The sequence below is a fragment of the Bradyrhizobium sp. Unk1 genome (genome assembly GCF_059512345.1).
On sequence record NZ_JCAMOP010000011.1, the window covers coordinates 1 to 53292 of the forward strand.

The 53292-nt window shown below is 63.8% G+C and carries 61 protein-coding genes, 1 pseudogene and 1 riboswitch (1 of these 63 only partly in view); of the genes and pseudogenes, 34 read left to right on the plus strand and 28 right to left on the minus strand.

Annotated elements, in window-relative coordinates:
* Positions 1 to 343: 343 nt before the first annotated feature.
* Both AC5ZFO_RS15575 and AC5ZFO_RS15580 read left to right on the plus strand, forming a co-directional pair.
* Positions 344 to 1558 carry an ABC transporter substrate-binding protein gene (locus AC5ZFO_RS15575; protein WP_282525552.1) on the plus strand — a complete coding sequence of 405 codons (1215 nt, stop codon included), beginning with the start codon at positions 344 to 346 and terminating at the stop codon, positions 1556 to 1558.
* Complete coding sequence (locus tag AC5ZFO_RS15580) at positions 1555 to 1719, plus strand: hypothetical protein (RefSeq protein WP_282525553.1); 165 nt, start codon at positions 1555 to 1557, stop codon at positions 1717 to 1719. Before AC5ZFO_RS15575 ends, AC5ZFO_RS15580 begins: the two co-directional genes overlap by 4 nt.
* 6 nt (positions 1720 to 1725) lie before the next feature.
* Here the strand turns inward: AC5ZFO_RS15580 and AC5ZFO_RS15585 are convergent, their stop codons facing one another.
* Both AC5ZFO_RS15585 and AC5ZFO_RS15590 read right to left on the minus strand, forming a co-directional pair.
* Positions 1726 to 2256: a PRC-barrel domain-containing protein gene (locus AC5ZFO_RS15585; protein WP_282525554.1), complete on the minus strand. Its 531-nt coding sequence runs from the start codon at positions 2254 to 2256 to the stop codon at positions 1726 to 1728.
* A 237-nt stretch (positions 2257 to 2493) separates the two neighbouring features.
* Entirely contained in the window at positions 2494 to 3063 is a 570-nt protein-coding gene (locus AC5ZFO_RS15590; protein ID WP_282525555.1) for a hypothetical protein, read from the minus strand.
* 180 nt (positions 3064 to 3243) lie between these two features.
* Between AC5ZFO_RS15590 and AC5ZFO_RS15595 the strand changes: the two genes are divergently transcribed.
* Together AC5ZFO_RS15595 and AC5ZFO_RS15600 are read left to right on the plus strand one after the other, a co-directional pair.
* On the plus strand, positions 3244 to 4023 hold the full coding sequence (locus tag AC5ZFO_RS15595) for a response regulator (RefSeq protein ID WP_282525556.1): 780 nt from the start codon (positions 3244 to 3246) through the stop codon (positions 4021 to 4023).
* 13 nt (positions 4024 to 4036) lie between these two features.
* On the plus strand, positions 4037 to 5365 hold the full coding sequence (locus AC5ZFO_RS15600) for an ATP-binding protein (RefSeq protein WP_282525557.1): 1329 nt from the start codon (positions 4037 to 4039) through the stop codon (positions 5363 to 5365).
* A gap of 2 nt (positions 5366 to 5367) precedes the next feature.
* Here the strand turns inward: AC5ZFO_RS15600 and AC5ZFO_RS15605 are convergent, their stop codons facing one another.
* On the minus strand, positions 5368 to 5568 hold the full coding sequence (locus AC5ZFO_RS15605; RefSeq protein ID WP_282525558.1) for a hypothetical protein: 201 nt from the start codon (positions 5566 to 5568) through the stop codon (positions 5368 to 5370).
* A 230-nt stretch (positions 5569 to 5798) separates the two neighbouring features.
* Between AC5ZFO_RS15605 and AC5ZFO_RS15610 the strand changes: the two genes are divergently transcribed.
* From AC5ZFO_RS15610 to thiC, 6 genes are all read left to right on the plus strand, one after another.
* Entirely contained in the window at positions 5799 to 6347 is a 549-nt protein-coding gene (locus tag AC5ZFO_RS15610; protein ID WP_282525559.1) for a lytic transglycosylase domain-containing protein, read from the plus strand.
* A gap of 70 nt (positions 6348 to 6417) precedes the next feature.
* A riboswitch (TPP riboswitch) is annotated at positions 6418 to 6546 on the plus strand.
* Positions 6534 to 7544 carry an FAD-dependent oxidoreductase gene (locus tag AC5ZFO_RS15615; RefSeq protein ID WP_282525560.1) on the plus strand — a complete coding sequence of 337 codons (1011 nt, stop codon included), beginning with the start codon at positions 6534 to 6536 and terminating at the stop codon, positions 7542 to 7544. (Overlaps the previous riboswitch by 13 nt.)
* Before the next feature lie 7 nt (positions 7545 to 7551).
* Complete coding sequence (thiS, locus tag AC5ZFO_RS15620; RefSeq protein ID WP_014492903.1) at positions 7552 to 7749, plus strand: sulfur carrier protein ThiS; 198 nt, start codon at positions 7552 to 7554, stop codon at positions 7747 to 7749.
* Between the two features lie 154 nt (positions 7750 to 7903).
* Positions 7904 to 8686: a thiazole synthase gene (locus tag AC5ZFO_RS15625; RefSeq protein ID WP_282525595.1), complete on the plus strand. Its 783-nt coding sequence runs from the start codon at positions 7904 to 7906 to the stop codon at positions 8684 to 8686.
* The gene (locus tag AC5ZFO_RS15630) at positions 8673 to 9281 is read left to right on the plus strand and encodes a thiamine phosphate synthase (protein ID WP_282525561.1); all 609 of its coding nucleotides are present in this window, start codon (positions 8673 to 8675) and stop codon (positions 9279 to 9281) included. Before AC5ZFO_RS15625 ends, AC5ZFO_RS15630 begins: the two co-directional genes overlap by 14 nt.
* Positions 9282 to 9463: 182 nt before the next feature.
* Entirely contained in the window at positions 9464 to 11362 is a 1899-nt protein-coding gene (gene thiC, locus AC5ZFO_RS15635; RefSeq protein WP_282525562.1) for a phosphomethylpyrimidine synthase ThiC, read from the plus strand.
* Positions 11363 to 11479: 117 nt separating this feature from the next.
* On the opposite strand, the gene AC5ZFO_RS15640 is transcribed toward thiC, so the two are convergent.
* Complete coding sequence (locus tag AC5ZFO_RS15640) at positions 11480 to 12730, minus strand: toll/interleukin-1 receptor domain-containing protein (RefSeq protein ID WP_496122218.1); 1251 nt, start codon at positions 12728 to 12730, stop codon at positions 11480 to 11482.
* Positions 12731 to 12836: 106 nt separating this feature from the next.
* On the opposite strand from AC5ZFO_RS15640, the gene AC5ZFO_RS15645 reads away from it, so the two are divergent.
* Entirely contained in the window at positions 12837 to 13370 is a 534-nt protein-coding gene (locus AC5ZFO_RS15645) for a mismatch-specific DNA-glycosylase (protein WP_282525564.1), read from the plus strand.
* Between the two features lie 124 nt (positions 13371 to 13494).
* Here AC5ZFO_RS15645 and AC5ZFO_RS15650 read toward each other — a convergent pair whose 3' ends face one another.
* Positions 13495 to 14223, minus strand: coding sequence for an SDR family oxidoreductase (locus AC5ZFO_RS15650; RefSeq protein WP_496122219.1), 729 nt, complete (start codon positions 14221 to 14223; stop codon positions 13495 to 13497).
* Between the two features lie 254 nt (positions 14224 to 14477).
* Here AC5ZFO_RS15650 and AC5ZFO_RS15655 point away from each other — a divergent pair, with 254 nt between their 5' ends.
* The 3 genes from AC5ZFO_RS15655 (at position 14478) to AC5ZFO_RS15665 (ending at position 16418) form a co-directional block, all read left to right on the plus strand.
* Entirely contained in the window at positions 14478 to 15128 is a 651-nt protein-coding gene (locus AC5ZFO_RS15655) for a glutathione S-transferase family protein (RefSeq protein WP_282525566.1), read from the plus strand.
* A 193-nt stretch (positions 15129 to 15321) separates the two neighbouring features.
* Positions 15322 to 15714, plus strand: a complete 393-nt coding sequence (locus AC5ZFO_RS15660) for a hypothetical protein (RefSeq protein WP_282525567.1) — start codon at positions 15322 to 15324, stop codon at positions 15712 to 15714.
* An 11-nt stretch (positions 15715 to 15725) separates the two neighbouring features.
* Positions 15726 to 16418 carry a glutathione S-transferase family protein gene (locus AC5ZFO_RS15665; RefSeq protein WP_496122220.1) on the plus strand — a complete coding sequence of 231 codons (693 nt, stop codon included), beginning with the start codon at positions 15726 to 15728 and terminating at the stop codon, positions 16416 to 16418.
* Positions 16419 to 16523: 105 nt separating this feature from the next.
* Here the strand turns inward: AC5ZFO_RS15665 and AC5ZFO_RS15670 are convergent, their stop codons facing one another.
* A complete protein-coding gene (locus AC5ZFO_RS15670; RefSeq protein WP_028152303.1) occupies positions 16524 to 16958 on the minus strand; it encodes a hypothetical protein in 435 nt (144 codons plus the stop codon).
* Positions 16959 to 17464: 506 nt separating this feature from the next.
* On the opposite strand from AC5ZFO_RS15670, the gene AC5ZFO_RS15675 reads away from it, so the two are divergent.
* From AC5ZFO_RS15675 to AC5ZFO_RS15685, 3 genes are all read left to right on the plus strand, one after another.
* Complete coding sequence (locus AC5ZFO_RS15675) at positions 17465 to 17848, plus strand: RidA family protein (RefSeq protein WP_282525569.1); 384 nt, start codon at positions 17465 to 17467, stop codon at positions 17846 to 17848.
* Positions 17849 to 18031: 183 nt separating this feature from the next.
* Positions 18032 to 18292, plus strand: coding sequence for a hypothetical protein (locus AC5ZFO_RS15680; protein WP_282525570.1), 261 nt, complete (start codon positions 18032 to 18034; stop codon positions 18290 to 18292).
* Between the two features lie 238 nt (positions 18293 to 18530).
* Entirely contained in the window at positions 18531 to 18782 is a 252-nt protein-coding gene (locus AC5ZFO_RS15685) for a hypothetical protein (protein WP_282525571.1), read from the plus strand.
* 105 nt (positions 18783 to 18887) lie between these two features.
* Here the strand turns inward: AC5ZFO_RS15685 and AC5ZFO_RS15690 are convergent, their stop codons facing one another.
* Positions 18888 to 19373, minus strand: a complete 486-nt coding sequence (locus tag AC5ZFO_RS15690; protein ID WP_282525572.1) for a J domain-containing protein — start codon at positions 19371 to 19373, stop codon at positions 18888 to 18890.
* Between the two features lie 111 nt (positions 19374 to 19484).
* On the opposite strand from AC5ZFO_RS15690, the gene AC5ZFO_RS15695 reads away from it, so the two are divergent.
* The 3 genes and pseudogenes from AC5ZFO_RS15695 (at position 19485) to AC5ZFO_RS15705 (ending at position 21300) form a co-directional block, all read left to right on the plus strand.
* A complete protein-coding gene (locus tag AC5ZFO_RS15695; RefSeq protein ID WP_282525573.1) occupies positions 19485 to 20252 on the plus strand; it encodes an SDR family NAD(P)-dependent oxidoreductase in 768 nt (255 codons plus the stop codon).
* 205 nt (positions 20253 to 20457) lie between these two features.
* Positions 20458 to 20706, plus strand: coding sequence for a helix-turn-helix domain-containing protein (locus tag AC5ZFO_RS15700; protein ID WP_014492884.1), 249 nt, complete (start codon positions 20458 to 20460; stop codon positions 20704 to 20706).
* A 112-nt stretch (positions 20707 to 20818) separates the two neighbouring features.
* Positions 20819 to 21300, plus strand: a pseudogene (locus AC5ZFO_RS15705) (collagen-like protein).
* On the opposite strand, the gene AC5ZFO_RS15710 reads toward AC5ZFO_RS15705, so the two are convergent.
* A complete protein-coding gene (locus tag AC5ZFO_RS15710; RefSeq protein WP_282525575.1) occupies positions 21297 to 21536 on the minus strand; it encodes a hypothetical protein in 240 nt (79 codons plus the stop codon). The pseudogene AC5ZFO_RS15705 and the gene AC5ZFO_RS15710 overlap by 4 nt on opposite strands.
* A gap of 97 nt (positions 21537 to 21633) precedes the next feature.
* Positions 21634 to 21900: a DUF2277 domain-containing protein gene (locus tag AC5ZFO_RS15715; protein WP_496122221.1), complete on the minus strand. Its 267-nt coding sequence runs from the start codon at positions 21898 to 21900 to the stop codon at positions 21634 to 21636.
* A 244-nt stretch (positions 21901 to 22144) separates the two neighbouring features.
* Here AC5ZFO_RS15715 and AC5ZFO_RS15720 point away from each other — a divergent pair, with 244 nt between their 5' ends.
* Both AC5ZFO_RS15720 and AC5ZFO_RS15725 read left to right on the plus strand, forming a co-directional pair.
* Positions 22145 to 23206, plus strand: coding sequence for an alpha/beta fold hydrolase (locus AC5ZFO_RS15720; RefSeq protein ID WP_282525577.1), 1062 nt, complete (start codon positions 22145 to 22147; stop codon positions 23204 to 23206).
* A 165-nt stretch (positions 23207 to 23371) separates the two neighbouring features.
* Positions 23372 to 23725: a hypothetical protein gene (locus AC5ZFO_RS15725; RefSeq protein ID WP_028152315.1), complete on the plus strand. Its 354-nt coding sequence runs from the start codon at positions 23372 to 23374 to the stop codon at positions 23723 to 23725.
* A gap of 5 nt (positions 23726 to 23730) precedes the next feature.
* Here the strand turns inward: AC5ZFO_RS15725 and AC5ZFO_RS15730 are convergent, their stop codons facing one another.
* Together AC5ZFO_RS15730 and AC5ZFO_RS15735 are read right to left on the minus strand one after the other, a co-directional pair.
* Entirely contained in the window at positions 23731 to 23973 is a 243-nt protein-coding gene (locus AC5ZFO_RS15730) for a hypothetical protein (protein WP_282525578.1), read from the minus strand.
* 45 nt (positions 23974 to 24018) lie between these two features.
* Positions 24019 to 25455 carry a S8 family peptidase gene (locus AC5ZFO_RS15735; RefSeq protein WP_282525579.1) on the minus strand — a complete coding sequence of 479 codons (1437 nt, stop codon included), beginning with the start codon at positions 25453 to 25455 and terminating at the stop codon, positions 24019 to 24021.
* Between the two features lie 171 nt (positions 25456 to 25626).
* On the opposite strand from AC5ZFO_RS15735, the gene AC5ZFO_RS15740 reads away from it, so the two are divergent.
* Complete coding sequence (locus AC5ZFO_RS15740; RefSeq protein WP_282525580.1) at positions 25627 to 26229, plus strand: MSMEG_1061 family FMN-dependent PPOX-type flavoprotein; 603 nt, start codon at positions 25627 to 25629, stop codon at positions 26227 to 26229.
* Between the two features lie 196 nt (positions 26230 to 26425).
* On the opposite strand, the gene bfr is transcribed toward AC5ZFO_RS15740, so the two are convergent.
* From bfr to AC5ZFO_RS15755, 3 genes are all read right to left on the minus strand, one after another.
* Complete coding sequence (gene bfr / locus AC5ZFO_RS15745) at positions 26426 to 26914, minus strand: bacterioferritin (RefSeq protein WP_092021671.1); 489 nt, start codon at positions 26912 to 26914, stop codon at positions 26426 to 26428.
* 132 nt (positions 26915 to 27046) lie between these two features.
* Entirely contained in the window at positions 27047 to 27319 is a 273-nt protein-coding gene (locus AC5ZFO_RS15750; protein WP_282525581.1) for a (2Fe-2S)-binding protein, read from the minus strand.
* Positions 27320 to 27480: 161 nt separating this feature from the next.
* Positions 27481 to 27774 carry a hypothetical protein gene (locus AC5ZFO_RS15755; protein WP_282525582.1) on the minus strand — a complete coding sequence of 98 codons (294 nt, stop codon included), beginning with the start codon at positions 27772 to 27774 and terminating at the stop codon, positions 27481 to 27483.
* A gap of 134 nt (positions 27775 to 27908) precedes the next feature.
* Between AC5ZFO_RS15755 and AC5ZFO_RS15760 the strand changes: the two genes are divergently transcribed.
* Together AC5ZFO_RS15760 and AC5ZFO_RS15765 are read left to right on the plus strand one after the other, a co-directional pair.
* Positions 27909 to 28235 carry a hypothetical protein gene (locus AC5ZFO_RS15760; protein WP_282525596.1) on the plus strand — a complete coding sequence of 109 codons (327 nt, stop codon included), beginning with the start codon at positions 27909 to 27911 and terminating at the stop codon, positions 28233 to 28235.
* A gap of 211 nt (positions 28236 to 28446) precedes the next feature.
* Positions 28447 to 28728, plus strand: coding sequence for a hypothetical protein (locus tag AC5ZFO_RS15765; protein ID WP_028156296.1), 282 nt, complete (start codon positions 28447 to 28449; stop codon positions 28726 to 28728).
* A gap of 99 nt (positions 28729 to 28827) precedes the next feature.
* Here AC5ZFO_RS15765 and AC5ZFO_RS15770 read toward each other — a convergent pair whose 3' ends face one another.
* Both AC5ZFO_RS15770 and ettA read right to left on the minus strand, forming a co-directional pair.
* Positions 28828 to 30054 (minus strand): lytic murein transglycosylase, encoded by a 1227-nt coding sequence (locus AC5ZFO_RS15770; RefSeq protein ID WP_282525583.1) that lies wholly within the window; start codon positions 30052 to 30054, stop codon positions 28828 to 28830.
* 7 nt (positions 30055 to 30061) lie between these two features.
* Positions 30062 to 31711 (minus strand): energy-dependent translational throttle protein EttA, encoded by a 1650-nt coding sequence (gene ettA, locus AC5ZFO_RS15775; protein ID WP_282525584.1) that lies wholly within the window; start codon positions 31709 to 31711, stop codon positions 30062 to 30064.
* Between the two features lie 236 nt (positions 31712 to 31947).
* Here ettA and AC5ZFO_RS15780 point away from each other — a divergent pair, with 236 nt between their 5' ends.
* Both AC5ZFO_RS15780 and AC5ZFO_RS15785 read left to right on the plus strand, forming a co-directional pair.
* On the plus strand, positions 31948 to 32163 hold the full coding sequence (locus tag AC5ZFO_RS15780; protein ID WP_282525585.1) for a hypothetical protein: 216 nt from the start codon (positions 31948 to 31950) through the stop codon (positions 32161 to 32163).
* 134 nt (positions 32164 to 32297) lie between these two features.
* Positions 32298 to 33260, plus strand: a complete 963-nt coding sequence (locus AC5ZFO_RS15785; protein WP_282525586.1) for a D-2-hydroxyacid dehydrogenase family protein — start codon at positions 32298 to 32300, stop codon at positions 33258 to 33260.
* Between the two features lie 56 nt (positions 33261 to 33316).
* Here the strand turns inward: AC5ZFO_RS15785 and AC5ZFO_RS15790 are convergent, their stop codons facing one another.
* Positions 33317 to 34510, minus strand: coding sequence for a L,D-transpeptidase family protein (locus AC5ZFO_RS15790; protein ID WP_282525587.1), 1194 nt, complete (start codon positions 34508 to 34510; stop codon positions 33317 to 33319).
* A 366-nt stretch (positions 34511 to 34876) separates the two neighbouring features.
* Between AC5ZFO_RS15790 and AC5ZFO_RS15795 the strand changes: the two genes are divergently transcribed.
* Complete coding sequence (locus AC5ZFO_RS15795; protein WP_282525588.1) at positions 34877 to 35659, plus strand: hypothetical protein; 783 nt, start codon at positions 34877 to 34879, stop codon at positions 35657 to 35659.
* Positions 35660 to 35719: 60 nt separating this feature from the next.
* On the opposite strand, the gene sseA is transcribed toward AC5ZFO_RS15795, so the two are convergent.
* From sseA to AC5ZFO_RS15810, 3 genes are all read right to left on the minus strand, one after another.
* Positions 35720 to 36571, minus strand: a complete 852-nt coding sequence (sseA, locus tag AC5ZFO_RS15800) for a 3-mercaptopyruvate sulfurtransferase (RefSeq protein ID WP_282525589.1) — start codon at positions 36569 to 36571, stop codon at positions 35720 to 35722.
* Between the two features lie 195 nt (positions 36572 to 36766).
* Positions 36767 to 37180 carry a rhodanese-like domain-containing protein gene (locus AC5ZFO_RS15805; protein ID WP_014492863.1) on the minus strand — a complete coding sequence of 138 codons (414 nt, stop codon included), beginning with the start codon at positions 37178 to 37180 and terminating at the stop codon, positions 36767 to 36769.
* A gap of 56 nt (positions 37181 to 37236) precedes the next feature.
* A complete protein-coding gene (locus AC5ZFO_RS15810) occupies positions 37237 to 38412 on the minus strand; it encodes a vWA domain-containing protein (protein WP_212329541.1) in 1176 nt (391 codons plus the stop codon).
* A 123-nt stretch (positions 38413 to 38535) separates the two neighbouring features.
* On the opposite strand from AC5ZFO_RS15810, the gene AC5ZFO_RS15815 reads away from it, so the two are divergent.
* Positions 38536 to 38781, plus strand: coding sequence for a GlsB/YeaQ/YmgE family stress response membrane protein (locus AC5ZFO_RS15815; RefSeq protein WP_063981466.1), 246 nt, complete (start codon positions 38536 to 38538; stop codon positions 38779 to 38781).
* 92 nt (positions 38782 to 38873) lie between these two features.
* Positions 38874 to 39716 (plus strand): AAA family ATPase, encoded by an 843-nt coding sequence (locus tag AC5ZFO_RS15820; protein WP_028152332.1) that lies wholly within the window; start codon positions 38874 to 38876, stop codon positions 39714 to 39716.
* Between the two features lie 66 nt (positions 39717 to 39782).
* On the opposite strand, the gene AC5ZFO_RS15825 is transcribed toward AC5ZFO_RS15820, so the two are convergent.
* Complete coding sequence (locus AC5ZFO_RS15825; RefSeq protein ID WP_282525590.1) at positions 39783 to 41873, minus strand: hypothetical protein; 2091 nt, start codon at positions 41871 to 41873, stop codon at positions 39783 to 39785.
* 1040 nt (positions 41874 to 42913) lie between these two features.
* On the opposite strand from AC5ZFO_RS15825, the gene AC5ZFO_RS15830 reads away from it, so the two are divergent.
* Positions 42914 to 43384 (plus strand): Cif family virulence factor, encoded by a 471-nt coding sequence (locus AC5ZFO_RS15830; protein WP_282522865.1) that lies wholly within the window; start codon positions 42914 to 42916, stop codon positions 43382 to 43384.
* A gap of 422 nt (positions 43385 to 43806) precedes the next feature.
* On the opposite strand, the gene AC5ZFO_RS15835 is transcribed toward AC5ZFO_RS15830, so the two are convergent.
* The 4 genes from AC5ZFO_RS15835 to AC5ZFO_RS15850 all read right to left on the minus strand — a co-directional run bounded on the left by AC5ZFO_RS15835 (position 43807) and on the right by AC5ZFO_RS15850 (position 48205).
* On the minus strand, positions 43807 to 45453 hold the full coding sequence (locus tag AC5ZFO_RS15835) for a GMC family oxidoreductase (protein ID WP_282522866.1): 1647 nt from the start codon (positions 45451 to 45453) through the stop codon (positions 43807 to 43809).
* 16 nt (positions 45454 to 45469) lie between these two features.
* Positions 45470 to 46063, minus strand: a complete 594-nt coding sequence (locus tag AC5ZFO_RS15840; protein WP_282522867.1) for a GNAT family N-acetyltransferase — start codon at positions 46061 to 46063, stop codon at positions 45470 to 45472.
* 153 nt (positions 46064 to 46216) lie between these two features.
* Complete coding sequence (locus tag AC5ZFO_RS15845; protein ID WP_496122242.1) at positions 46217 to 47143, minus strand: SMP-30/gluconolactonase/LRE family protein; 927 nt, start codon at positions 47141 to 47143, stop codon at positions 46217 to 46219.
* Positions 47144 to 47356: 213 nt separating this feature from the next.
* Positions 47357 to 48205 (minus strand): AraC family transcriptional regulator, encoded by an 849-nt coding sequence (locus AC5ZFO_RS15850; RefSeq protein ID WP_282522868.1) that lies wholly within the window; start codon positions 48203 to 48205, stop codon positions 47357 to 47359.
* A gap of 170 nt (positions 48206 to 48375) precedes the next feature.
* Here AC5ZFO_RS15850 and AC5ZFO_RS15855 point away from each other — a divergent pair, with 170 nt between their 5' ends.
* Complete coding sequence (locus AC5ZFO_RS15855) at positions 48376 to 49479, plus strand: mandelate racemase/muconate lactonizing enzyme family protein (RefSeq protein ID WP_282522869.1); 1104 nt, start codon at positions 48376 to 48378, stop codon at positions 49477 to 49479.
* Positions 49480 to 49488: 9 nt separating this feature from the next.
* On the opposite strand, the gene AC5ZFO_RS15860 is transcribed toward AC5ZFO_RS15855, so the two are convergent.
* A complete protein-coding gene (locus tag AC5ZFO_RS15860; protein ID WP_282522870.1) occupies positions 49489 to 49845 on the minus strand; it encodes a hypothetical protein in 357 nt (118 codons plus the stop codon).
* A 187-nt stretch (positions 49846 to 50032) separates the two neighbouring features.
* Between AC5ZFO_RS15860 and AC5ZFO_RS15865 the strand changes: the two genes are divergently transcribed.
* Complete coding sequence (locus AC5ZFO_RS15865; protein ID WP_014492853.1) at positions 50033 to 50257, plus strand: hypothetical protein; 225 nt, start codon at positions 50033 to 50035, stop codon at positions 50255 to 50257.
* Between the two features lie 280 nt (positions 50258 to 50537).
* On the opposite strand, the gene AC5ZFO_RS15870 is transcribed toward AC5ZFO_RS15865, so the two are convergent.
* Positions 50538 to 51194 (minus strand): glutathione S-transferase family protein, encoded by a 657-nt coding sequence (locus tag AC5ZFO_RS15870; protein WP_282522871.1) that lies wholly within the window; start codon positions 51192 to 51194, stop codon positions 50538 to 50540.
* Positions 51195 to 51363: 169 nt separating this feature from the next.
* Here AC5ZFO_RS15870 and AC5ZFO_RS15875 point away from each other — a divergent pair, with 169 nt between their 5' ends.
* Positions 51364 to 52587: a polyhydroxyalkanoate depolymerase gene (locus tag AC5ZFO_RS15875; RefSeq protein ID WP_282522872.1), complete on the plus strand. Its 1224-nt coding sequence runs from the start codon at positions 51364 to 51366 to the stop codon at positions 52585 to 52587.
* A 42-nt stretch (positions 52588 to 52629) separates the two neighbouring features.
* Here the strand turns inward: AC5ZFO_RS15875 and AC5ZFO_RS15880 are convergent, their stop codons facing one another.
* On the minus strand, positions 52630 to 53292 hold the final stretch of the coding sequence (locus AC5ZFO_RS15880; protein ID WP_282522873.1) for an adenylate/guanylate cyclase domain-containing protein. It continues 2667 nt past the right edge of the window; the window shows 663 of its 3330 coding nt (coding positions 2668–3330); the start codon falls outside the window, past its right edge; it ends in the stop codon at positions 52630 to 52632.

Genomic DNA, 53292 nt, shown 5'->3' on the forward strand with positions numbered 1-53292 from the left:
CGTCTGCTTAACCGCCATCGCTACCCTCCAAGGCTTTGCCCGAGGGAATCACAATTGACGAATTACGCAACAGGCCCCTTGTGGGAGAAGGTGGCGCGAAGCGCCGGATGAGGGGTTGCCTCAGCGAACTCAGAAGTAAGAGCAGTGAGCGCGGATAGAGACCCCTCACCCGTCTCGCCGCTGCGCGGCGAGCCACCCTCTCCCACAAGGGGAGAGGGCAACAGCACCGCCGCGCTCTGCATATTCGCCGTCCCCTCACGCATCTTTGGCTTAGCTGCCGCGACCGATTGTCGCTAGAAGAGTCCCCGTAACAAAACCCAAACAACAACACAGGGAGAAACATATGCAGAAACTCATCGCCGCCGTCGCGGCCGGTCTCGCTCTCGCTGCCACATCAGGCGCCGCGCAGGCGCAGGTCTCCGACGATGTCGTCAAGATCGGCGTGCTCACGGACATGTCGAGCCTCTATGCGGACGCGACCGGCAAGGGCTCGCTCGCCGCCGTCGAGATGGCGGTTGCCGATTACGGCGCCAAGGTCGCCGGCAAGCCGGTGCAGGTGGTCGCTGCCGATCACCAGAACAAGCCCGACGTCGGCGTCAACATCGCCCGCAACTGGTACGACAACGACAAGGTCGATGCGATCTTCGACGTGCCGACATCCTCGGTGGCGCTGCCGATCTCGGCGCTGACGCGCGAGAAGAACAAGATCAACATCAATTCCGGCGGCGGCTCGTCCGACATCACCGGCGTCGCCTGCTCGCCCAACACGGTACACTGGACCTACGACACCTATGCGCTGTCGAACGTTGCCGGCAAGGCGATGGTGAAGCGCGGCGAGGACACCTGGTTCTTCGTCACCGCCGACTACGCCTTCGGCATGGCGCTGCAGCGCGACGCCGCCAACGTGGTCAAGGAGAGCGGCGGCAAGGTGCTCGGCGAGGTCCGCCATCCTCTCAACTCCTCGGACTTCTCGTCTTTCCTGCTCCAGGCCCAGGCCTCCAAGGCCAAGGTGGTCGCGCTGGCGAATGCCGGCGGCGATACCACCAACGCGCTGAAGCAGGCCGCCGAGTTCGGACTCGTTCAGGGCGGCCAGAAGATGATCGCGCTGCTCCAGGAGATCACCGACACGCATTCGCTCGGCATCAAGGCGACGCAAGGCCTGATTGTCACCGACGCGTTCTACTGGGACATGAACGAGGAGACGCGCGCCTTCTCGAAGCGGTTCAACGAGAAGGTCGGTCACATGCCGACGATGATCCAGGCCGGTCTGTACTCGGCGACCATGCACTATCTGAAGGCGATCGAGGCCATCAAGACCGACGAGGCGCCGAAGGTGATGGAGCAGATGCGCAAAACGCCGGTCAACGACTTCTTCGCCAGGAACGGCAAGATCCGTATCGACGGTCGCATGGTGCACGACATGTATCTGTTCGAGGTGAAGAAGCCGGAGGAGTCAAAGGGCGAGTGGGACCTCTACAAGCTGATCGCCACCGTCCCCGGCGACGAGGCTTTCCGTCCGCTCGACAAGGGCGGCTGCCCGCTGGTGAAGGGGAATTGATCGCGCTCTTCGTCATTGCGAGCGAAGCGAAGCAATCCAGAAATGCGTCCACGGAGATAGCTCTGGATTGCTTCGTCGCTTCGCTCCTCGCAATGACGAAGGAAAGACACGACAGCGCGCCCGGTGAAAACCGGGCGCGCTTCGTTTCGGCCGTCACGTGAGCAGCATTACTCCGAGTACTTGAACTCGGGCATGTTCTTCAGCTCGTCTTTGCTGGCGTTGAACACGGCGTGGTCCGGATACCATTTCGACGTGGACGAGGCGGTCGTAGCCGTCGTCGTCGTGGTGGTCTTCTCGGTGCCGGTCGCAGCGCCGGTGGTCGTGGTCGCCGCAGGCTTCGCGCCCGTGCCGGTATAGGCCACGGCCTCGTTGACGAACTTCAGCTTCTCGTAGGGGACGGCGACCAGATGCTCACCCATTCCGAGAAAGCCGCCGACGCCGATCACGGCGATCTTGACGTTACCGCTCTTGTCCATCAGTAGGTCGTTGATCGAGCCAATGTTCTCGTTTGCATCGTTGTAGATCTTCAGGCCCGCCATCTTCGAGGCACGCCACTCGCCCGACGCGGTCGTCATCGTCGTGGTGGTGGTGGCCGCGGGCGCCGCCTTGTCGGTGGTGGCGGTCGGGTTCTGCGCGAACGCAACGGTCGCAAGCAGTGCGGTGCCGGCAAGGCCGGCGGCGATCGATTTCATCAACATTGTTGTCCTCTCCTTCACCAGAAAGCTTATGCGGAGAGAACAGCGGCCATCATCCGCAGTTCCTTTGCTGCGGTAATTTCGTTGCGCGGTGATGGCGTTGCGCTGCGATGAAAGTTCCTGCGTCACTGAGGAACGTTTGATGGGGAACGTTCCGGATGCACAGTTCCCCGCCGACGATCATGCGCCCTGAGTCAAGCACGATCGCGGCGAGGAACGCGCCGACCTGCGTCGCTCAGGTCAGCTCTTGAAGTCGATCAGGAGTGCGGAGAAATCCGAACCGCCGAATGAGCTGCCGTTGGCGCCGTAGGACGCGCTCGAAGATTGCGACTGCTGGAGCGCTTGGAGGAATTGCTGGAGAATGTCCGCCGTGGTTGAGTCGGTCGACGTGCTGCTGGTCGAGTCCGTCGCGGACGATTCCGACGAGCTGTCATCCGGCGGCGGGCCGGGCGGCGGTCCGCCCGCACCACCGGGACCACCGGCGCCGCCGGGCCCCTTGGCGAAGGCGGACTGGAACACGTTCTTCAACTTGTCCGCCTGGTCCGAGGTCAGCGTCCCGTTCGACACTTCGTTGGCGATGAGATCGTCGATCTTCGACTTCACGTCGTCCTTGGAGGGACGCGTGCCACTCGACTGATCGCTGGATCGGCTCGACTGCAAGGCCGTGTCGATATCGGTCAGCGCCGTCGAGAGCGCCGACTGGTCCGATGACGAGATCGTGCCGTCGGAAACGTCCGATTGCAATTCCTGCTGAAGCCGCTGCAGCGGCGACTGGTAGTGACCGGCGGAGGCCGCCGAAATCGAGGTCATGATGGCTCCGTGGCTTTTGCGGGGTTTCGTAAGCGACACCGCCACGGTATGGTTAGCGCCCTTAACGAGACCTTGTTGCTTCCCTGCCCGGGTATTGCCTGCTGTTGCGCCCGGACGGGCAGAAACAATCCGAAACAAAAATCTTCGCCATTTGGCCCGAATCTTGGACAAACAAAGCGCATGGCCAATCCCAACATCCTGGTCGTCGAGGACGACCGCGAAACCCGGACGTTGATTGCAAAGTACCTGCGCAACAACGCCTGCAACGTCACCGCCGTGAGCGATGGCCGGGAGATGTCGCGTGCCTTGGCCGATCACCGGGTCGACCTCATCATCCTCGACGTCATGCTGCCCGGCGAAGACGGCCTGAGCCTGTGCCGCAAGGTACGCTCGGAGGCGCAGACGCCGATCATCATGCTGACCGCGCGCGGCGAGGACGTCGATCGCATCGTCGGCCTCGAGATGGGCGCGGACGACTATCTGCCAAAGCCCTTCAACCCGCGCGAGCTGCTCGCGCGCATCAACGCGGTGCTGCGCCGCCAGGCCGCAGCCCAGGCAGCAAGCTCGATCGAGGGTGCCTCCACGCTGGCCTTCGAGGGCTGGCGTATCGATCTGCGCCTGCGCGAATTGCGCAATCCGGAAGGCGCGCGCGTCGCGGTGACCAGCGCCGAGTTCGATCTCCTGCGGACGTTCTGCGAGCGGCCCGGTCGCGTGCTGTCGCGCGACAGCCTGCTCGACCTCACGCAAGGGCGCAACACCGGCTCGTTCGAGCGCTCGATCGACGTGCTGGTCAGCCGCATCCGCCGCAAGATCGAGCCCAATCCGGCCGATCCCACCATCATCAAGACGGTGCGCTCCGGCGGCTATCTGTTCACGCCCAGAACTGAAGCGGCCAGGACTGAAGCGGCCGGGACTGAAGCAGCTGGCAATGAAGCGGTCGCGGCGACCCTGAGCAGTTAGTGGGGCGGTCGTCATGACGCCGTTCCGCTTCTTCCACCTCAAAAGCATCGGCGGGCAGATCGCCGCGCTGGTGGTGGCGTCGATCGTCGCGCTGCATCTGATCCTCACCGCGAGCTTCCTGATCAGCCGGCCGGACCGGGCCGAGCCGCCGCCCGACGCTGCCCATCAGCTCGCGGACGCGGCCCTGCTGCTCAACGGCACGGATGCGAGCGAGCGGCCGCGCATCCTCGCCAATATCGTGCGTGCGTTTCCGAATGCCGGCATCGAGTTCCTCGCGCCGGGGACCTTCTCCGTCGCCGAGGACAGCGGCGGCCCGCATCTGCGCAACGTCCGCCGGCATCTCGGCCATCAGTACAAGGTGGTCGCGTTGGCCCCGAATTTCGGCGTGCGCCGCGTCGCGGTCGAGCTTCCCGACGGCAGCGTGATCGCAGGCCGCGTCGAGCAGGGCCCGCATCCGCCGCGGTTCTGGGGCGGCCCCTGGATGATGACGCTGCTGTTCGCGCTGATCAGCGTCACGATGCTCGGCCTGTGGGCGGCCTATGCGCTGGCCGCGCCGCTGTCCTCGTTTGCCAGGGCCGCCGAGAATTTCAGCCTGGACGGGGCGGCCGATCCGCTGCCCGAGCGCGGCCCGGAGGAGATCCGCTCGGTCGCGCGCGCGCTCAACCGCATGCATGAGCGGATCGCGCGGCTGATGTCGGATCGCACCCGGATGCTGGCGGCGATCAGCCACGACCTGCGAACGCCGATCACCCGGCTGCGCCTGCGCGCCGAGTTCATCGAGGACGAGGGCAACCGCAGGCGCATGCTGATCGACCTCGACCAGATGCGCTCGATGCTGGAATCCGTGTTGTCGCTGCTGCGCAACGACCGCAAGATCGAGGCGGTGACGCTGGTCGACATCGCGAGCACGCTCCAGCTCATCGCCGACCAGTTCGGCGACATGGGCCATGTCGTGCGCTATGACGGTCCCGCTTCGGCGACGGCCGCCGCGCGGCCCGACGATCTGCACCGCGGCGTCACCAACCTCGTCGAGAACGCGGTGCGCTTCGGGGCCGAAGTGACGATCCGCCTCGACGTATCAGGCACCAGGCTCGTCATCGACGTCGAGGACGACGGCCCCGGCATCTCGGATACGCGCAAGCAGGAGATGCTGGAGCCGTTCGCGCGCGGCGACGACGCGCGCACCATGGACGAGCACACCGGCTTCGGGCTCGGCCTGTCGATCGCGCGCGCGATCGCGATCGCTCATGGCGGCGAGCTGTCGTTGCACGACCGCGCGCCGCACGGGTTGATCGTGCGGATGCAGTTGCCGGTGTGGCAGCAGCCGCGGGTGGCGGCGTAAGCTCAGGCGGCGAGCGGCGGATGCTCGATCGCGTGCTCATCGAAGATCGCCACCGCCTCGAAGCGGTAGCCGCAGGCGTGGCATTTCCAGAGATAGGAAACGCGGCCTTCGCCCGGCTCGATCCAGTCCGGAGACGGGATCGGTGCCCCACATTGCGCGCAGGGGTTCTGCTTGGGGATGTCGCCGATGTTTGCTCGGGTCATGGACGTCCTCCCGAATGCTGGTTTTGAATAGCGATTTTTGGGCGAACGCACGAACGGACAGACCTGCTGTCGCGTAACGCACACCGCCAACTGCAATCCTAACCTGGGTTTGAGTCGTAAAAACGACGGCCCGGCGAAAATCGCCGCTGGCGGCGTTTCGCCACATCATCGCCGTGTTCCCACGGCCTAACGCGCACGGGTGCAGGTCCGTTCTGCCGAGGAATAATTCAATGAAAATTTTGCGTATTGCCATGCTCGCTGCGGCCGGACTGATGTTGCCGCAGGGCGCATTCGCGGGCGAAGCCGAATATGTCGAGATGGTCGCTGCCCATGCCCGCGCCAACGGCGTGCCGGAAGCGCTGGTGCATCGCGTCATCATGCGCGAGAGCCGCTATCAGCCCGGCCTGATCGGCCGCGGCGGCACCATCGGCCTGATGCAGATCAAGCTCGCGACCGCCCGCGGGGTCGGCTACACCGGCGACGCCGCCGGCCTGCGCGATCCCAACACGAACCTCACCTACGCCGTCAAATACCTCGCCGGCGCCTATCGCGCCGCCAATGGCGACCACGCCCGAGCCGTGCGTTATTTCGCGGGCGGCTATTACTACGTTGCAAAGCGGCAGCGTCAGGAGGCCGTACAGGTCGCCAATATGGGCGACACCAATATGGGCAACGTCTGGCTCGAGCCGAACGGCAATCCGCAGCCGATGTTCGGGACGGCGCCGCATAAGAAGCTGGCCCAGCGCGTCCGCAATGCGCGGGCACAGGCCTTGAAGTAGCCTCTCGTGTCCCCGACAGCGGGGTTCCCGGGAACATGCGTTGACACAGGCCGTCACTGGCCTACATTAGAGCCGTTCCGAGGGGTGCTCCGAGGAGGAGCTGAGATACCGCTAAATGGGTCAGAAGGCCCAGGACCGCGGTGACCCTTTGAACCTGATCCGGGTCATGCCGGCGAAGGGACAGGGATGTTGCAGACCACCAATCGACCGGATTCCCCGGTATCCATCATCGGCGCAGGCATTGCAGGTGCCTGGCAGGCGCTGTTGTTCGCGCAGGCCGGCCATGCCGTAACGCTACACGAGCGCGGTGACGCCGCGATGACCGATTCCACCAGCCATTGGGCCGGCGGGATGCTCGCGCCCTGGTGCGAGGCGGAGGTCGCCGAACCCATCATCTCCAGGCTCGGCCAGCGCTCCCTGGACATCTGGCGGCGCGAGCTGCCGGACACCCCCTTCAACGGCTCGCTCGTCGTCGCCCACCCGCGCGAGCGCAACGATTTCGAGCGTTTTGCGCGGATGACCGAAGGCCACCGCCGGCTCGATGCGACCGGCCTTGCCGAGCTCGAGCCGTCGCTGGAAGGCCGCTTCCGCGACGCGCTGTTCTTCCCGACCGAGGGCCATGTCGAGCCGCGCCGCGTGCTGCCGAAGCTGCACGAGCGCATCCGCGCCGCCGGCGGCACCATCAAGTTTTCCAGCGACGTCAGCGCCGCCGAGCTCGACGGCATCGTGATCGACTGCCGCGGCCTTGGTGCGCGCGACGAGCAGCCGGAGCTTCGCGGCGTCAAGGGCGAGATGATCCTGATCGAGACCGGCGAGGTGCGGCTGGCGCGCCCGGTGCGGCTGATCCATCCGCGCTGGCCGCTCTACGTGATCCCGCGCGAGGACAATCTGTTCATGCTGGGCGCGACCTCGATCGAGGCCGAGGACACCGGCGTCAGCGTGCGCTCGGCGCTGGAGCTGCTGGGTGCGGCCTATGCCGTGCATCCGGCCTTCGGCGAGGCGCGGATCGTCGAATTCGGCTCGGGCTTGCGCCCCGCTTTCCCCGACAATCTGCCGCGCATCGGCATTCGTGGCGGCCAGATCAGCGTCAACGGCCTCTACCGTCACGGCTTCCTTATCGCGCCGGCGCTCGCCGAGCTGACGCTGCAATACGTCCAGCGCGGCCAGATCGACAATGAGGTGATGCAATGCGCGTGATCGTCCAATGCTTGTGATCGTCAACGGCGAGCAGCGCGAGGTGAACTCGGCCAGCGTGGACGCGCTGCTCAGCGAGCTCGACTACGAAGGCACCCATTTCGCGATCGCGCTCAATTACGACGTCGTGCCGAAGAGCCGCTGGGCCGAGACGGCACTGAAAGCCGGCGACGAGATCGAGATCATCACGCCGCGGCAGGGAGGGTGAAAATGCTGCTCTCGCCAAACACTCCGCTGTCATCGCCCGGCTTGATCGGGCGATCCAGTACGCCGCGGCTTCTCGCTTCCAGCCGCGCCGCCGCGGCGTACTGGATCCCCGCTTTCGCGGGGATGACAGCGTCCTCTAAGGAGACACCTTGGACATGGTGACCTTCTACGGCAAAACCTTCGCCTCCCGTCTGCTGATCGGCAGCGCGCTCTATCCCTCGCCTGCGATCATGCAGGCGGCGATCCGTGCCTCCGGCTCGAACATCGTCACGGTGTCGCTGCGCCGCGAAGCCGCCGGCGGCAAGACCGGGGACGCGTTCTGGAATCTGATCCGCGAGCTCGACGTCAGCGTGCTGCCGAACACCGCCGGCTGCCGCAGCGTGCGCGAAGCCGTGACCACCGCAAAGCTCGCGCGCGAATTGTTCGGCACGTCCTGGATCAAGCTGGAAGTGATCGCCGACAACGACACGCTGCAGCCCGACGTCGTCGGCCTGGTCGAGGCCGCCACCATCCTGATCAAGGACGGCTTTGAGGTGTTCCCCTATTGCACCGAGGACCTCTCGGTCGCGAACCGCCTGGTCGATGCCGGCTGCAAGGTCGTCATGCCCTGGGCCGCGCCGATCGGCAGCGCGAAGGGCATCACCAACCGCGATGCGCTCAAACTGCTGCGCGAGCGGCTGCCCGATATCACGCTGGTGGTCGACGCCGGCATCGGCGCGCCGTCGCATGCGGCCGAGGCGCTCGAGCTCGGCTACGACGCCGTGCTGCTCAACACCGCCATCGCGAAAGCCGCCGATCCCGTCGCGATGGCCAATGCCTTCCGTCTCGGCTGTGATGCCGGCCGCACCGCCTACGAAGCCGGGCTGATGAACGCCCGCGACTTCGCTTCCCCTTCCACCCCTGTCGTTGGGACTCCGTTCTGGCATGCCGTATCCTGATCGTTTCTACCCCGTCGTCGACAGTCTCAAATGGGTCGAACGCCTGACCAAGCTCGGCGTCGGCACCATCCAGCTGCGCGCGAAAGACCTCAACGACGCCGACGCGCTCCAGATCGTCACCGATGCGCTGGCGATCACGAAGGACACACAGGCCAAGCTGGTCGTGAACGACTACTGGCGCGCGGCTGTCGTCGCCGGCGCAAAGTATCTGCATCTCGGTCAGGAAGACCTTGCCGATGCGGACCTCCAAGCCATCCGCGAGGCCGGCCTGTCGCTCGGCATCTCCACCCATGACGACGCGGAGCTTGAGACCGCGCTCGCCGCAGAACCCGACTACGTCGCGCTCGGTCCGATCTTCTTCACCACGCTCAAATCGATGCGCTTCGAACCGCAGGGCATTCCGAAAATCACGGAATGGAAGAAGCGGATCGGCAGCATCCCGCTGGTCGCGATCGGCGGCATCAAATTCGAGCACGCCGCGGAGATTTTTGCCGCCGGCGCCGACTCCATCGCCGTCGTCAGCGACGTCACCCAAAACGCCGACCCGGACGCGCGGGTGCGGCAGTGGCTCGGCCTACCTGCGGAGGCCGCATGATGCACGCTCCGCTCTCACCCCACACTCCACTGTCATCGCCCGGCTTGACCGGGCGATCCAGTACGCCGCAGCCTCTCCGTATCCCACTGCGGCCTCTGGAATACTGGATCCCCGCCTTCGCGGGGATGACAGCGCCATTTGCCTATCGCACAGCGACACACACGACTTAACCGGAGGATCCCATGAACATCCGCTCCAATCCCGACAAGACCGTCCCCGCCGTCACCACCGGCCCGCTGCCCTCGTCGCGAAAGATCTTCGCGTCTCCGGACGCTGCGCCCGACATGCGCGTGCCGCTGCGCGAAATCATCCTCTCCGAAGGCGCCGGCGAGCCGAACCTGCCGGTCTATGACACCTCGGGCCCCTACACCGACCCGACCGTCACCATCGACGTCAACGCCGGCCTGTCGCGCAACCGTCTCGCCTGGGTCAAGGAGCGAGGCGGCGTCGAGGAGTATCAGGGCCGCGATATCAAGCCGGAGGACAATGGCAACGTCGGCGCCTCGCATGCCGCAAAGGCCTTCACCGCTCACCACAAGCCGCTACGCGGCCTCGACGGCCACAAGATCACCCAGCTCGAATTCGCCCGCGCCGGCATCATCACGAAGGAGATGATCTACGTCGCTGAGCGCGAAAATCTCGGCCGCAAAAAGCAGCTCGGTCGCGCGGAAGCCGCGCTCGCCGACGGCGAGAGCTTCGGCGCCGAAGTCCCAGCCTTCATCACGCCGGAGTTCGTCCGCAGCGAGATCGCGCGCGGCCGCGCCATCATCCCCTGCAACATCAACCACGCTGAGTTGGAGCCGATGATCATCGGCCGCAACTTCCTCACCAAGATCAACGCCAATATCGGCAACTCCGCCGTGACGTCGTCGGTGGAAGAGGAAGTCGACAAGATGGTGTGGGCGATCCGCTGGGGCGCCGACACCGTGATGGACCTCTCCACCGGCCGCAACATCCACACCACCCGGGAATGGATTCTGCGCAACGCGCCGATCCCGATCGGCACCGTGCCGATCTACCAGGCGCTGGAGAAGTGCGAAGGCGATCCCGTCAAGCTGACCTGGGAGCTCTACAAGGACACGCTGATCGAGCAGTGCGAGCAGGGCGTCGACTATTTCACGATCCACGCCGGCGTTCGCCTGTCCTACATCCACCTCACCGCCAACCGCGTCACCGGCATCGTCTCGCGCGGCGGCTCGATCATGGCGAAGTGGTGCCTGGCGCATCACAAGGAGAGCTTCCTCTACACGCATTTCGACGAGATCTGCGACCTCATGCGCAAATATGACGTCTCGTTCTCGCTCGGCGACGGCCTGCGTCCCGGCTCGATCGCAGACGCAAACGACCGCGCGCAGTTCGCCGAACTCGAGACGCTCGGCGAGCTCACCAAGATCGCGTGGGACAAGGGTTGCCAGGTCATGATCGAAGGCCCCGGCCACGTGCCGATGCACAAGATCAAGATCAACATGGACAAGCAGCTCAAGGAGTGCGGCGAAGCGCCGTTCTACACCCTCGGGCCCCTGACCACCGACATCGCGCCGGGCTATGACCACATCACCTCAGGCATCGGTGCGGCCATGATCGGCTGGTTCGGCTGCGCCATGCTCTGCTACGTCACGCCGAAGGAGCATCTCGGCCTGCCTGATCGTAACGACGTCAAGGTGGGCGTCATCACCTACAAGATCGCCGCCCACGCCTCCGACCTCGCCAAGGGCCACCCCGCAGCCCAATTGCGCGACGACGCCCTCTCCCGCGCCCGTTTCGACTTCCGCTGGAGCGACCAGTTCAACCTCGGCCTCGACCCGGATACCGCCAAGAACTTCCACGACGAGACCCTGCCGAAGGAAGCCCACAAGGTCGCGCATTTCTGCTCGATGTGCGGGCCGAAGTTCTGTTCGATGAAGATCACCCAGGACGTGCGGGATTATGCGGCGACGTTGAACGATCCGAACAGCGTCGGCATGTCGATGAGCGGGACTGCCGAGGACGGCATGGCCAGGATGAGCGAGAAGTTCAAGGAGATGGGGAGCAGCGTTTATCTGGATGCGGAGAAGGTGAAGGAGAGCAATCGGGTGTTGTGAGGGAGATGCGGAGCCTTACCCAGCAAGTATTAGACACTTCAAACGAAAGGCCGGGCTAGAGCCCGGCCTTTCTGTCGCGTGCAAGGCATTTCCCGCCCAATCCTTAACTAGATAAATTCAGCTGCGGTCATAACAGCAACCACCCTTTAGGATGGTTACGGCCGCAACAAGGTACTCCAATTGATCACCAGCGCTATCGTACGAAACTTCAACTACCGGTCGAGGAAAGCGTACATTCTCGTTTACTTGACTAAACTGCCTCAGTGTATCCAGTCCATAGAAGATAGCTTGCGCTCCTGTTCTTTTGTCGTTCCCTAAGATCGCACCGGCCTCAGCCATAATCCTGCGAACTGCCTCATTTTGTATCTCAGAGACATCGATAGCAACGTGCCCGGTCGTTTCGAGCTGCATGTTGAGCTCGTCGATACGCAATCTTTTCACAACATCAATCGGGACCCCTTCGGTCACCTTGGTGACACTACCGAACGCGGCCTCCTCCTCACTTGACGCAAGGACATTGTACGAGCGAGCCGAATATCGCTCTCGCTCTTTTCCCTCTATCGGCAAAGCGCGTGAAGCTCTCTCCAAAAGATCATCTGGAATTCCGTCCGATTTACCAAAGGCGACGACTCGGAACACTTGGTCGTATAAGTTTTTCCGAGCAGGCTTGCCATAGCTATACTCAAGATAGACGGACGCGAGGCGCTCCCAAATTGCGACTTCAGTCTCGGGAGTAGTATCCCTCCGAAATCCATCAACCCAAGCCTCCATCGGCAACGGATAGACATCGAGGAGCGCCGCCCGAATCAATCGAATTCGAGAAGTAAGCTCTGTCGAAAGCTTACCGTGTCGAATCGGAGCCTGCTTGACGACCTTCGGATCTAGATCAACGGCACGCCCAGATCGACCGTACTCCATTGTAGCTAAACGCTGATGGACCCTCGCAAACAGATCAGGCTTCACTAACTCGATTATCTTGAATCCGATCGATTCAATGGACTTATTATCCGCGGTAAGAGCAAATTTGTCCGCAAGCGTCGGACTGAACTTTAGAACGTCGCGCTTAGTTATGTTGAACCAAACCGGAATGATCGTCTTTCTTCCGTTTATTTCCTTTGCAACTAGCCCACTTAGCTCATACTCAGTCCAGCGCTTTTTAAAGAACGCTTCCGACAGAACCACGATTCCGAATTTACTTCCAGCCAACCCTTTGTCTATTGATCGCGACAAACTATCACCCGCCTTCAACGCGAATTCGTCGTACCAAACACTGACCCCCGCAGTTTTTAAGAATTCCGCTAATGGACGAACAAAGCTCGACTTGTCCTCGCTTGCGTGACTTATGAACGCGTCATGAAGCTTGGCCACATTTTCTCTCCAAGATCGATCTGATTTTATAAATGCACAATGAGCTTAGCTTACAAGAAGCTATCAACAGATAAAAGCGTTATACACCCTTGGCGAGTATAAATCTGTGACCGCACCCCGCCTCCCCGACCAACTCCGTCCCAACCTCCGCCTCGTCTTCGTCGGCACCGCCGCCAGCACGCGCTCGGCTGAACTCGGGCACTACTACGCTCATCCCGGCAACCGCTTCTGGCGCGCGATCCATGAGGCCGGGATCACGCAGCGGCGGTATCAGCCGGGCGAGTTTGCCGCGCTGATCGAGCTCGGGATCGGCTTCACCGATCTCTCCAAGTCGGGCGCCGGGATGGATCACCAGATCGCGGCTGAGACGATCGACGTGCCGGGGTTCAGGGCCAAGATCGAAAAATATCGGCCGAAGGCGATTGCGTTCACGAGCAAGAAGGCCGCGAGCTTGTTTTACGGGAGGCCGTCGAGCGGGATCGCGCTGAGGCGGCAGCCGCGCGATGCAGGATTGCCGGAGATTTTCGTGCTGCCCTCGCCCTCCGGCGCTGCATCCGGGCATTGGACGCTGGAGCCGTGGCGCGAGCTTGCGGCGTGGATCGCTTTGCAGGACGTTCAACGCCCACCGACCTCATTCTGAGGAGATCGCGAAGCGGTCGTCTCGAAGGATGGCCGCGGGCGAGATACGGGCCCGCATGGTTCGAGACGGCGCTTCGCGCCTCCTCACCATGAGGAGTTCGCACCGTCACCCCACGCAGGCCGCCTTAGAGATCGAAATTGGTCGGCAGCATGACCACGTCGCGGATGGTCATGCCGCGCGGCCGCGTCAGCATGAACATCACCACCTCAGCCACGTCACTGGCCTCCAGCAGGCTGCCCGTTTCCCTGGCTTGCTTCAGCTTTTCGGGCGGCCAGTCCGCGAGCAGTGAGGTGACGACCGGGCCGGGCGAGATCGAGCCGACGCGAATGCCGTGCTTGAAGACCTGGCGCCGCACCGTCTGGACGAAGCAGTTGATCGCCCATTTGGACGACGCATAGACCGGCTCCCACGGCGTCGGAAAATGCGCCGCCAGCGAACTCGTGACGATGATGTCGCCGCTCCGGCGCGCGATCATGTGCGGCAGCACGTCGTGCACGTTCTTCATCACGACGTTGACGTTCAGGTTCAGCATCCGGTCGATGGCCATATTGTCGGCATCGACCAGATCGCCACCGACATAGGTGCCCGCATTCGCGTGCAGGATGTCGAGCTGGCCTGCCTTCTCCAGGACGCGCGGCAGCAACGATGCGCAATCCCCGGGATCCAGGAGGTCGACGACCAGCGGGATCACGGCGTCGCCATGCTTGTTGCCGAGCGCCTTCAGCGCGGCCTCGTCGCGGTCGACCATCACCACGCGCGCGCCCGCGGCCAGCATGGCGACGGCGCTCGCCAACCCGATGCCCGACGCGGCTCCGGTCACGGCAGCAACCTTGCCTTCCAATTCGTTTCCCATGGGGTCACCATCCTGCTGATGGTCGGCAGTATAGCGATGCAAGGCGAATTGGCGATGCGGATAGCTGGCTTTGGTGGGTGGGCAAAGGCGCGCTTGCGCCGTGCCCACCATCTCTTCACAAATCCGGAGGAACGGTGGGCACGGCGCGAAGAGCGCGCCTTTGCCCACCCTGCGAGAAGGCGAGATAGGGTGTCGGGATCCGCACCCGTCGTTCGTCCTCTGGAAACAAAGCGCCATCACCCCGGAGCCGCCAGATGCCCACCATCACTGCCTTCGAAAACTCGCCCGACCGCGGCAAGGGACAGGCCCGCGACATGCGGGTCCGCTGGGCGCTGGAGGAGGTGGGCCAGTCCTACGATGTCCGCCTCGTGTCGTTCGCGGCGATGAAGCAACCCGCCCATCTCGCGCTGCATCCGTTCGGGCAGATTCCGACCTATGAGGACGGCGACCTCGCTCTGTTCGAGTCGGGCGCGATCGTGCTCCACATCGCCGAACGCCATGATGGATTGTTGCCAAAGGATGCGAATGCGCGGAGCCGCGCGATCGCATGGATGTTCGCCGCGCTCAACACGCTGGAGCCGCCGATCGTCGAGTTCGGGATGACGATGCTGTTCGAGCGCGACAAGAGCTGGTACGAGGAGCGCCTGCCGGTCCTGAAGGATCGCGTCCGGACCAGGCTCGGCGAATTGTCCCATCGCCTCGGCGAGGCCGAGTGGCTCGACGGTGCGTTCAGCGCCGGCGATCTCATGATGGTGACGGTGCTGCGCCGGTTGAACACGTCTCGCCTGCTGGAGGAATATCCCGACCTCTCAGCCTACGTCGCCCGCGGCGAAGCACGGCCTGCGTTCCGGCGGGCGTTCGATGCGCAGCTAGCGGTGTTCACCGCCGCATCGACCGGAAAATAGAGGCCGCGCCTCTCACCGAAGCGGGTACATCATCCCGAATTCATACCTCGAGCGGGCGACGCCGGGCGTCCTCCGATCGAATGACGCTACGCACAATGCGCAGGACTGTTGCCAGCCCGTCGCTCCGGCGATACGACTTGAAGTGGAAGAGCCTGATATCAACCGGCCCGCATCATTCCAGGAAGGCACCGCCATGAGCGACGATCTTTCCGGCGTCTGGGATGGCAGCTACATTCAACCGGGCACCGGAATGGTCACCTTCACCGCAACTCTGGTCGAAACCGGCGGCGCGCTCGGCGGAAGCGTGACCGAGCCCTGCTCGAACCCGCGTTGCCCGCTGCGAACCCACAACGCCTCGATCGCGGGTCAGCGCTCCGGCAACGCGGTCTCGTTCGTCAAACGCTACGAGCCGCCCGGCTACGGCTTCGACATAGTCCATTACGAAGGCACGGTGAACGCCGAGGCGACCGAAATCGATGGGCGCTGGAGGCTGCCTGGCTCTTCCGGCGCATTCCTGATGATCCGCGCCAGCAAGGCCGCGCAAGCGGCCACGACCGAGCAACACGCCAAGGTGCCATCGCGCTGAAGGGAGCAACCATGCTGACCCTCTATTCCTACCCAAAACTGTTCGGCGTCGCCGACAACAACGGCTACGGCCTCAAGGTCTACGCGTTCCTGAAGCTCGCAGGTGTGCCGTTCGTCCACGAGCATCTCTTCAATGCCTCTGCCGCGCCGCGCGGGCAGCTGCCTTACGTCGTCGACGACGGCGAGACCATCGGCGACAGCGAGACCATCATTGCGCATGCGATCGCCAAATATCACCTGGGCATCGATGCCGCACTGTCGCAGGATGCACGGCGGACCAATCATCTCGTCACCCGCATGCTGGACGATCTCTACTGGGTGATGTCGTATTCGCGCTGGAAGGACGATCGCTTCTATCCGGCGTTCCGCGACGCCTTCATCGCGCAGCATCCGCAACTCGATGCCGAGGGACTGGAAAAGGCGAAGGCGTATAATTCGCAGCGCTATTATTTCCAGGGCATCGGCCGCTACACGCCCGAGCAGGCCTACACGCGGGGCCTGGCCGATCTGGAAGTGCTGGCGGAGATCGTTCCCGCCGCGGGCTTCGTCCACGGCGCGGCGCCGACCAGCTGTGATGCCGGCATCTACGGCTTCATCGCCAACATCTATTATTTTCCGATCCCGACGCCGCTGAAGGCCTTTGTCGATGCGCACAAGAATCTCGTCGCGCATTGCGAGAGGATTCATGCGGCGGTGAGCGCGTAATCCGCTCCGTCATTGCGAGCGTAGCGAAGCAATCCAGAATCTTTCCGCGGCGACGGCCTGGATTGCTTCGCTACGCTCGCAATGACGACGCTGATGCAGCCTGCCCTACCGCATCGTGATCGCGAGCCCGCTCAGATCCGCGTTCGCCATCAGGCCGGTCTGGTAGCCCGACAGCTCAAGCACCGCGCCCTTCTGGTTGGTCAGCACGATGGCGCGGGCGCCGCGGCCGACGGCAAGGCCGGCACCGGCCGCACCATAGACGCCGGCGACGTCGGAGGGACGGTTGATGTTGGAGACCCGGCCGCGCAGCACGGTCTTGGAGCCGCCGAAGACGAGGCCGTAGTCGAGCCCGCCGGTCGAGAGCCCATAGGAGCGGCCGCGGAAGTTCAGCACGCCCGAGCCGCCCGAACCGCCGATGATCCAGCCCGCCTTGTAGATCGTCAGCACCACGGTGCCGCCGTCGGCCATCGCCGAGGTCGAAAGGCCGGCCAGAGCGGCAATGGCGACCAGCGCGGCGCGGAAGGTGGTGGCGAGCTTCATGGGGCGTCTCCGGGGGCTATTTTTCAAGGGAGGATTCGAATCAGATGCAGCGAATGTATCCGATGGATCGCGGCGGCAACATGATGGAGCGTGAGGCCGGCGCGGTGCGCTCCCTCGCCCCGTTCTTACGGGGAGAGGGTTGGGGTGAGGGGCTGCTTCGGCATAAGCGGTAGGAGTTGGACTCGCGAGAGTCCCCCTCACCCGCCGCGCTCAGGCGCGCAAGTGCGCTGCCGAGCGCGTCGGCCTCTCCCCGCAAGCGGGGCGAGGCGAAGGAAGAGTCCGCGCAAACGAGCACCACCGCCATGATGCCATCATGCCCCTGTTTTGCCCGACGGAGCAAGTGAAATTATTCGGCTATACCGAATTCAAAGCACTCACGATTTCTACTGTGCATGGGGTTGTTTTCGCGTTTTTGTTTTGCCCGCCTTGCCCAATGCCGATTGCAACTCCCCCGCATGTCGCTACGCTCACGCGGGCGACGCAACCGTTTCATCCGAGGTGATCCCATGCCGATCCAGCATTTCGCACCCCCGCCGCACGTCAAGGCGCCGCCGCTGTCCTTTGCCACGCGTGTCGGCGATCTCCTGTTCGTGTCCGGCATTCCCGGCTTCGACGGCAATGGCGCGTTGCCGGACGGTTTCGAGGCGCAGTTCGCCAACGTCGCCGTCAACATCAAGCGCGTGCTGGACGAAGCCGGCGCGACGGTCCGCGATCTCGTCAAGGTCAACGTGCTGCTCACGCGCGCTTCCGACGTCGCCGCGATGAACGCACTCTATGCCGGCGCGTTCGGCCCGCCGCCCTACCCGGCGCGCACCACCTGCGTGGTGCAGGCGCTGCCCGACCCGAAAATGCTGATCGAGATCGAGGCAATTGCATCGCTGGCGAAGTGAGCGACGTTTAGCGCGTGTGTCTTGTCGCGTGTGTCTTGGCGTATGTGTCTTGCCGGGCACTCGGCCGAACCAAGTGCGCGGCTCGCTCTGACATATCCGTGAAACGGCTGCCCCTCGGCTTGCAAAGGGTCGCCTTTTACCGCACGGATTTTCGGGTCACACATCCCCACAAGGAGATTTTCTATGCGTCGCGTTCTCGCCCTCTGTGCCGTTGCCGGCATCGCCACCTCCGCGTTTGCCGTGCCGGCTTCGGCGGCGGTCGGCTATTACGTGATCCGCTGGGACAACACCGGCATCTGCCAGGTCTGGAACGAGGACCTGAAGTACAAGCCGTTCCAGTGGGGCGCGTCGACCTACAAGATCGTCAGCAAGCCGCTCCCGACCTTCACCGCGGCTTCGGATCTCCAGATCAAGCTGCGCTCGGAGCGCCGCTGCACGCTCTGAGCGTCACGCGACGAATTTGATTTTGAGGGCGGGCCGCGCGAGCGACCCGCCCTTTTCCTTTGCAGGCGTGCGCTAGTTTTCCGGCTCAAATGACGCATTTCCTGCGCGCACGCTTTGAACCTGATCCGCCGGCGGAACTACTCACATCTTGTCCGGGGCGCATCCCCAAAAGCGCCCCACACCATCCCTCCCGTCATTGTCGGGAGGTGCATCACATCTTTCATTCGAGGAGCTGATCATGCGTCGTATTTCCGTGCTGTGCGCTGCTGCCGGTGTTGCCGTCACTGCCTTCGTCGCCGCGAGCCCTGCCGAAGCCAGCTATCACCTGATCCGCTGGCAGGACACCGGCTTCTGCCAGATCTGGGACGAGAGCATCCCGACCGCACCATGGCCCTCCGACTTTGCCCGCGTCAGCGCGACCGTGCCGACCTTCGTCGACGCACTCGTGCTGAAGGATCACGCGTTGAAGAACGGCCAGTGCACCTGGTAAAACTTCGATCGGCGGATGACGAGCGGGCAATGGCGCGATGCGTCCTTGCCCGCTCTTTTTTGTGTGCACAGAGCGGACCGCCGAGGCGCAAGCGACAGCGCGCGCTCACGCGTCCTTGTGCGCACCTGGATGGATCAGGATGTCGCGCGCGGCCGCGAGGTCGATGAAGGCCTGCGCGCTGCCACCCTGGTCGGGATGCTTGCCCTTGGCGGCGCGGCGGTAGGCCTGGTTGATGTCGTCGCAGGTGAGCTGCACGGCAAGCGGCAGGCCAAGCATCCTGCGGGCACGATCTTCGCTGGAGAGCTGCTTCGGCATGGCGTTGCGGCGGCCGAAGCGCGGCGCGGTGAGATCATGAACGACCTCGAGGATCACGCCGACGCGACGCTGGGCTGCCAGCGTGACGCTGTGATCGTCATTGTCCACGGCCTGGCGCAGCACCGGAAGCGCCTGCTCGGCTGCCTGGCGCAGCGTGGCATCCGTGCTCATGCGCACGATCTCGGCCACGAGCCGGCCCGCCTCGGCCCAGTCGGCCGGCTGCGCCGACCGCAGGCGTTCGAGAGCGAGTTTCCAGACTTCAAGCCGTCCCATCATGCGCGCAACGTTTAGCAATGAGGATCAGTATGCCAAGCCGGCCGTTTCCGCCCCCTTAATTTCGAGTTAGCCTTTCATGAAACTTCGAAACGAATCCGGGAGGAAATTGTCATGGCATTGCTCGCAAACCACATAGCCGTCGTCACGGGCGCCGGATCCGGCATCGGCCGGGCGATCGCGGTCGGCTACGCCCGCGAGGGCGCGCAAGTGGTGCTGCTCGACGTCAACGCCGACACGGTCGCGGAGGCCGCGCAGGAGATCCGCAAGGCCGGCGGCAAGGCCGAGAGCTTTGCGCTCGATGTGACGAAGCGTGACGACTGCTTTGCGCTCGCCAGCCAGGTCGCCGACAAGGTCGGGCAGGTCTCGATCCTCGTCAACAATGCCGGCATCACCCGCCGCAACGCCTTCACCGCGGACACGGAGACGGTGGCGAAGGACTGGAACGACATCATCTCGCTCAACCTCAACGGCGTCTTCAACGTGACGCAGGCGTTCCTCGCGCCGCTGCGGGCCGCCAAGGGCCGCATCGTCAATATCGGCTCGATCCAGTCCTTCGTGCATCTGCGCACGCCGAGCTCGGCGGCGTATACGACCTCGAAGCACGGCGTGCTCGGCTTCACCAAGGCGCTTGCGGTCGAGCTCGGCAAGGAAGGCGTGCGCGTCAATGCGATCGGGCCGGGCTTCATCGAGACCAACATCAACGCCAACGTGCGCGCGACCAATCCGGCGCTGGTGCAGGCCTTCGTCGATCACACCCCGCTGGCGCGCACCGGCAAGCCCGAGGACATCGTGGGCCCCGCGATCTTCCTGGCGTCGGACCTGTCGGCCTATGTCACGGGGACGATCGTGATGGTGGACGGCGGGTACCGGACGGTGTGAGCGGGGCGCGCAAAATCGGTCCGCATCGCTATGCATCCCGTGCCAATCGCGGCACCTTCGCGGCAATCCCAAGGTCAATTGGTGCGATCGCCCGCGATTAACCACTCGTTAACCAAACCCGCCCACCGTAGATCTACGGCTAGGGGGCCGTTGGTTCTCGATCGCTTCCAAAGATGGAAGCGGGCGTTGATCGGGAGGTGTGTTGATGACCACTGTTCATGTCGCTGCGTCCGATCCGGGCGCGCAATTTCTTGCCCCTAACGAAATCGTTCCGCTGTTGATCGGCGCGACCGTCGACGAAGTCGAGCGCGAGCTCGTGCTCCAAACGCTCGCACGCTGCGACGGCAACCGCACGCGCGCATCGCGCGTGCTCGGCCTGTCGGTGCGCACGTTGCGCAACAAGATCAGGATCTATGCGGCGTCCGGCATCGACGTGCCCGCGTATCACGACTAGCACGCGACGCGGGCACGATTGGTGTTGATCAAGCCCGGCGCAAGGCGCCGGCGGAATTGCTGCTGTCGTCAAACGCCGCTAAGTAGCTTGCTTCCTTAGAGGGAGTAGTGGCGTGGCAGACGATCAGGGACGGCAGGGGCCGCGTGGGCGGCAGGGCGAGCCGGGACGGCCGGGACCGCAGGGGCATCCCGGCAAGCGGGGCCGGACGGCGCGCGTGGCAAGCCGGGACCGCAGGGCAAGCCCGGGGCGGCTGGAAAGGCCGGCGCGCAGGGCAAGGCCGGCCTGCCGGGCAAGCCAGGCGAAGCCGGCGCGCGGGGCGCGGCCGGGCCGGCGGGGCCGCAAGGCCCACGCGGCGAGGCCGGACCGCCCGGCCAGCTGCCGTCAATCGAGCAGGTGCTGCCGTGGCTCGATCAACTCTTCGACGCCTGGGACGAGCGCCGCCGCCAGCGCGAGCGCGAAGCCGCCGAGCGCGAGGCGCTGGAAGCCGCCGTGCATGAGGTTGACGAGGCGATCGTCGATGACGATGCCGACGACGGCGAAGGCGACGATCACAGGAAGAAGAAGAAAAAGAAGAAGCACGGCCACAAGGACTAGGCGGGCGGAAGTTGCTTCGGTGCCCCGGAGGACTCGTCCTTGCGCGGCAGCATGCCCATGCGCTCGAACTGCCAGCGCATGGCGCGGTACCAGAGATAGCCGACCAGCGTCCCGAGCAGCGTCAGGATGACGAGGTTGACGCTGCTGTAGGAGCCGCTCCACCACATCATCCATGCGGTCCACAGCACGGTGAAGGTGACGGCACCTGCTCTGAGAGGAATAAGGGGGCGGCTCATGGTCGTGCTCCGGGCTGTCAAAACCCCGGCGCACATCATTGCAATTTGAGGCCGCTCTCACCGTGAGCCAGATCACGGAACGGACGCAGGAGACCGGCTAACCGAACCGCAGCCGCGAACGCTCCTTGGCCTTCTCCGCCTCGATCTCACGGTCCCGCGCCGTCGCATGGGTGTGCAGCGAAGCCAGGAGCTTTCGCGCGGCCTCCGACACTTCCGCGACCGCCAGCTCGAAGGCCTCTTCATTGGCCTGCGACGGCTTGTTGAAACCGGAAAGCTTGCGCACGAACTGGAGCGCACTGGCGTGGATCTCGTCCTCCGTCGCGGGCGGCTCGAAGTTGAACAGCGTCTTGATGTTGCGGCACATGCAGGCTCTCCAGTAGCGGTGTTCCCCTGAGGACGATCGGCGAGGCCGAAATCCTACATCCCGGAAGCAGCCGTGTCATAGGCAGGATCAGCCATATCTGGTCCGCGACTATTCCCCTTGCGCGCCGCACCATCGGGGAATGTTTTTCGGGGGGCGATGATGGGTCCGGTCTCGATCCTCCGTGACCAGCTGATAAGATCGCTCCAACGCGGCCGCCGACCATGAGCCGCATGGGGAGAGAAACATGAAAACGTCTTGCGCGGCGCTAGCGGCCATCCTGCTGTCCATCGCAATGCCGGCTATGGCCGCCGATTATCCAGCACCGAAGCAAGGCGACTGGATCGCCAAGGATTTCAAGTTCCACACCGGCGAGACCATGCCGGAATTGAAGCTGCACTACACCACTGTCGGCGAGCCCTCTGGCCAGCCCGTGCTGGTGCTGCACGGCACCGGCGGCTCGGGCGCGAGCATGCTGTCGCCCGCCTTCGCCGGCGAGCTGTTCGGCGCGGGACAGCCGCTCGACGCATCCAAATATTACATCATCCTCCCCGACGCGATCGGCCACGGCAAATCGTCAAAACCGTCGGACGGCATGAAGACGGGCTTCCCGACATACAATTACGACGACATGGTCGAGGCGCAGCATCGCCTCGTGAAGGAGGGCCTCGGCGTCAAGCATCTGCGGCTCGTGATCGGCAATTCGATGGGCGGCATGCAAACGTGGCTGTGGGGCGAGAAATATCCGCAGGAGATGGACGCACTGGTGCCGATGGCCTCGCAGCCGACCGAGATGGCCTCACGCAACTGGATGATGCGGCGGATCATGCTCGACACCATCCGCAACGATCCCAACTATAATGGCGGCAATTACACCAGCCAGCCGCGCGTGATGAAATACGCCATCACCGCCTACGGCATCGCCAGCATCGGCGGCACGCTCGCCTATCAGCAACAGGCGCCGTCCGCGGCGAAGGCCGACAAGATCGTCGATGAGCGGCTGGCGACACCGATCACGTCCGATGCCAATGACTTCCTCTACCAGTGGGGCTCCTCGCAAGACTACAATGCCGGCGACAAGCTCGAGCAGATCGAGGCGACGCTGCTGCTGATCAATTCCGCCGACGACGAGCGCAACCCGCCGGAGACCGGCATCACGGACGCCGCGATGAAGCGGGTCAAGAACGGCAAGCTGTATCTGATCCCCGCGAGCACCGAGACGCGCGGCCACGGCACCACCGGCAACGCGAAATTCTACGTCGAGCAGATCAGGCAATTACTGCAAACCGCGCCGCAGCGGACGATGTAGCGCGGCAGACCGCTCATATCGCAACGCATCATGTGCGGCAACTCTCACGCCGCATATTATTTGAGCATGCATTGCGCTCACAGCTCAGGCTTAATCGCATCAAGGATACGAATCGAACGCGACGCGATCGCGCGCAGTCGGCGCGCGACGCAGGGAGGAGTTCGCATGCACAGGCTCGCGCTGTGCGTTTGGCTGGCCGCGACGATGGCGCAGACGAGCGCCGCGTTCGCGTTCGACAACGGCCAATACGACCATGTGCCGCCCGACATCCGCGCCTGGTTCAAGAGCGTGATCGCGCCGAACGGCGTGCCCTGCTGCGACATCTCCGACGGCCATCGCACCGACTACGACGTGCGAGGCGGCACCTATTGGGTACCGATCGAGGGACAGTGGATGGAGGTGCCCGAGCGCGCCATCATCCGCGATCGCGGCAATCCGGTCGGCCAGGCCGTTGTGTGGTACGTTCACCACCGCGGCGCCATCATCATCAGTTGCTTCGTGCCGGCCGATGCGGTGTAGGCCATTCAGGCCTTGAGGTCTCGCCTGGGCGAGGCCTCGACATATTCGATGTCATCGCCGAAATCGTCGAGCGCGGCACGAACGGATTTGGCGTCGGCCTCGGCGACGGTGAAGATCGCGGCGAGGCTTTGCCGCTTCTGTCCCGGAAACAGGCTCTCGGCGGCATAGCCGGCATCGCCGAGCGTCTTGATGATCTTGCGCCGCCGGCGCTGATCGACATGGTCGTGGAATTTGAATTGCACGGACATGATGCAAAGCTAGCCGCTCGCGGCGCCCGATCAAGGTCGCAGAATCTATTTTTGTCCCTTTCTCGCTGGCTTCGCTTTAGATGTTTTCTTGGCAGTTTTCTTGGCAGTTTTCCTGCCCGATTTCTTGGCCAGCTTCGCGCGGCCGAGCGCAGCGGCAACATCCAGCAGGCCGGCGCCGTACTCCGAGGTAAAATCCCGTCCCCGCATCGCCGGCAGTTTGATCGCAGTCGCGATCAGACGCTTTGCAACCGCAAGCCCGGCCGCCTTGGATTTCGGCTTGTTGATGTAGACGAGCGCAGCGGCACCGGTCACATGCGGTGTTGCCATCGACGTCCCGGGCCAGGAATCGTAGCTGGTATGGTCGGCGAAGCTTGCCTTCACCCGGGGCACCGTCGACAGGATGTTGACACCCGGCGCGACCAGCTTGATGTGCTTCCCCGTATTCGAGAACGAGGCGCGCCGATGGGACTCATCGACGGCGCCAACTCCGATCGTGTCCGCGTAGCCCGCCGGATACTCCTTCGGATTGCCGTCCTCGAACTCGTTCCCCATCGCGGTGGAGATGACGACGCCGGCATTGATCAGTTCGGCGAAGGCCGTCGCTTCCGTCTTTGAATGGTCCTCGCCGCCGATGCTGAGGTTGATGACCTTGATGTTGGAATCGAGCGCGGCCGCGAGCGCCTTGCTGTAGAAATCGAAGTTGAAATTCTCGTCGTCGCCTGCCCGCCTGGGATCGTCGAACACCTTCCAGCAGTGCAACCGGCAATTGGCCAGGCCTGCGATACCGACCGAATTATTGACCACGGCCGCGATCGTGCCGCTGACATGCGTGCCATGACCGAGAAAATCACGCGCTCCGTTGCCGTCGTGCCTGTAGTCCTCGATCGCGTCTACGAGATCGGGATGTCCGGCGTCGACACCGCTATCGAGCACAGCGACATGAACCCGCCCCGCGCCTGGCCGCCGTCGATCGAACCATCTGATGGCGCGAAGCCCCCACTGCCGGATCTTCATGGGATCGGCGGCGGCACTGAGCCACCGGTTGGGAACGGGCTCGACCAGATCCACCGCCCTGGAAGCACGCAGGCGCTTCAGGACTCCCGCATCGACCTTCCCGTCCTTCAACTGCACGATCTGAAATCCGGCCAGCGCCTCCCGCGGCGGCGCCGTTGCGGAGCGTGCTAGCGAGCGATGAACCGCGGCCAAAGCCATCGCCTGGGGCTGCGCGGCTGCCTCATCGCCGCCGACCACGAACAGCGGCTTCATCGATTGAAGTCCGAAATTGTCGCGCAGGAAATCAATCGGACCTCTGACGTCGTCGGGCATCGCAGCCATCAGCGCGCGTGACGTTGTCGCCTGAAGCGAGGCTGCCGCGATCTGCCGGACAGCGGCCGGCTTCAACCGAACGATCAATTGTCCCGGGACATGCTTGCGACGGCGCGGCCGATCGCCCGCGACCCGCATTGCCTGCGTTGGGGCCATGACGAATTCCTTGCTTGAAAAGCAACAAAATACGACACCCGTTATAAGCGAAATTTCTGGCCTACGCCACCTGCGCCATGCCGTGGCTACGCCGGGCCGCACTTGCTATTTCGGGGGATAGCGGCCGAGCCGGAGAATGCTATCCTGCGCCCCTCAATCAGGGAGACCTTCGTGACCGATCTTTGCGCCGAAGACCTCGCCACCATCTATGCGAAACCGAGCCCGCGCGTGATCGCAAAGGCCCGTCCCGCGATCGATGCGCATGCGAAGAAATTCATCGAGATGTCGCCGTTCTGCGTGCTTGCAACGTCAGGCGTCGACGGCAGCGTCGATGCATCGCCGCGCGGCGGAGGGGTTGGCTTCGTCCATGTCGGCGGCCCCAACCAATTGCTGATGCCCGACCGTTCCGGCAACAACCGGATCGACAGTTTTCGCAACGTCGTCGAAGGCTCGGGCTTCGTGCATCTGTTGTTCTTCGTCCCCGGCATCGACGAGACGCTGCGCGTCGGCGGACGCGGCACGCTCTCGGCCGATCCGGATCTGCTCGCATCGATGGTGGAATTCGGCAAGCCTCCGCGCGCGGTGCTGAACGTCGCGGTCAGCGAAGTCTATTTCCACTGCGGCAAGGCGCTGATGCGCTCGAAGCTGTGGTCACCGGAGAAGGTGCAGCGGTCGGTGATGCCGAGCATCGGCCAGGTCATTCACGACCAGACCGGCCTGGGGGAGCCGGAGAGCCAGGAGATCGTCGAGGAGCGCTACAAGACGCAGCTGTAGCTCTGGCACCAACCACAGTGTCGTCCCGGACAAGCGAAGCGCAGATCCGGGACCCATAGCCACAGGAAATGGTTTGGCGAAGACTCGGAGTTACCAGCTCGCGCCGCAATTACTCCCTGTGGTTATGGGTCCCCGCGCCCCGTGCGCAATTGCGCACTAGGGGGGACGACACCGAGTATGCGGCTAACGCCGGAGCTTAGTGCCCCTCGCCCTCAAGCCCGCCGACGTGCTTCTGGGTGTAGAGTTCGAGACCGATGCGGCCGATCAGGTCAAGCTGGGTTTCGAGGAAATCGATGTGGTGCTCCTCGTCGCTCATCAGCTTCTCGAACAGGTCGCGCGTGACGTAGTCCTTGGCGCTGTTGCAATAGCCGGCGGCCTCCTGGTAGAGCGCCCGCGCGCTCATCTCGGCGGCGAGATCGCACTCGATGATCTCCTTGACGTTCTGGCCGATGCGCAAGGGGTCGAGCACCTGCATGTTCGGGAAGCCGTCGAAGAACAGGATCCGCTCAGTGAGCTTGTCGGCGTGCTCCATCTCCTCGATGGACTCCTTGCGCCAGACCTTGGCCATGTCCCGCAGGCCCCAATTGTCGAGGAAGCGGTAGTGCAGCCAGTATTGGTTGATTGCAGTCAGCTCGTGGCGCAGCGCCTTGTTGAGATAGTCGATGACTTTTGCGTCGCCCTGCATGATGCACTCCAAATCTTGCGTCCAAATCGGCCCTAACCGACTTTAGAACGCTTCTAAGTCAGTTTAAGGACGAGGGCAACCGGCTACGGAGACGCAGCCGGGGGAAAAGCTCAGCCGAAATTGCGGAAGTTTTCAGCAGGCCGCGAGGGCGAACTGGGCGAGCTCGGCGGTCTCGTCATTGGCGGCCGCGGTATGGCTGTGCGGGCAACCGGAGCAGCAGGACTTGGCACAGGGGCCGAGCGCTTCGTCGATGATGGTCTTGATGGTACGGGCGCAGCGGCCGCATTCGGCGCTACAGCCGAGGCATCCATAGACCTGCTTGGCATGACGGACGGCGTCGTCAGACTCGGCCACGGCGGCGCGGATGTCGTCATCGCTCAGCACGTTACAGGAACAAACGATCATGGAAGCGGCGGGCCCTTCGGTGATGCACCATCATCGATATTTAAGGGCCCGTCCGGATGCAAAGGGAAAAACCGGTATTTGAAGCTATTCCAAACTGGCCGGGAAACAGCCTAGAACGGCTCTAAAATAGGGTGTTGCGCTGGATCAAGATTTTGGCGGACCTAGTCACCGCCACCACCTCCACCACCATCGCCGCCACCTCCGCAATCCCCGCCATTGCTACCGCTATCGCTGCTGGAACAGCTGTCGCTCGAGCTCCCCGAGCTGTCACCAGAGAACCAGCTCCCTAGCGAGAAGCCGTCGCTGGCCCCTGAACCGTCGCCGCCACTCCCTCCGTCATTGCCAGCACCCGCCCGCGAGCGCCGGCCGCGGTTCTGCAGATGGGTGAACCAGCCATAGCCGATCGCGAAAATGACCCCGGCAGCGATCAAAGTATTCATCATCGCGTTGCCCATCGTCGTCTCCCTCGCGGACCTGCGATCCATTCATTGGTCGCCCCCGGCGAAGGTGCCGTTCATTGATCATTCAAGCGAAGTATGGAACTTTACCCCCAAAGAGTTCCCGCCTGTTCGTGCGAAAGGTCAAGCCAATGAAGAAGTCGCTCCTGACGGTCGTCGCCGTCGCCACCCTGGCCCTCATGGCCGGGACACCGGCCCAAGCTCAGCGTGGTGTCGCCGCCGGCGTGGCCGCCGGGATCATCGGTGGCGCCATTGTGGGCGGCGCGCTGGCCTCTCCGTATTATTACGGACCCGGCCCGGGCTACTCCTATGGCCCCGGCTATTACCCGCCCCGCTACTACGCGCCGGGTCCCGGCTATGTCGCGGACGACTATTACGGTGACGGCTGCGTCTGGCAGCGGCAGCGCTTCTGGGATGGCTACGCCTGGCGCACCCGCCGCGTCAGAGTCTGTGGCTGAGACGCGCTGAACCGGTTCACAACGGATGCGCCGTTCATCTCCGGGCCCGAAAAAGACCGCTTTTTCTCGTCACAGCTCCGTGCGCGTTTACCGTGGATTGACCAATTGCGCGCTTCCTAGCTGCACGGTCGATTTCATCAGAGTGTGCGTGAACCTTTGAAACCCCGACGCTCCTAACAAGGGACGTCCATCTCCCAGGAGAGCCAAGAGCATGAAGAAGACTTTTGTTGCCGCCCTCACGGTTGCGACGATCGCCGGTTCGCTGGTGACCGCTGCTCCGTCCGCGAAGGCCCATGACGGCGTCGGCGCCGGCATCGCAGCCGGCCTGATCGGTGGCGCCATCGTCGGCGGCGCCATCGCATCGAGCCGTCCCGCCTATGGCGGACCGGTCTACGTGGCCGAGCCCCCGCCGCCCGCGCCCTGCTACTGGCAGCGCCAACGCTATTGGGACGGTTACGGCTGGGTCGTCCGCCCGGTTCGCGTTTGCTACTGATCTGATCGCAAGATCCGATCGCATGGCGCATCCGCGCCGCGATCGAAGCCCGGCCGAGCACCTCGGCCGGGCTTTTTCTTTGGTGAAGCGTTAAGGCCGCTACCGCGCCGCCTGGATCGAGCGCAGCACCTCTTCGCTCGGCCAGCAATCGACCTTGAGGCCTGCCGACTTCTGGTAGGCGCCGAGCGCCGCGCGCGTCTGCATCCCGGCCTTGCCGTCGATCTTGTCCTTGTAGAGCCCGACGCGCGTGAGCCCGCGCTGCATGGTCTCGACGTCCTTGGTGCGCAACTGCCTGGAGGCCGCCCATTGCGTCGCGAACGGCAGCGGGCTCGTCATGCGGTCGGCGAGATGGCCGACGAACAGCACGTAGAGGTCGGAGAAATTGTACTCCTTGATGACGAAGTAGTTCTTCGTCGTCAGGAACGACGGGCCGTAAATGCCTTCCGGCTGCAGCAGCGAGGCCGGCTGCGCCTGCTCGGCAGCGCTCAGCTTCTCGCCACGCACCGGCACAAAACCTTCGCGCAGCCACTGGCCGATCGGCTTCGTCACCTCGGGCACGCCGCTGGTGCAATCGACCTTGGCCGGCGCCTGCACCTCGTAAGCCCAGCGCACGCCGCTCTGCCAGCCCTTGTTGACGAGCTGCTGCGCGGCCGAGGCCAGCGCATCCGGCACCGAATGCCAGATGTCGATGCGGCCGTCGCCGTCGAAGTCGACACCGTGCTTGTAATATTCGGACGGCAGGAATTGCGTGAGCCCGGTGGCGCCCGCCCAGGATGAGCGCATGTCCTTGCGCGTCACCACGCCCTCGCCGAGGATCTTCAGCGAGAGGATGAACTCGTTGCGATAGGTATCCTTGCGACGCCCGACATAGGCCTGCGTCGCCAGCACGCGCACGAGATCGTAAGGCAGCGTATAGCGGCCGTAATCGGTCTCACGGCCCCAGATCGCGAGCATCACCGTCGCCGGCACACCGGATTTCTTTTCGATCTCGCTGAGCGCCGGACGATATTTTTGCAGCAGCCGTTGCCCCTCCCCCGCAAGCCGCGCGATCGATGCTTCCTTGACGTAGTCGGCAGGCACCTGCACGAACTCGGCCTGCGACGGCGCACCGGTGGCCGGACGTCCCGGCAGAATCAGATCGGGCAGCTTGTAGTCGGGCTCGAGCCCGCGCGTCTGCTGGTCGAACGTCGCGCGCGATACGCCGGCGGCCTGCGCCTCCGGCCAGAGCGAGGCGATGAACTGCGTGAAGGCGGCGTCGGCAGCGCGGGCGGGCGACAGGCCGCAGATGATCGTGATCACCGCAGCTATGAGCGCCCGTCGCATCATGCCGAAATCACCGCGTCAACTTCTTGTACTTCACGCGGTGCGGAATGATGCTGTCCTGGCCCAGGCGGCGCATCTTGTCCTTCTCGTAGTCCTGGAAGTTGCCTTCGAACCATTCGACGTGGCTGTCGCCTTCGAAGGCCAGGATGTGGGTCGCGATGCGATCGAGGAACCAGCGGTCATGGCTGATGATGACGGCGCAGCCGGCAAAATCCTCCAGCGCCTCTTCGAGCGCGCGCAGCGTGTCGACGTCGAGATCGTTGGTCGGTTCGTCGAGCAGCAGCACGTTGGCGCCGGACTTCAGCATTTTTGCCAGATGCACGCGGTTGCGCTCACCGCCGGAGAGCGCACCGACCTTCTTCTGCTGGTCGGCACCCTTGAAGTTGAACGACGAGCAATAGCCGCGCGAGTTCACTTCCTTCTTGCCGAGCAGGATCAGCTCGTTGCCGCCGGAAATCTCCTCCCAAACGTTCTTGCTGCCGTCGAGCGCGTCGCGCGACTGGTCGACATAACCGAGATGCACGGTCTCGCCGACCGTGATGGTGCCCTTGTCCGGCGTTTCCTGCTTGGTGATCATCTTGAACAGCGTGGTCTTGCCGGCGCCGTTGGCGCCGATCACGCCGACGATGCCGCCGGGCGGCAGCTTGAAGGTAAGATCGTCGATCAGAAGGCGATCGCCATAGCCTTTGCTGAGCGTTTCGAAATCGACCACGTTGGCGCCGAGCCGCTCGGCGACGGGAATGATGATCTGCGCGGTCTGGGTCTGCTTCTCGCTCGCCTGCTTGAGCAGATCCTCGTAGCGCTGGTAGCGCGCCTTGGATTTGGCCTGACGCGCCTTCGGCGAGGACGCGACCCATTCCTGCTCGCGCGCGATCGTCTTCTGATGCGCGGCGTCCTCGCGGCCTTCCTGCTCGAGCCGCTTCTGCTTCTGCACCAGCCAGGACGAGTAGTTGCCCTCGTAGGGAATTCCCTTGCCGCGGTCGAGCTCAAGAATCCAGCTCGTGACGTTGTCGAGGAAGTAGCGGTCGTGGGTGACGATCAGGATCGCGCCGGGATAGTTGCGCAGATGGCCTTCCAGCCAAGACACGGACTCGGCGTCGAGATGGTTGGTCGGTTCGTCGAGCAGCAACAGTTCGGGCTGGTCGAGCAGCAGCTTGCACAGCGCGACGCGGCGGCGCTCACCGCCGGAAAGTTTCGTGACGTCGGCATCGTCGGGCGGACAGCGCAGCGCGTCCATCGCCTGGTCGACCTTGCTGTCGAGATCCCAGAGGCCCTGGGCCTCGATCTCGTCCTGCAGCTTGGTCATCTCGTCGGCGGTTTCTTCCGAATAGTTCATCGCCAGCTCGTTGTAGCGATCGAGAATGGCCTTCTGCTTGGCGACACCAAGCATGACGTTCTCGCGCACGGAGAGCGTCGGATCGAGATGCGGTTCCTGCTCGAGATAGCCGACGCGGGCGCCCTGGGCGACCCAGGCCTCGCCGTTATACTCCTTGTCGAGGCCGGCCATGATCTTGAGCAGCGTCGACTTGCCCGAGCCGTTGACGCCGAGCACGCCGATCTTGGCGTCCGGGTAGAACGACAGATGAATGTTATCGAGCACCTTCCGGGTCGGGTAGCTCTTGGTCAGGCCCTGCATGAAATAGATGAACTGGCGCGCCATCGGTCCCGTGAAACCTTCGATTTGAGGAAATTTGCTTGCCGCCGATGTAACGATCCCGCCCCCAAAGGGCAATGTTTTCCCTCCGTTCACCACGGATCAATACGGAATGGACACCATCCGGCCGCCGATCCGGACAATTGAAACCATTTTTTAATAAAGTGGGCCAAAGCTCGTCATGGCGCCGAAAAAGACGCCACCCGCGGCAGAAGCGGCGGGGAGAACAGCGAGGCCGCAGCATGGCTCTGATCGAGACCACTTCCATCGGCGTTCCGACGCGAGCCGGTAGCGCTTCCGGGCTCGTCACGGAGATCAAGGGCTTCTGGAGGCGCTTCTTCACCACCGCTTTCAACCCTTACCGCCCCGAGCTGCACTACATGCGTGGTCCCGGCCCCGCCTGGCGCGCCAAGCACGGCATGGATACGCCGTTCCGCCTCAAGCCCCGCGACCTCTGAACCTCTTCGCTCCTACCGGATTTTTGAACACGTCAGCTGCTTGCGCGCAGGCGTGATTGCGCGCAACCATGGCCAGGTTCTGACGATGGCGCCCCCCGCCTGGCGCCGTTACCTCTCGCCATGGATGAACGCTGATGACGCGGCTGCGCTGTGCAATTCTCGACGACTATTTCAACCTCGCCCTCGACGTCGCCGACTGGCAAAAACTGTCCGACCGCGTCGACGTCACCGTGTTCAGCCATCCCTTTGCCTCGGAGCAGGCCGCGGCGAGCGCGCTGGCCGATTTCGAGATCATCTGCGCGATGCGCGAGCGCACGGCGTTCCCCAAGAGCCTGTTCGCGTCGCTGCCGAAGCTGAAGCTGCTTTTGACCTCCGGCATGCGCAACGCCTCGATCGACATGGAGGCCGCGAAGGCGCAAGGCGTTGCCATCGGCGGCACGCAATACTCCCGCGATCCGACCGCGCCGCTGACGATGGGCCTGATCCTCGAACTGACCCGCGGCATCGGCCGGGAGAACGCGCGCATGCATGCGGGCGAGCCCTGGCAGAGCTTTGCCGGTGTCGAGATCGAGGGACTGACGCTCGGCGTCGTCGGGCTCGGCAAGCTCGGCAGCAAGATGGCGAGTATCGCGAAAACATTCGGCATGAACGTGATCGCCTGGAGCCCGAACCTCACGCCGGAGAAGTGCGCGGCGGCCGGCGTCGGCTACGCCACCAAGGAGGAGCTGTTCGCCAAGGCCGACATCGTCACCATCCATGTGGTGCTGAGCGATCGTTCGCGCGGACTGGTCGGAGCTGCCGATCTCGCGCGGATGAAGCCGACGGCCTACCTCGTCAACACCGCGCGCGGTCCGATCGTGGATGAGCAGGCGCTGCTGGATGCCTTGCAGCAGCGGAAGATCGCGGGCGCCGGCATCGACGTGTTCTCGGTCGAGCCGCTGCCGGTCGACCATCCCTTCCGCAAACTCGACAATCTCGTGCTGACGCCACATCTCGGCTACGCCACCGAGGACGGCTTGCGCATGCATTACGGGCAGATGGTCGAGGCGATCGACGCCTTCACCGGGGGTCGCGAGCTGCCGCGCAAGCTGGCCTGAAACGAAAAGGGCGTGCCGACGGCACGCCCTTCGCGATTTGAACTGTTTCGAAGCGCTTAGCGCACGGTGACCGGCGCGGGCAGCGGCGGCACCACGGTCGGCTGGGTACCCGGGACGGGGCCAGCCTGCGCGGCCATCGGAGCCGGACCGGCAGCGCCCGGCGTCGGCGCAGCGGAGGCAGTCGCCGTTCCCGGCGGCGGACCACCCGGCATCACCACCACGCGAGTGCCGACCTTGACGCGGTCGAACAGGTCGGAGACGTCCTCGTTCAGCATGCCGATGCAGCCCGACGACACGAACTTGCCGATCGTCGAAGGCTGATTGGTGCCGTGGATGCGGTAGACGGTCGAGCCGAGATACATCGCGCGCGCGCCGAGCGGATTGCCGGGGCCGCCGGCCATGAAGCGCGGCAGATAGGGCTGGCGCTCGATCATCTCGGTCGGCGGATGCCAATCCGGCCATTCGGCCTTGCGGGTGATCTTCTGCACGCCGGTCCAGGTGAAACCGTCGCGGCCGACGCGGACGCCGTAGCGGATCGCACGGCCGCCTCCGAGCACGTAATAGAGATAGGTGTTCGGGGTATCGACAATGAGCGTTCCAGCCGGCTCCTTGGTCGCCAGCGAGACTTCCTGGCGGCGCAGGTTCGGCGACAACTGCGCCGGGGCAGCGTCGGGCTGCTCCTCGGGCGGCAGCGAAGCGATCGCCATCGGCCGGCCATCGTTGCCCACGGGCGGCTGGCCGGATTGAACCGTTCCGGTCGCGGCGGGACCACCGACAGCCTCCGGCGGACGCAGGCCGTCCCTGCCGGGTGCCTGACCCGGGCGATCGGCATAGATCACCGCGGGCGGCCCAGCGGGGCGGCCGTAGCGGGGATCGTCGGGCGACATCACGGGACCCTGCGGCGCAGCCGAATAGACCGGCGGAGCGCCAGCCGGACGGCCATAGCGCGGATCATCGGGCGACATCACCGGCCCCTGCGGCGGGGCGGCGGAATAGACCGGCGGTGGGCCAGCCGGGCGGCCGTAGCGCGGATCGTCGGCCGGACCGGGCGGCGGCAGCGACGCCTGCGGCATCGCGTCGTCTTCATCGTCCAGCGAGTCGAAACTCGGCGTGCGGTCGCCGGGGCGATATTCGGCCGGAGCGCCATAGCTCGGCGCCTGCTGGACCGGATAGCTCTGAGCCTGTGCGAGCGAGGTTCCCGCCGCAGCGACTGTTGCGGCAGCGCATATCGTCAGAAAATGTTTGATCATCATCGCTCTTGTATAGTCCCCGAGCCCATCCGGACCGTTAACGGCCAGATGACCGAAGATAGCGGCACATTCAAGACATTACAGGCTGATTTGTGCCTGAGTTAGCGATTTGTGATGCAAGTACACACAGTTGCCCCGTTGCATCACGGGGCGGAAATCGCATCTGGCCGTAGATTGCCGGAGTCTCCGGCCCCGAATTTAAGGGAACGGCGCGGAGGCGTTGCGATATGTTCGAATCAGCCTGATTCGTCTCCGCTTTGAGCTTTCGTCCCGGCGTGGCGAACGGCAATCAGTACCGTCACCGCGTTCAGATGGCTCTTGGGTCCCGGCCGCCACCCGCCGGGGCGGAAATTCGCAACCCGTCCGATGCTTCCCGGCTTTCGCTTCCTGTTTGCCGCGATCCTGCTGTCAACCTCCATCCTGGTGTTCGGCCTAGGTGCCGCCGCGCTGCTGCGGGCCACCCACGAGCAGTATGTCAGCAACCCCTCCTGGCGGAACGGCCCGCAAGAGAAGGTGTTTGCGCGAGGCCCGGAGCCGGCCCAGCCGGTGCTCGCGGCGCTCCGCGCCGAGCCGGAGGCGGCCGCCGAGCCCACGCCATCGCTGCGCGACCGGGTGCCGACCATCGGCTTGCCGGCGAACGAGCCCGAACAGGTGGCCGCACTGACGACCGAGGCCGACGTGCCGCCGCAGGTTTCCGAGGCCGCGCCTCCGGCCGCCGAACCGGTGCAGGCCGAGGCCACGCCGGAAGCCATCGCGCCGGCTCCTGCCGACACGCTCACCCCGGCCGACACCACGGCATCGATCCCCGAGGCCGCGCCTGCCATAACCGCCAGCGAACCGGCGCCGGCTGATCCCGGTGCGGCCCTCGCCTCCCCGGCGCCCGACATTGCCCCGGCCAAGGTGGCCGCGCTGAACGATCCGGCGGCGCCGGCCTTGAAGGATGCACCGGCGAAGGCCAAGGGGGACGCGAAGGCGGACAGCCGCGCCTCGGACAGCAGCGCCCCGGACAGCAAGGCGACCAAGCGCCAGGCGAAGGCGAAGAAGCGGCACCGCATGGTGCGGCGTCCTCCGCCTCAGCAGTTGCGGCAGAGCTATGATCCGTTCGGCCAGCAGCAGATGCTGGCGACAACGGCCACGCGCACGCGCTGAACTTTCTTCACCTCTCCCCGCAAGAGCGGGGCGAGTGAGCGCACCGTCCGCGCAATTATCTCACGCCGGCCCGGTCGCGACCGGCGGGCCGCCGGCCTGGCCCCATTCCGACCACGAGCCGTCATAGAGCGCGGTGTCGGTGATGCCGAGGCGATAGAGTGCGAGCGTCAGCACGCCGGCGGACACGCCCGAGCCGCAGCTCGTCACGATCGGCGCATCGAGCTCGACGCCGGCATTCGCGAAGGCGGCACGGAGGTCGTCGAGCGGCTTCATGGTGCCGGTCGCGGCATCGAACAGCTGATTGTAGGGCACGTTGCGGGCCCCGGGGATGTGGCCAGAGCGGATGCCCGCGCGCGGCTCGGGCGCGCGGCCCTCGAAGCGGTCGGCGGCGCGTGCGTCGATCACCTGCTCCTTGCTGCTTTCGACGTTGGCGATGAGCTGCTGCATGCTGCGCACGCGTTTTGAATCGTAGCTCGCCTTAAACGTCGCGGGCTTCGGCTTCACCTCGCCGCTCTCGACCGGACGCCCCTCGGCGCGCCACTTCTTCAGCCCGCCATTGAGAATGCGCACATTGCTGTGGCCAAAGGCCAGGAACATCCACCAGGCTCGGGGCGCAGCGACCCAGCCGCCGGCATCGTAGAGCACGACGGTGTCGGTATTGGAGATGCCGAGTTGGCCTGCGTCACGGCCGAACTGCTCGGCGCTCGGATACATATGGGGCAGCGGGTTGGAATGATCCGACACCGCGTCGACGTCGAAGAACACCGCGCCCGGCAGATGCGCGGCGAGATAGTCGTCCTTCGGCAGCGGCAGCACGCCCGGCAGCTTGAAGCTGGCGTCGAGGATCTTGACGTTGCCGTCGCCAATGTGGGCGGCGAGCCATTCGGTGGAGACGAGGGGGTCGGTGGGCATTGGCTTTTCCTTGCAGTCATTCCGGTGCGCGTAGCGCGAGCGAGGTTGATACAGCGCGCGTCAAACTCCGCTGTCATCGCCCGGCTCGACCGGGCGATCCAGTACCCCGAGACGGTTGTGATTCAACCGATAGGCCGCGGCGTACTGGATTCCCCGCTTTCGCGGGGAATGACGGGTGGAGAGAGCAGTGCCCCCTCACCCCTTCTTCTTCGGCTCCCACTGCTCCACCGGACCGCCGGCATCGCGCCAGGCGGCGTAGCCGCCGGCGATGTGGGCGACGGGCTTCAAGCCCATGTCCTTGGCGGTCTTCGCCGCGAGCGCGGAGCGCAAGCCGCCGGCGCAATGGAAGACGAATTTCTTGTCTTCCTGGAAGATCGGTTTTGCGTAGGGGCTCTGCGGATCGATCCAGAATTCGAGCATGCCGCGCGTGCAGGCGAACGCGCCGGGGATGCGGCCGTCGCGCTCGATCTCGCGGGGGTCGCGGATGTCGACGATGACGACATCGCCGTTCTTGGAGATCTCGATGGCCTCCTTGGCGTTGAGCGTCTCGATCTCGGCATTGGCCTCGTCGATCAGCGCCTTGATGCCGCGGGTGATGGTCTGGGGCATGTGGTTCTCCCTCTTGTCAGCCTCTGCGCGGCCGTCCGGAGTGACGGCGCGTGCAGCTAGTGCGTCAATTCCTTCATCGCACCCTCAAGCCCCTCGATCGTGATCGGGTACATGCGGTTGGCAAAGATGCGTTTGATGATGGTGGTCGATTCCGAATAGTCCCAGTGCTTCTGGGCGACCGGATTGAGCCACACCGTATGCGGATAGGTGCGGATGATGCGGTCGAGCCAGACCGAGCCGGGCTCCTCGTTGACATGCTCGACCGAGCCGCCGGGCACCATGATCTCGTAAGGCGACATCGATGCGTCGCCGACGAACACGACCTTGTAGTCGTGCGGGTATTTGTGCAGCACGTCCCAGGTCGGCGTACGGTCGGTGAAGCGGCGCTTGTTCTGCTTCCACACGCCCTCATAGAGGCAGTTGTGGAAGTAGAAATATTCCATGTGCTTGAACTCGCTCTTGGCCGCCGAGAACAGCTCCTCGACCTGCTCGATATGCGAATCCATCGAACCGCCGATGTCGAAGAACACCAGCAGCTTCACCGCATTGCGCCGCTCGGGCCGCATGTGAACATCGAGATAGCCGTGATTTGCGGTCTCGCGGATCGTGGTGTCGAGATCGAGCTCATCAGGCGCGCCGGTGCGCGCGAATTTGCGCAGGCGCCGCAGCGCCACCTTGATGTTGCGGATTCCGAGCTCGACATTGCCGTCGAGATCCTTGAACTCGCGCTTGTCCCACACCTTCACGGCACGGTTGTTGCGGTTCTTCTCCTGGCCGATGCGCACGCCTTCGGGATTGTAGCCGTGGGCGCCGAACGGCGAGGTGCCGGCTGTCCCAATCCACTTCGAGCCGCCCTGGTGCCGGCCCTTCTGCTCCTCGAGGCGCTTCTTCAGCGTCTCCATGAGCTTGTCCCAGCCCATGGCCTCGATCTGCTTCTTCTCCTCCTCGCTGAGGTATTTCTCGGCGAGCTTCTTCAGCCATTCCTCGGGGATCTCCGCCTTCTCCATGGCGTCGAGCAGGCTTTCCAGCCCCTTGAACACCGTGCCGAAGACGCGGTCGAACTTGTCGAGGTTGCGCTCGTCCTTCACCAGCGAGGTGCGCGACAGATAGTAGAAATTCTCGACCGAATAGTCCGACAGATCAGCGTCGAGCGCCTCCATCAGCGTGAGGTATTCGCGCAGCGTCACGGGGACCTGCGCATCGCGCAGAGAAGTGAAGAATTGCAGGAACATGGGTGACAGATTGCCCGTCGGGGGGCGAACGTCAAGGGGCCGGGCCCGCCGCGGGACGCTGGACCGGTCGGCTTTTTGCTCTAGAATTGACCGTCTCACGGGGTTGTTTTGGGGACGTTTGCAATGGGAATTCTCGCAGCGCTCATCATTGGCGCGATCGCCGGCTGGCTTGCCGGCAAGATTGTCCATGGGGCGGGATTTGGGCTGATCGGCAACATGGTCGTCGGCATCATCGGCGCGCTGGTGGCGAGCTGGGTGCTGCCGCAACTGCATATTGCGCTGGCCACCGGCACGGTCGGCGCCATCGTGGATGCCACCATCGGCGCGGTGATTGTGCTCGTCATCCTTTCGCTGATAAAACGGGTCTGAAAGCCTGACCGAACCAGGAACGGCCGCCATGAGCGGCCGTTCCGTTTGTTGGACCAGGGCGATGCCCGGCCGACGACCAACAAGGACGCGCGATGAAATTTACCGGCACCAAGGACTATGTTGCGACCGACGATCTCAAGGTCGCCGTCAATGCCTCGATCGTGCTGGAGCGCCCGCTGCTCATCAAGGGCGAGCCCGGCACCGGCAAGACCGTGCTGGCGGAGGAAGTGGCGAAGGCGCTGAACGCGCCGCTTTTGACCTGGCACATCAAGTCCACCACCAAGGCGCAGCAGGGCCTCTATGAATACGATGCGGTATCGCGCCTGCGCGACAGCCAGCTTGGCGATGCCCGCGTCTCCGACATCAGGAACTACATCAAGCGCGGCAAGCTGTGGGAAGCCTTCACCGCCGAGCAGCGCCCGGTGCTCTTGATCGACGAGATCGACAAGGCCGACATCGAATTCCCCAACGACCTGCTGCTCGAGCTCGACCGCATGGAATTCCATGTCTATGAGACCGGCGAGACGATCAAGGCCAAGCAGCGCCCGATCATGATGATCACCTCCAACAACGAGAAGGAGCTGCCGGACGCCTTCCTGCGCCGCTGCTTCTTCCACTACATCAAGTTCCCCGACGCCGACACGATGGGCCGCATCGTCGACGTCCACTTCCCCGGCATCAAGAAGCGCCTGGTCGAGGAAGCCCTGCGCATCTTCTTCGAAGTGCGCGAGGTCCCGGGCCTAAAGAAGAAGCCCTCGACCTCCGAGCTGCTCGACTGGCTCAAGCTGCTGCTCAACGAGGACATGAGCGTCGAGCAACTCCGCGAGCGCGACCCGCGCAAGCTGATCCCGCCGCTGCACGGCGCGCTGCTCAAGAACGAGCAGGACGTGCACCTGTTCGAGCGGCTGGCGTTCTTGAGCCGGAGAGAGGTTTGATCTGCAAGCGCGCAGAGACAACTTGACCGCAATTCCTACCGCTACCCTGGGCCGCGCTTCCCAGCGTCATCTCGGATTCGGATGACCGTCAAGGCGGAGCTGATAAACGAAATAGGTTGGGGTACAGAACCCGATCTTTCGGCTTTGCAAGTTATTCAACGTCTGGGCACTGACGTTGAACCTTGCACTCGTGACAAAATCCGGCATCTGCTGGCAAATATAATCCTCGCGGCAAAACCGCGACGGCGAGCATGTGTTCAGGAGACCGCGGCCGACGCCAGCGGCGAAAATGCCGCTGTCGAAATATCCCTTGGCCATCTGCTCAAAGCCCTTGCCTCCGACGATCGCGCAGATTTCCTCGGGCACGCTGCCCGGCCGGATCACCGCCAGCGACGCCTCCTCGGGCTTGCAGGGACGAGTGACTCGGCCCAGCGGCACGCCGATCTTCGTTGGACGGCAGTTGTAGCCGTAGCCGCTCAATTTTCCTTCCGGCAGCTTGTAGACGAGTTCTTCCTTGCTGACGCGGTCGCTGAATGCGCGCAGGTTGAAGCCGAGCGGGTTGTTGGCGGCGGTCTTCGCTGTGGAGTCCTCGATGACGTTTGAGCGGCAGCTCAAACCCGCGGCGACATTCCGTGCCGCGGTCACGCATTGGCCGAGATTGGAGGAGGTCGCAGCGTTCGTCACCAACGCCTGACAAGTGAGGTTACGCGTGGCATTGCAGCTCCATTTCGCGGCCTGCGCCAGATCCGCATTCAAAGGGCACGGCATGTTGTCGCCGGCGGCAACATAAGCCGGAATTCCGCTTTCCCAGGCCGCCGGTGGCGCCGAAGGATGCGGGCGAAAACTGTTCGGCGCCTGACCGAGCGAAACCCGCTCGACATAGTCCTTGCGGCGAACAAGTTCCGCGTAGACATGGGGCGAGAACGGCAATTGCAACTCGTTACCGTCAAGGGCGTTTCTGATTGCGTCCGCGTCGCGGCCGAAATCGAACCGGTCCACGCCGAGAAGATGGAATCCGGCGGTCGAGGATGATTGATGGCAGCCCATGCAGGACGACGTGTTCAGGCGTTCGAGCAGACCCGCGCCGGATTGCACGAATTTTGGTGATCTCCCGGGGACACCCGCCGCCGCGACGATCCGTGCCGCCTGCTCGCTGCCGATTGCGAGATCGAAGGGACGATTGGCCATGCGCGCGCTGCCGGCAGTGGAAAAACTGAGCGCGATATCGGCCTCCAGGCTCTCCGGTATCCTGAAGGTGCCATTGTCGATCTCGGCGATGTGGCCGGCGAGATAGTCCTGCAACTGCTTCTGCTTGGCGGGATCCTTCAGGATTGCCTGCACGTCAGGCGTATTTTCCAGCCGTGTCGGCTGAAACCTGCCATCCCTCGGCGCGAATATCCGCATCCAGTAGATCGCCTGTCCGGCGAATTTGCGGTTCTCCATGTTTTCGAGGTCTGATGGGAAGCGCACCACCTGCGCATTGATCTCCATCTGCTTGAAGATCAGTCGCGAAAAATCCAGCGGCCCCTGCAGCAGGCGTTGGGCAACCACTGCCGGATCGTCAGTATCGATCCCGGCGACGCGCCAGAGCGAGGCGACGTCCTGGCAATTGCTGCCGTCATCCGCATAGCTGAACACCATGTTCACGGTGAACGGCATGCGCGACGCGTAAGTCTTGCCGTTCATCCTCACTTCGTAGCCGAGCCGGTAGATGAAGCGCAATTCGTCGCAATGCGCGGAATCGAAATCGCGGCGATCCATCCGATTGACGACGCCCGACAGGAGGAACAATCCGTCGCTGGAACCGAGCCATTTCTCGTTGAACACGCGCGCAACATTGCCATTCAGCCGCAGCGTCTTGCCAGCGTCCGTTTTGGCCGACTTCGGGTCGTAGGTTTTCAGGATCTCCTTTTCCCAATCGATGCCGAGTCCCGCCGTGATACGCGTGACGTCGGCGGACAGCACGGCGGCGAACTGCGCGTAGGTCTCGCTGAATTGCGACAAATCGCTCGCCCGCGTCGGACCTGCGGCGACCGCCGGTTGCGGCAGCTTTTGCGCGGCGTGAATTTTCGTGAACAGGGTCAGCAGCGAAAGCGCGGACGAATTGTCATGATCGAGCACCGCGAGTAGAGGCCCCTGGCTGATCAGGGTCGTCACCTCTGCGGAAGCCTGAGGCGACTGGGCAAGGCAGGGAGAGATCGAAAAGATCAAAAGACAGACTACGGAGACAAAGCGCATCCACTGTTCCTACTACACTAAGGCGCATCTTACAATTTATAGGTGAATGCTCTGGAGGCCACCGTTTTGAGGAAATTGGGGCGGCAGGACTCTGGATTGCTTCGCTGCGCTCGCAATGACGGAGCAAGGGGGCATTGGCGTCGTTCTCCAACTCACATTACGAATTGTAGACATGGCTGCGCATTCTCGCGGCGCATTTGGCCCGAGTTATCCTCTCTCATAGCCTTCTTCGAAGAACGAGGGCGCAGGGAAAGCCGGGTGCCGGCTGGCACCCACCGTCCGCTGTGCGAAAGCACACGCGGAAGAACTGCACAGCGGCATACAGGTGAAGCCGTACGCACGGCCTTCCCTGCGCAGTGGTTGGACGGCTTATGCCGTGCTCTCCCGGGAGCCGAGTTCGTTCTGGCCTCCCTCGCCCTCGCGGAATTCGCCGGCATCGCGCCGGTTGACGCAACTGCCGCATCCGCCGCATGACAATCACTCCAAGCGGATGAAGGGAAAAGCGCGCGGTGTTGGATGGCGTAGCCGCGGAGTTGAGGCGGATCATAAAGGACTCGCAAAGGCGCGTCCGCCAGGAGTCGTCGGACCGAACGTAATGACGATGGTGAAGCAGGCCGTTGCGGGAGAGAACGCCAGGGATGTCGATTGGAAGCTCCGCCGGATGACGAACAAGTAGGCCACCGCGCGCGTCGAGCAAGACACTTTCATCTGTGGCATGCGTCAATGTGCCTGTCTTTCCCAAAACAGTACCCGCATTCACTGCATTCTCGAGGAATGCCCGCGCCCCGTCGTCGATGGTCAAGGTTGGCGCGTCAAGCCGTGCAAAATGGTGTATACTCGCAAACCGGTAGTGTTTCAGCCTGACGAAGAAGACGCCCCTCGGAACAAATGCAACGCAGCGTCCTACGTTGGAGGACGTCGCGATGCAATTGTGCATCACAACCAGAGGGGAAGTTGTTATGAAGCGACGTTCATTGCTCTTGGCATTGTGTTCTTCCGCTTTCATCTCTGCACCGGCACTGGCCGATGAGGTCAAGCAGGAGGCTGAAAAAATAGCCGTCGCCTACACCGACTGCGTCGCCAAGAAAGACGCGGCCTGTGTCGCTGCGCTCTATACAAAGGACGGGGTCCAGATCAACCCGGGCGGTGTGTTTTCCGATCTCAAGACCGTATACGAAAACAACTTCAAGAACGGCACCGATCATATTGAGATCAGAGTCGGCAACATGTCGGTCATCAACAACGATCTGGTCGTTGCCAACGGCGAGACGGACATCTTCGGCAAGGATCCTAAGAGCGGTGACGCCACTAAGGTCACGGTGTTCTGGGGTTCCATCAACATCCGTGAAGGCGGCGCTTTAAAAATCCGCCAGTTGACCGTCGGCATGAAGCCGCCCCCAGCTAAGGAAGCCAGCGCCGAGAAGAAGTAGGACGTCATCAAGTCATAAGTCACCGCGCGCCCATCCTCTTTTGAGGGTGGGCGTTTGATCTTGTTGCACGACGGGTGGCGGGGTGTTTTGCCTGACGAGTCACGTCTGTGGCCCGGATTGCGCTTCGCTCCATGGGGCTACGTCGGATCAGCCCCTGTCCGCCACTTGTCCATCGATTCAAAAATGGCGGTTCTGGGCCAGCTTGGATGAGCCTCCTTCCCGCCGGACCACGTCAAGTGAACTTCGGCCACTCTTCCATCTTCCAGCGAGGCAAGGACGTCGTCACGGTTCATCTCGCCTACCAAGCACCTTGATCTCCAAACCGACAAGCGGGTGCCGGTCGCCAATCTCCTTCCTTAACTCCTCTTCCAGAAGAAGGCGCTCCCGTTCATCGATGACTTGGACGCCAGGGCTCAAGCACCTCACGCCACTGCGGCGTCCGGCACGCGCGCGGCTTCCATCGGCTGCTTGCCGCGGATGAGGTCCGAGGCGCGGTCGGCGATCATCATGGTTGACGCGTTGAGGTTCGCCGAGATCATGCGCGGCATCACGGAGGCGTCGATAACGCGGAGGCCCTCCAACCCATGGACGCGGAGCTGGTCGTCGACCACCGCCCACGTGCTGTCCGCAGGTCCCATGCGGCAGGTGCAGCCGGGGTGGAAGGTGGTGGTGCCGCGCTCGGTGGCGGCGGCGAGGAATTCGTCGTCGGTGTTGATGTTCGGACCCGGGAAATCCTCGTAGGCGTAGTAGGGCGACAGCGGCGCGCTCTTCAGCAAATTGCGCGCGAGCTTCATGCCTCCGACGATGACGCGGCGATCGAGCTCGGCGTCGAGATAATTGGTCTGGATGATCGGCGGGGCGAACGGATCAGCCGAGCGGATGCGGACATAGCCGCGGCTCTCGGGGCGCTGCTGCCAGGAGGCCACCGTCATGCCGGGCTCGTCCTCGAGCTGGCCCTGCACGCCTTCCTTGTAGGACGCCGGCGTGAAGGTGAGCTGCAAATCCGAGCTATCGGCGCTCTCGCCGGAATGCCAGAAGCAATAGACCATGGTCGGCGACAGCGAGAGCAGGCCGCGGCGCGCGGTCGCCCATTTCAGCGCCTCGATCCACAGCGAGAAGCCGCGGCGCAGCTCGTTGATGGTCTTGATGTCTTTTACGCGCGCGACCGTACGCGGGGCGTAGTGGTCCTGAAGGCCTTCGCCGACCGGCAGCGCGTGACGCACCGCGATGCCGTGGGCGCCGAGCAGATCGGGTGAGCCTACCCCGGAGAGCTGGAGCAGCTGCGGCGAATTATAGGTGCCGCCGGAGAGGATCACTTCCTTGTTGGCGCGCACTTCCACCGGCGCGCCACCGCGTCCGCCCTTGGTGTAGCGCACACCGACGGCGCGCTTGCCTTCAAAAATGATCTCGGTCGCGTGCGCGTGGGTGTGCACATGGACGTTCGGCCGCTTCATCGCGGGCTTGAGGAACGCGGTCGAGCCGGAGACGCGCAGGCCCTTGTCGATGGTGCGCTGGCAGTAGGAGACGCCTTCCTGCTTAGCGCCGTTGTAATCGGGGTTGCGGGGAATGCCGAGCGAGACCGCGCCTTCCATGAAGGCTTCGCAGAGCGGATCGCGCCAGTCCATGGTGGTGACGGTGAGGTTGCCGTCGCGGCCGCGATAGGTGTCCTCGCCCTCGCCGACCCGCTTTTCCAGCCGCTTGAAGTAAGGCAGCACGTCGGCATAGCCCCAGCCGCGATTGCCCATCTGCGCCCAGGTGTCGAAATCCATCCGCTGGCCGCGATTGTAGATGTGGCCGTTGATCGAGGACGAGCCGCCGAGCGTCTTGCCGCGCGGCGCATAGATGCTGCGCCCGCCGGTGTAGGGCCCCGGCTCCTGCTGGTAGGCCCAGTTGATGCTCTTCATGTGGAAGGTCTTGATGAAGCCCGCCGGCAGATGGATGTAGGGATGCCAGTCGCTCGGCCCGGCCTCGAGCACGCAGACGCTGACGTTCGGATCTTCGCTGAGCCGGCTGGTGAGCACACAACCCGCCGATCCCGCGCCGACGATCACATAATCAAATCTATCCATGGTGCCTCGGCCGCTCCTAGCGCGGCTTGTCGTTGAGCTGAAATTCGAGATGCGTCTGCACCGTCGGCCATTCGGCGGCGGTGATGCTGTAAACCACGGTGTCGCGCAGCGTGCCGTTCGGTGTGACCTGGTGGCTGCGCAGAATGCCGTCCTGCTTGGCCCCGAGGCGCTCGATGGCGCGGCGGCTCTGATGGTTGAAGAAATGCGTGCGGAACTCGACCGCGATGCAGTTCAGCGCCTCGAAGGCGTGCCGGAGCAGCAACAGCTTGCACTGCGTGTTGAGCGGCCCGCGCTGCGCGCCCTTGCCGTACCAGGTCGAACCGATCTCGACGCGGCGATTCGTGGCGTCGATGTTCATGTAGGTCGTCATGCCCACGATGTTGCCGCCGGCATCGAATACGGTGAACGGCAGCATCGAGCCCGCAGTCTGCAAGGCCAGCCGGCGGTCGATCTCCTTGCCCATGTTCTCCGGCAGCGGGATCGCCGTGTACCAGAGTTTTGACAGCTCGCCGTCCTTGACGGCCTCCGTCAGCCCCTCGCGGTGCTGATGCGAGAGCGGCTCGAGACGGGCGTGCTGTCCACGCAGGGTGACGGGATCAGGCCAGGGCATTTGGGACTCTCTCCTTTGTCATTGCGAGGAGCCACCCGGTCCCGCCTTCGGCGGGCCGGATGACAGGCTCCTCGACGAAGCAATCCAGACTGTCACCGCGGACGCATTCCTGGATTGCTTCGCTTCGCTCGCAATGACGGTAACTAGCATCGTTCACTTGTTTAGGAAATTGAGCGGCAAACCACCGCGCGGCCAGTCCATGGCGATGAGCTCGCCTTTGCCCGACAGCGTGATGTAGGCGGTCTTAAGCTCGGGGCCGCCGAAGGCGATGTTGGTGGTGACGCGATCGCCGGTCGGGATCTGCTCGACCAGGGTACCGTCAGGCGTGATCACCGAGATGCAGCCGGATACGAGGGTGGCGACGCAGACATTGCCGTTCGCCTCCACCGCGAGCGAGTCGAACATCTGGTAGCCGCCGAGGCCGCAGATCGGCTTGCCGCGCTCGCCGCGGTAGATCACGTCAGCCGGCTTGAGTGTGCCGGGCGCGGAGAGCTCATAGGCCCAGAGCCGCCCGGTCGGCGTCTCCGCGATATAGACGGTGTTCTCGTCCGGCGAGAGGCCGATGCCGTTGGCCGGCAGCACGCCATGCACGACCTCGACGATCTCGGTCATGCCGGGCTTGAGATAATACATGCCGCCGACATCCATCTCGCGGGCGCGGCGCTTGCCGAGATCGGAGAACCAGAGGCCGCCGTGCTTGTCGAAGACGAGGTCGTTCGGCCCGCGCAGATCGTGCTCGCCGCATTTGGTCACGACGGTCTCGACCTTGCCCGATTGCAGATCGACGCGCTGGATCGAGCCGCCGAGATAGCCGTCCGGCTGCGGGCCGGGCATGATCATCTTGCCGGTCGGAATCCAGGAGAAGCCGCCATTGTTGCAGATGTAGATCTTGCCGTCGGGGCCGAGCGCTGCGCCATTCGGGCCGCCCGGCACCTTGGCGACGACCTCCTTGCGGCCGTCGGGATAGATTCGGGTCAGGCGCTGGCCGCGAATCTCCACCAGCACGACCGAGCCGTCCGGCATCACCACTGGGCCCTCGGGAAATTCGAGGTCGGTGGCGAGAACGCGAACGTTGGACATAACATCGGACATGGGGACCCTCCCGGCTGCTTGTTATGGCTTGCACGGGATGTCCGGCACGGGCCCCACACGCAAGATTTGCCTGCGGTTATGACAAAGTCGCCGGGGCTTGCCAAGCAAGCGGGATGGTATGCCAGCGTTGCAACCCAAAGCGCGATGACATATCGCGCTTTGGGTGCGCACTTTGCGCGAACGCGGCCCTTCGGGTCCGGATCATGCTTCCCGCACTGGTATCCAAATCTCGAAGCCGCCATTGCCGGTCGCGGGATCGAATTTCTCGTCATAGCGCTCGAAGTTCGGCGCATCCGCAGCCTTCAGGCCGGACGCCGGCAGCCACTGATTCCAGATCGTGTTGACGGTGCGGCGGATCGAGGCGACGTGCTCGGTGTGGGTGAACACCGCGTAGCGCTGCTCGGGAATGCGGATGCGACCGAAGCGGCGCGGCAGGTCGGAGAAATCGGCGACCTCGACGCCGGCGATGTAGTCGAAATTGCCGGAATCATCGCCGTTGCAGCAGACGCCATAGGCGACTTGAGATTTTCCCTCGCCGACGCGCGCGGGAAGGTCGGCGACTTCCTGATGGAAGCGGTGCCACAGTCCCGGAATGGCGGCGCCGTTGTCGCAGGAGATGCGCTCGGCGGGGCCGGCGACGAGGAAGGCCTTCGCGGCTTCGAAACGCGGCGGGACCAGATGGTCGAGCATGGTGGAATCCATGAGGATCGGCTCCTGAAGCTTGAGTTTGTCGAGGCACGTTGCCGCCCGCACCGCTTCGGGTGTGGTGCCAAACTGGTCGCGGAACGCGCGGGTGAACGCTTCGTGCGAGCCGTAATCCGCCTCCAGCGCCAGCGACAGGATGTCCGGCGCGCCGTTCGCAAGACTGCGCGCCGCTTCCGTCAACCGCCGCGCGCGCACGAAGCGCATCACCGGAAGCCCGGTGGCTGCGGCAAACGCCCGCACGATGTGGAACCGCGACACGCCAGATATCGCCGCAATCTCGTCGAGCGTCATCGGCTCGGCCAGATGGCTCTCGATATACCAGAGCGCGCGCTGGGCTGGGTTCATACGTCAAAGGCCCTCGTTCGAAGCCTGGCGATGATGCGCTTCCGGCCACCGCCTCGCTTGATCGGCATTGCTGTCCTCGCATGAGAATAGTCCTGGAATAGCCACTGGCAACGCCCCGGCATTCGCAGCTAGACTCGTTGCAACCGCTCACCAGAAAGAGGAACCGCGTCATGGAAATCACCGATGTGCGGGCGCACCATATCCGCATCCCCTATGACGCCGGTGTCGCGAGCTTTCGCCAGGGCGCGTCCGCAATCTCCGCGCTCGACATGGTGCTGGTCGAGGTCACGACCGATGCCGGACTGACCGGCTGGGGCGATGCCTTTGCCTATGTCTCCCCGCGCACCACGCGAAGCGCCGTCGAGGAGATGATCGCGCCGCAGGCCCGCGGGCTGAAGGTTCCCGATGCCGCCGGCATTCCCGCGGCGATGGAACAGATCCAGCGCAATTTGCATCTGTTCGGCCGCTACGGCATCACCATGTTCGCGATATCAGCGCTCGACATCGCGCTTTGGGACCTGGCCGCGAAGATCGAGGGCGCGCCGCTGCATCGCCTGATCGGCGAGACCAGGCGCTCGTCCATCCCCGCCTATGCGAGCCTGCTGCGGATTGGCTCGCCTGAGAACATTACCGGCGAATGCAAGAAGGCGCTCGCGCTCGGCTATGGCGCCATCAAGCTGCACGAGACCACGACACCGGCGGTGTTTGCCGCGCGCGAGGCGATCGGGCCCGGCATCCCGCTGATGGTCGACATGAACTGCCCGCTCACAGGCGAGCAGGCGATCGCATTCGCGAAGGCGTGCGAGGACGCGCAGCCGATGTTTCTGGAAGAGCCGGTCTGGCCGCCGGAGGATTTTGCCGCACTCGCCGACGTCCGCCGCGAGGGCAGGCTCGGCGTCGCCGCCGGTGAGAACGCCTGCACGGAGTATCAATTCCGCCAGATGATGAATGCAGGCGCGGTGAGCCATGCCCAGCCGTCGGTGACCAAGGTCGGCGGCATCACGGAATTTCTGAAGGTCGCCGCACTCGCCGATCAGCTCGGCGTCCAGATCGTTCCGCACTCCCCGTATTTCGGTCCGGGCCTGCTGGCGACATTGCACCTGCTGGCGACGCGCGACGACGGGTTGGTCGAGATGTTCTATCTGAAACGCGAAGCGTGTCTGTGGGGCGGCCGCGCCGATGTCGATGCCACCGGCCACGTCGCGGTGCCCTCGGGACCCGGGCTCGGCTATGAGCCCGATCGCGGCGTGATGGAGCGCTACCGCGTGGCGTGATCGCGACGCCTATTTCGCCGCGTCCTTTGGTGGCGGCGCGTCCTGCTTCTTCTTCAAGTCTTCCGCGATCTTCACCTGCGCAGCCTGAAGATCGCCCAGCGTCTTCTGCAGGCCGGCCACAACCGTCTTCAACGCATCGATCTGGCGGTTGGCGGCATCGAGCTTCTGCTGATGATCGAGCGTCAGCTTGGTGATCGTCTTCTGCAGGAAGTCGACGTTGCTCTGGAGGCAGCTCGTGCGCCGCTCCATGGTCTTCTCGACGGTGCAGATCTCGATGCCGGGCACGTCCTGCGCGCGGACCGGCGCAATCGCCAGCGTGGCGAGCAACAACATCGCGAAACAGACGCCGGCACTTCGAAGCAGCATGCAGGTTCCTCGTCCAAATCAATCACGGCAATGTGCGCTTTTTGCGCGCCGACGCCGGAGGCTACCACACTCGTACCGCATTCTCGCGTTGAGCTTGGCTTGTTCCCTTGGACGGGGAGCGGTGAACCGTGCGCGGAAGAAGAAGTGGGCGCTCTTTCCGCGACTTTGATTAGGGGAGATTTTTGGAATGGCAACGCGCGATAGACGTCTAGCGGAATTCGATGGCGCCGGAGAACCGCCCCCTGGCCTGCCGGTCGAAGTGCTCTGTGAGGACCATAGCGGAACGTATCAGCTGCCGTTCGCCTGCCGCTATGTCGAGGGACGATGGCAGAACGATGCGGCAGGCGTCCCGGTGGAAGCCACCGTCATCGGCTGGCGCGTGCCGCGCGTCAAGCACTCGGGCTTCGCCTGACGAGCGGCGTCTGTCTCAAAATGCAACGGGGCCGCGCTCTGCCTTAACGAACGGAACGCGGCCCGAACGAATCGCGTCCGAATCAGCCGAAACGCCGTGTACGCGGCTGTTCACGGCTAGATGTCGCAACCAGCCCGCACGCGTATACAATATCTGCGCAGCATGTGGCACGGCCCGAGCCGGCCACGGGTGCTAAAAGTTAACGGCTTCAAAGACATGGCTGCCGGGTGCAGCAGCCTGGGCCTCGCTCCCAAAACAGGCAGGCGGGCGCCGAGCCTGCCTAATATTCGACCTCGAGCTCCTCGATCTCGGCCGGCTCGTCCCTGGCCGCCCCGATCCATTCCTCCATCTCGGGCATGGCCATGATGGTATCGGCATAGGCCTTCAGCAGCGGCTCGAGCTTGACGTCATAGGTCACGAAGCGCGTCACCACGGGGGCGTACATCGCATCCGCCATGGTGCGCCTCGCGCCGAACAGGAAGGGTCCGCCTGATTTCTCCAGGCAGTCGCGCCAGATGGAACAGACGCGGTCGATATCGGCCTGGGCGCGCGACCAGATCTTGAAGCCGGGGAAGTGCCCCTTCAGATTGACCGGCAGCGAAGCGCGCAACGTTGTGAAGCCGGAATGGATTTCGCCGCAGATCGAGCGGCAATGCGCCCGCTGGACGCGGTCATCAGGCAACAGACCGGCTTCCGGCATCGCCTCGTTGAGATATTCGGCGATCGCCAGCGTATCCCAGACCACGGCGCCCTCGTGGCGCAGGCACGGCACCAGGATCGACGACGACAGCAGCAGGATTTCCGCGCGCGCCGACGCGTCGTCCGGCGCGGTGACGATCTCCTCGAAATCGAGCCCGGAAAATTTCGTCAGCAGCCAGCCGCGCAGCGACCAGGACGAATAGTTCTTGCTGCTGATGGTCAGTGTCGCCTTCGCCATATGGCCTCTTCCCTACGCCTGTGACTTGCACGCCGCCCGGCCCGCGGGAGTGCTCATGACCTGTGCTTCCCGCAAAAGGAGGAGCAAGCGATGTGCCAGTTTTGAGGGCGGTAGGGCTCCCGTTTGGCTTCGATATTGCATGACAGCACGGGAAGGTGGGCGTTTCAGTATGATGTCGATGTATTATCAGGCCTTTCAGAACCATATGGACCTCACCGCGCCGTGGCGGGCGGGAGCTTCGTCCGCGCTCAGATTCCTCAATCTGGTGCCGCAGGGCCTATCGGATCAGGTCGTCGGCCGGCTCTCCGCCGCGCTGGAGCTGATCTCCCGCTCCACCCTCACCTATCACCGTCCGGCCTACGGCATCGACAGCGTGATGGTGGGCAACCGTGAGGTCGGCGTCACCGAGGAGGTCGCCTACGCGACGCCGTTCGGCTCGCTGCTGCACTTCAGGAAGGACGGCGTGCCGGAGCAGCCGCGCATGCTGCTGGTGGCGCCGATGTCGGGCCATTTCGCCACGCTGCTGCGCGGCACCGTGAAAACGCTACTGCAGGATCACGACGTCTACATCACCGACTGGCACAATCCGCGCGACATTCCACGCCGCGAAGGCCGCTTCGGGCTCGACGATTACACCGATCATCTCATCGACTTCCTCGGCCAAATGGGCCCGCGTCCGCATATGGTCGCGATCTGCCAGCCCTCGGTCTCGGCACTCGCGGCCGCCGCGGTCATGTGCGAGGGCAACCACCCCTCGCGGCCTGCGACGCTGACGCTGATGGCAGGCCCGATCGACACGCGCATCCAGCCGACCAGGGTCAACGAGTTCGCCAAGAGCAGGCCGATCGACTGGTTCGAGCAGAACCTGATCAACTACGTGCCGGTGCAATGCCGCGGCGCGCTCCGCAAGGTCTATCCCGGCTTCGTGCAGCTCACGGCGTTCGTCTCGATGAATCTCGAGCGCCACATCAAGCAGCACATGGATCTCGCCAACCATATCGCCAAGGGCGAGAAGGAGAAGGCCGCGAGCATCAAGACCTTCTACGACGAATATTTCGCCGTGATGGACCTGCCGGCCGAGTTCTACATCGAGACGGTGCGTGACGTGTTCCAGGAGCACCTGTTGCCGCAAGGCAAGTTGATGCACCGTGGCCGTCCCGTGAACACCAAGGCCGTCAGCCGCATGGGACTGATGACGGTCGAAGGCGAGAAGGACGACATCTGCTCGATCGGCCAGACGCTCGCCGCGCAAGACCTCTGCACCGGTGTGCGCGCCTATCGCCGCGTTCACCACATGCAGGCCGGCGTCGGCCATTACGGCGTGTTCTCGGGCAAGCGGTGGAACAACGAAATCTATCCGCTGCTGCGGGATTTCGTGCACGTGAATTCCTGACTGTCATTGCCTGCCCCCAGACCGGGGAAAAACGGCACGTGCCTAATGCACTTGCTCGAGCAGCTCTTTCGCTTCCACGACTTCAGAAAGATTTCGCTCCACATCGAATTCGGCCAGCACGGGAGCGAGCACTTCGGATACCCCGCCTGCTCGGCCATTTCTTTTGTGCAGGCGTGCAAGCCCAAGGGCGCTGCGCAGCTCGAAAGTCTTCGTCTGCTGGTGTCGTGCGATCTCAAGCGCTCGGTTGAGGGAAGCTTCGGCACTGGCTTCGTCCGAAGGATCAAGACGCGACAAAAGTTCGCCGCGGGCGCGATGCAGCTCGGCATCAAGCCAATGCTGGCCGGATTGCCCGGTCCATGCGATCAATTCGCTCAAGATTTCCAGCCCGGTTTCGAGTTGGCCCGACGCAGCGTTCGCCACGGCGACCTGCATCCCCCAAAACGGCTCACAGAGATAGCAGTCATTCTCGTGCAGCAAGGTCCAGCCGCGACGCATTTCCGTCAGTCCGGTCATTCGGTCGCCGGCACGCCACTTGGCGAGGCCATCCAGGTAGGTGCCGGCGGCCACATACAACGGCATCGTGTGGTCGCGCGCGAGACCGAGCGCCAGGATCGTCTCTGTCTGCTGCAACATGCCTCCGCATAGTCCGTCGAACACAGCGCGATGAACCAGCGCGTTGGCCTGGGACAGCGCCCGTTTTTCTCC

Bases quoted from the DNA above. Each gene is read 5' to 3' on its own strand.
- AC5ZFO_RS15655 (WP_282525566.1), top strand. From the start codon at position 14,478: ATGCCCACCATCACTGCCTTCGAAAACTCGCCCGACCGCGGCAAGGGA.
- AC5ZFO_RS15815 (WP_063981466.1), top strand. From the start codon at position 38,536: ATGGGAATTCTCGCAGCGCTCATCATTGGCGCGATCGCCGGCTGGCTT.
- thiC (WP_282525562.1), top strand. From the start codon at position 9,464: ATGAACATCCGCTCCAATCCCGACAAGACCGTCCCCGCCGTCACCACC.
- AC5ZFO_RS15700 (WP_014492884.1), top strand. From the start codon at position 20,458: ATGACCACTGTTCATGTCGCTGCGTCCGATCCGGGCGCGCAATTTCTT.
- AC5ZFO_RS15665 (WP_496122220.1), top strand. From the start codon at position 15,726: ATGCTGACCCTCTATTCCTACCCAAAACTGTTCGGCGTCGCCGACAAC.
- AC5ZFO_RS15750 (WP_282525581.1), bottom strand. From the start codon at position 27,319: ATGATCGTTTGTTCCTGTAACGTGCTGAGCGATGACGACATCCGCGCC.
- AC5ZFO_RS15575 (WP_282525552.1), top strand. From the start codon at position 344: ATGCAGAAACTCATCGCCGCCGTCGCGGCCGGTCTCGCTCTCGCTGCC.
- sseA (WP_282525589.1), bottom strand. From the start codon at position 36,571: ATGCCCACCGACCCCCTCGTCTCCACCGAATGGCTCGCCGCCCACATT.
- AC5ZFO_RS15615 (WP_282525560.1), top strand. From the start codon at position 6,534: ATGTTGCAGACCACCAATCGACCGGATTCCCCGGTATCCATCATCGGC.
- AC5ZFO_RS15860 (WP_282522870.1), bottom strand. From the start codon at position 49,845: ATGCTGCTTCGAAGTGCCGGCGTCTGTTTCGCGATGTTGTTGCTCGCC.
- AC5ZFO_RS15710 (WP_282525575.1), bottom strand. From the start codon at position 21,536: ATGAGCCGCCCCCTTATTCCTCTCAGAGCAGGTGCCGTCACCTTCACC.
- AC5ZFO_RS15785 (WP_282525586.1), top strand. From the start codon at position 32,298: ATGACGCGGCTGCGCTGTGCAATTCTCGACGACTATTTCAACCTCGCC.
- AC5ZFO_RS15850 (WP_282522868.1), bottom strand. From the start codon at position 48,205: ATGAACCCAGCCCAGCGCGCGCTCTGGTATATCGAGAGCCATCTGGCC.
- AC5ZFO_RS15730 (WP_282525578.1), bottom strand. From the start codon at position 23,973: ATGTCCGTGCAATTCAAATTCCACGACCATGTCGATCAGCGCCGGCGG.
- AC5ZFO_RS15830 (WP_282522865.1), top strand. From the start codon at position 42,914: ATGAAGCGACGTTCATTGCTCTTGGCATTGTGTTCTTCCGCTTTCATC.
- AC5ZFO_RS15820 (WP_028152332.1), top strand. From the start codon at position 38,874: ATGAAATTTACCGGCACCAAGGACTATGTTGCGACCGACGATCTCAAG.
- AC5ZFO_RS15670 (WP_028152303.1), bottom strand. From the start codon at position 16,958: ATGAAGCTCGCCACCACCTTCCGCGCCGCGCTGGTCGCCATTGCCGCT.
- AC5ZFO_RS15720 (WP_282525577.1), top strand. From the start codon at position 22,145: ATGAAAACGTCTTGCGCGGCGCTAGCGGCCATCCTGCTGTCCATCGCA.
- AC5ZFO_RS15865 (WP_014492853.1), top strand. From the start codon at position 50,033: ATGGCAACGCGCGATAGACGTCTAGCGGAATTCGATGGCGCCGGAGAA.
- AC5ZFO_RS15875 (WP_282522872.1), top strand. From the start codon at position 51,364: ATGATGTCGATGTATTATCAGGCCTTTCAGAACCATATGGACCTCACC.
- AC5ZFO_RS15780 (WP_282525585.1), top strand. From the start codon at position 31,948: ATGGCTCTGATCGAGACCACTTCCATCGGCGTTCCGACGCGAGCCGGT.
- AC5ZFO_RS15605 (WP_282525558.1), bottom strand. From the start codon at position 5,568: ATGACCCGAGCAAACATCGGCGACATCCCCAAGCAGAACCCCTGCGCG.
- AC5ZFO_RS15810 (WP_212329541.1), bottom strand. From the start codon at position 38,412: ATGTTCCTGCAATTCTTCACTTCTCTGCGCGATGCGCAGGTCCCCGTG.
- AC5ZFO_RS15600 (WP_282525557.1), top strand. From the start codon at position 4,037: ATGACGCCGTTCCGCTTCTTCCACCTCAAAAGCATCGGCGGGCAGATC.
- AC5ZFO_RS15755 (WP_282525582.1), bottom strand. From the start codon at position 27,774: ATGGGCAACGCGATGATGAATACTTTGATCGCTGCCGGGGTCATTTTC.
- AC5ZFO_RS15735 (WP_282525579.1), bottom strand. From the start codon at position 25,455: ATGGCCCCAACGCAGGCAATGCGGGTCGCGGGCGATCGGCCGCGCCGT.
- AC5ZFO_RS15845 (WP_496122242.1), bottom strand. From the start codon at position 47,143: ATGTCCAACGTTCGCGTTCTCGCCACCGACCTCGAATTTCCCGAGGGC.
- AC5ZFO_RS15610 (WP_282525559.1), top strand. From the start codon at position 5,799: ATGAAAATTTTGCGTATTGCCATGCTCGCTGCGGCCGGACTGATGTTG.
- AC5ZFO_RS15770 (WP_282525583.1), bottom strand. From the start codon at position 30,054: ATGATGCGACGGGCGCTCATAGCTGCGGTGATCACGATCATCTGCGGC.
- thiS (WP_014492903.1), top strand. From the start codon at position 7,552: ATGCTTGTGATCGTCAACGGCGAGCAGCGCGAGGTGAACTCGGCCAGC.
- AC5ZFO_RS15715 (WP_496122221.1), bottom strand. From the start codon at position 21,900: ATGTGCCGCAACATCAAGACGCTGTTCAACTTCGAGCCGCCCGCGACG.
- AC5ZFO_RS15625 (WP_282525595.1), top strand. From the start codon at position 7,904: ATGGTGACCTTCTACGGCAAAACCTTCGCCTCCCGTCTGCTGATCGGC.
- AC5ZFO_RS15585 (WP_282525554.1), bottom strand. From the start codon at position 2,256: ATGTTGATGAAATCGATCGCCGCCGGCCTTGCCGGCACCGCACTGCTT.
- AC5ZFO_RS15660 (WP_282525567.1), top strand. From the start codon at position 15,322: ATGAGCGACGATCTTTCCGGCGTCTGGGATGGCAGCTACATTCAACCG.
- AC5ZFO_RS15690 (WP_282525572.1), bottom strand. From the start codon at position 19,373: ATGATGGGACGGCTTGAAGTCTGGAAACTCGCTCTCGAACGCCTGCGG.
- AC5ZFO_RS15650 (WP_496122219.1), bottom strand. From the start codon at position 14,223: ATGGGAAACGAATTGGAAGGCAAGGTTGCTGCCGTGACCGGAGCCGCG.
- AC5ZFO_RS15790 (WP_282525587.1), bottom strand. From the start codon at position 34,510: ATGATCAAACATTTTCTGACGATATGCGCTGCCGCAACAGTCGCTGCG.
- AC5ZFO_RS15685 (WP_282525571.1), top strand. From the start codon at position 18,531: ATGCGTCGTATTTCCGTGCTGTGCGCTGCTGCCGGTGTTGCCGTCACT.
- AC5ZFO_RS15590 (WP_282525555.1), bottom strand. From the start codon at position 3,063: ATGACCTCGATTTCGGCGGCCTCCGCCGGTCACTACCAGTCGCCGCTG.
- AC5ZFO_RS15835 (WP_282522866.1), bottom strand. From the start codon at position 45,453: ATGGATAGATTTGATTATGTGATCGTCGGCGCGGGATCGGCGGGTTGT.
- AC5ZFO_RS15675 (WP_282525569.1), top strand. From the start codon at position 17,465: ATGCCGATCCAGCATTTCGCACCCCCGCCGCACGTCAAGGCGCCGCCG.
- AC5ZFO_RS15630 (WP_282525561.1), top strand. From the start codon at position 8,673: ATGCCGTATCCTGATCGTTTCTACCCCGTCGTCGACAGTCTCAAATGG.
- ettA (WP_282525584.1), bottom strand. From the start codon at position 31,711: ATGGCGCGCCAGTTCATCTATTTCATGCAGGGCCTGACCAAGAGCTAC.
- AC5ZFO_RS15680 (WP_282525570.1), top strand. From the start codon at position 18,032: ATGCGTCGCGTTCTCGCCCTCTGTGCCGTTGCCGGCATCGCCACCTCC.
- AC5ZFO_RS15695 (WP_282525573.1), top strand. From the start codon at position 19,485: ATGGCATTGCTCGCAAACCACATAGCCGTCGTCACGGGCGCCGGATCC.
- AC5ZFO_RS15795 (WP_282525588.1), top strand. From the start codon at position 34,877: ATGCTTCCCGGCTTTCGCTTCCTGTTTGCCGCGATCCTGCTGTCAACC.
- AC5ZFO_RS15595 (WP_282525556.1), top strand. From the start codon at position 3,244: ATGGCCAATCCCAACATCCTGGTCGTCGAGGACGACCGCGAAACCCGG.
- AC5ZFO_RS15725 (WP_028152315.1), top strand. From the start codon at position 23,372: ATGCACAGGCTCGCGCTGTGCGTTTGGCTGGCCGCGACGATGGCGCAG.
- AC5ZFO_RS15855 (WP_282522869.1), top strand. From the start codon at position 48,376: ATGGAAATCACCGATGTGCGGGCGCACCATATCCGCATCCCCTATGAC.
- AC5ZFO_RS15805 (WP_014492863.1), bottom strand. From the start codon at position 37,180: ATGCCCCAGACCATCACCCGCGGCATCAAGGCGCTGATCGACGAGGCC.
- AC5ZFO_RS15760 (WP_282525596.1), top strand. From the start codon at position 27,909: ATGAAGAAGTCGCTCCTGACGGTCGTCGCCGTCGCCACCCTGGCCCTC.
- AC5ZFO_RS15765 (WP_028156296.1), top strand. From the start codon at position 28,447: ATGAAGAAGACTTTTGTTGCCGCCCTCACGGTTGCGACGATCGCCGGT.
- AC5ZFO_RS15840 (WP_282522867.1), bottom strand. From the start codon at position 46,063: ATGCCCTGGCCTGATCCCGTCACCCTGCGTGGACAGCACGCCCGTCTC.
- bfr (WP_092021671.1), bottom strand. From the start codon at position 26,914: ATGCAGGGCGACGCAAAAGTCATCGACTATCTCAACAAGGCGCTGCGC.
- AC5ZFO_RS15870 (WP_282522871.1), bottom strand. From the start codon at position 51,194: ATGGCGAAGGCGACACTGACCATCAGCAGCAAGAACTATTCGTCCTGG.